General features: G+C 54.5%; 67 protein-coding genes, 1 other RNA gene and 1 pseudogene (2 of these 69 running past the window's edge). 53 read left to right on the forward strand and 16 right to left on the reverse strand.

Features of this window, described 5'->3' with window-relative positions; genetic code table 11:
* The 15 genes from ETC05_RS03330 to ETC05_RS03400 all read left to right on the forward strand — a co-directional run.
* Positions 1-761 carry the 3' portion of a coiled-coil domain-containing protein gene (locus ETC05_RS03330; protein WP_171660369.1) on the forward strand. 100 nt of this gene lie to the left of the window's left edge, so the window shows 761 of its 861 coding nt (coding positions 101-861); the start codon falls outside the window, past its left edge; it ends in the stop codon at positions 759-761.
* A 210-nt stretch (positions 762-971) separates the two neighbouring features.
* Positions 972-2,039, forward strand: coding sequence for a type III polyketide synthase (locus ETC05_RS03335; protein WP_171660370.1), 1,068 nt, complete (start codon positions 972-974; stop codon positions 2,037-2,039).
* Positions 2,036-2,614 (forward strand): isoprenylcysteine carboxyl methyltransferase family protein, encoded by a 579-nt coding sequence (locus tag ETC05_RS03340; RefSeq protein ID WP_171660371.1) that lies wholly within the window; start codon positions 2,036-2,038, stop codon positions 2,612-2,614. Before ETC05_RS03335 ends, ETC05_RS03340 begins: the two co-directional genes overlap by 4 nt.
* A 209-nt stretch (positions 2,615-2,823) precedes the next feature.
* Positions 2,824-6,528 (forward strand): dynamin family protein, encoded by a 3,705-nt coding sequence (locus ETC05_RS03345; RefSeq protein ID WP_483299792.1) that lies wholly within the window; start codon positions 2,824-2,826, stop codon positions 6,526-6,528.
* The gene (locus ETC05_RS03350) at positions 6,525-6,713 is read left to right on the forward strand and encodes a hypothetical protein (protein WP_031409807.1); all 189 of its coding nucleotides are present in this window, start codon (positions 6,525-6,527) and stop codon (positions 6,711-6,713) included. Before ETC05_RS03345 ends, ETC05_RS03350 begins: the two co-directional genes overlap by 4 nt.
* Entirely contained in the window at positions 6,710-7,021 is a 312-nt protein-coding gene (locus tag ETC05_RS03355) for a YpbS family protein (RefSeq protein ID WP_051870827.1), read from the forward strand. Before ETC05_RS03350 ends, ETC05_RS03355 begins: the two co-directional genes overlap by 4 nt.
* A gap of 195 nt (positions 7,022-7,216) precedes the next feature.
* On the forward strand, positions 7,217-8,065 hold the full coding sequence (locus tag ETC05_RS03360; protein WP_031409803.1) for a sulfurtransferase: 849 nt from the start codon (positions 7,217-7,219) through the stop codon (positions 8,063-8,065).
* A 102-nt stretch (positions 8,066-8,167) separates the two neighbouring features.
* Entirely contained in the window at positions 8,168-8,317 is a 150-nt protein-coding gene (locus tag ETC05_RS03365) for a hypothetical protein (RefSeq protein ID WP_167333008.1), read from the forward strand.
* Between the two features lie 117 nt (positions 8,318-8,434).
* Entirely contained in the window at positions 8,435-8,962 is a 528-nt protein-coding gene (locus ETC05_RS03370) for a TlpA family protein disulfide reductase (RefSeq protein ID WP_031409801.1), read from the forward strand.
* Positions 8,963-9,083: 121 nt separating this feature from the next.
* Positions 9,084-9,215 (forward strand): FbpB family small basic protein, encoded by a 132-nt coding sequence (locus ETC05_RS03375; RefSeq protein ID WP_011231055.1) that lies wholly within the window; start codon positions 9,084-9,086, stop codon positions 9,213-9,215.
* Between the two features lie 55 nt (positions 9,216-9,270).
* Complete coding sequence (locus ETC05_RS03380; protein WP_011231056.1) at positions 9,271-9,414, forward strand: acid-soluble spore protein N; 144 nt, start codon at positions 9,271-9,273, stop codon at positions 9,412-9,414.
* 30 nt (positions 9,415-9,444) lie between these two features.
* On the forward strand, positions 9,445-9,672 hold the full coding sequence (gene tlp / locus ETC05_RS03385; protein ID WP_031409799.1) for a small acid-soluble spore protein Tlp: 228 nt from the start codon (positions 9,445-9,447) through the stop codon (positions 9,670-9,672).
* Between the two features lie 117 nt (positions 9,673-9,789).
* Positions 9,790-10,206 (forward strand): acyl-CoA thioesterase, encoded by a 417-nt coding sequence (locus ETC05_RS03390; RefSeq protein WP_031409797.1) that lies wholly within the window; start codon positions 9,790-9,792, stop codon positions 10,204-10,206.
* A 14-nt stretch (positions 10,207-10,220) separates the two neighbouring features.
* Complete coding sequence (locus ETC05_RS03395; RefSeq protein ID WP_031409795.1) at positions 10,221-10,535, forward strand: hypothetical protein; 315 nt, start codon at positions 10,221-10,223, stop codon at positions 10,533-10,535.
* Positions 10,535-10,942, forward strand: a complete 408-nt coding sequence (locus ETC05_RS03400) for a hotdog fold thioesterase (protein ID WP_031409793.1) — start codon at positions 10,535-10,537, stop codon at positions 10,940-10,942. Before ETC05_RS03395 ends, ETC05_RS03400 begins: the two co-directional genes overlap by 1 nt.
* A gap of 70 nt (positions 10,943-11,012) precedes the next feature.
* Here the strand turns inward: ETC05_RS03400 and ETC05_RS03405 are convergent, their stop codons facing one another.
* A complete protein-coding gene (locus tag ETC05_RS03405; protein ID WP_031409791.1) occupies positions 11,013-11,303 on the reverse strand; it encodes a HesB/YadR/YfhF family protein in 291 nt (96 codons plus the stop codon).
* A gap of 180 nt (positions 11,304-11,483) precedes the next feature.
* Between ETC05_RS03405 and ETC05_RS03410 the strand changes: the two genes are divergently transcribed.
* A complete protein-coding gene (locus ETC05_RS03410) occupies positions 11,484-11,630 on the forward strand; it encodes a hypothetical protein (protein WP_167333007.1) in 147 nt (48 codons plus the stop codon).
* A 311-nt stretch (positions 11,631-11,941) separates the two neighbouring features.
* Positions 11,942-12,880 carry a magnesium transporter CorA family protein gene (locus ETC05_RS03415; RefSeq protein ID WP_031409789.1) on the forward strand — a complete coding sequence of 313 codons (939 nt, stop codon included), beginning with the start codon at positions 11,942-11,944 and terminating at the stop codon, positions 12,878-12,880.
* A gap of 45 nt (positions 12,881-12,925) precedes the next feature.
* Here ETC05_RS03415 and ETC05_RS03420 read toward each other — a convergent pair whose 3' ends face one another.
* Positions 12,926-13,519 (reverse strand): DUF502 domain-containing protein, encoded by a 594-nt coding sequence (locus ETC05_RS03420; protein WP_031409787.1) that lies wholly within the window; start codon positions 13,517-13,519, stop codon positions 12,926-12,928.
* Between the two features lie 178 nt (positions 13,520-13,697).
* Between ETC05_RS03420 and ETC05_RS03425 the strand changes: the two genes are divergently transcribed.
* The 5 genes from ETC05_RS03425 to ETC05_RS03445 all read left to right on the forward strand — a co-directional run bounded on the left by ETC05_RS03425 (position 13,698) and on the right by ETC05_RS03445 (position 18,018).
* Positions 13,698-15,137 (forward strand): NAD(P)/FAD-dependent oxidoreductase, encoded by a 1,440-nt coding sequence (locus ETC05_RS03425; RefSeq protein ID WP_031409784.1) that lies wholly within the window; start codon positions 13,698-13,700, stop codon positions 15,135-15,137.
* Between the two features lie 150 nt (positions 15,138-15,287).
* A complete protein-coding gene (gene bioB, locus ETC05_RS03430) occupies positions 15,288-16,289 on the forward strand; it encodes a biotin synthase BioB (protein WP_171660373.1) in 1,002 nt (333 codons plus the stop codon).
* A gap of 319 nt (positions 16,290-16,608) precedes the next feature.
* On the forward strand, positions 16,609-16,827 hold the full coding sequence (locus tag ETC05_RS03435) for a YozE family protein (RefSeq protein WP_031409780.1): 219 nt from the start codon (positions 16,609-16,611) through the stop codon (positions 16,825-16,827).
* 131 nt (positions 16,828-16,958) lie between these two features.
* Positions 16,959-17,603, forward strand: a complete 645-nt coding sequence (locus ETC05_RS03440; protein ID WP_031409778.1) for a hypothetical protein — start codon at positions 16,959-16,961, stop codon at positions 17,601-17,603.
* 235 nt (positions 17,604-17,838) lie between these two features.
* On the forward strand, positions 17,839-18,018 hold the full coding sequence (locus ETC05_RS03445) for a YozD family protein (protein ID WP_011231069.1): 180 nt from the start codon (positions 17,839-17,841) through the stop codon (positions 18,016-18,018).
* An 11-nt stretch (positions 18,019-18,029) separates the two neighbouring features.
* Here ETC05_RS03445 and ETC05_RS03450 read toward each other — a convergent pair whose 3' ends face one another.
* Together ETC05_RS03450 and ETC05_RS17770 are read right to left on the reverse strand one after the other, a co-directional pair.
* On the reverse strand, positions 18,030-18,788 hold the full coding sequence (locus ETC05_RS03450) for a DUF2515 family protein (protein ID WP_253263925.1): 759 nt from the start codon (positions 18,786-18,788) through the stop codon (positions 18,030-18,032).
* On the reverse strand, positions 18,736-19,152 hold the full coding sequence (locus tag ETC05_RS17770; RefSeq protein WP_253263926.1) for a DUF2515 family protein: 417 nt from the start codon (positions 19,150-19,152) through the stop codon (positions 18,736-18,738). Before ETC05_RS17770 ends, ETC05_RS03450 begins: the two co-directional genes overlap by 53 nt.
* Before the next feature lie 222 nt (positions 19,153-19,374).
* On the opposite strand from ETC05_RS17770, the gene ETC05_RS03455 reads away from it, so the two are divergent.
* The gene (locus tag ETC05_RS03455) at positions 19,375-19,692 is read left to right on the forward strand and encodes a hypothetical protein (protein ID WP_031409774.1); all 318 of its coding nucleotides are present in this window, start codon (positions 19,375-19,377) and stop codon (positions 19,690-19,692) included.
* A 106-nt stretch (positions 19,693-19,798) separates the two neighbouring features.
* The gene (locus tag ETC05_RS03460; RefSeq protein ID WP_167333006.1) at positions 19,799-19,963 is read left to right on the forward strand and encodes a hypothetical protein; all 165 of its coding nucleotides are present in this window, start codon (positions 19,799-19,801) and stop codon (positions 19,961-19,963) included.
* A gap of 35 nt (positions 19,964-19,998) precedes the next feature.
* Here the strand turns inward: ETC05_RS03460 and ETC05_RS03465 are convergent, their stop codons facing one another.
* On the reverse strand, positions 19,999-20,157 hold the full coding sequence (locus tag ETC05_RS03465) for a hypothetical protein (RefSeq protein ID WP_008879283.1): 159 nt from the start codon (positions 20,155-20,157) through the stop codon (positions 19,999-20,001).
* Positions 20,158-20,283: 126 nt separating this feature from the next.
* Between ETC05_RS03465 and ETC05_RS03470 the strand changes: the two genes are divergently transcribed.
* The 3 genes from ETC05_RS03470 to ETC05_RS03480 all read left to right on the forward strand — a co-directional run bounded on the left by ETC05_RS03470 (position 20,284) and on the right by ETC05_RS03480 (position 22,777).
* Positions 20,284-20,691: a hypothetical protein gene (locus ETC05_RS03470; RefSeq protein WP_031409772.1), complete on the forward strand. Its 408-nt coding sequence runs from the start codon at positions 20,284-20,286 to the stop codon at positions 20,689-20,691.
* A gap of 512 nt (positions 20,692-21,203) precedes the next feature.
* Positions 21,204-21,917: a purine-nucleoside phosphorylase gene (gene deoD / locus ETC05_RS03475; RefSeq protein ID WP_031409770.1), complete on the forward strand. Its 714-nt coding sequence runs from the start codon at positions 21,204-21,206 to the stop codon at positions 21,915-21,917.
* Positions 21,918-21,958: 41 nt separating this feature from the next.
* Entirely contained in the window at positions 21,959-22,777 is an 819-nt protein-coding gene (locus ETC05_RS03480; protein WP_031409768.1) for a M15 family metallopeptidase, read from the forward strand.
* 39 nt (positions 22,778-22,816) lie between these two features.
* Here the strand turns inward: ETC05_RS03480 and ETC05_RS03485 are convergent, their stop codons facing one another.
* A complete protein-coding gene (locus ETC05_RS03485) occupies positions 22,817-23,515 on the reverse strand; it encodes a class I SAM-dependent methyltransferase (protein WP_031409766.1) in 699 nt (232 codons plus the stop codon).
* A gap of 168 nt (positions 23,516-23,683) precedes the next feature.
* Here ETC05_RS03485 and ETC05_RS03490 point away from each other — a divergent pair, with 168 nt between their 5' ends.
* From ETC05_RS03490 to ETC05_RS03520, 7 genes are all read left to right on the forward strand, one after another.
* The gene (locus tag ETC05_RS03490) at positions 23,684-24,571 is read left to right on the forward strand and encodes a cation diffusion facilitator family transporter (RefSeq protein ID WP_171660374.1); all 888 of its coding nucleotides are present in this window, start codon (positions 23,684-23,686) and stop codon (positions 24,569-24,571) included.
* 174 nt (positions 24,572-24,745) lie between these two features.
* Complete coding sequence (corA, locus tag ETC05_RS03495) at positions 24,746-25,702, forward strand: magnesium/cobalt transporter CorA (protein WP_171660375.1); 957 nt, start codon at positions 24,746-24,748, stop codon at positions 25,700-25,702.
* A gap of 333 nt (positions 25,703-26,035) precedes the next feature.
* Positions 26,036-26,140, forward strand: coding sequence for a YjcZ family sporulation protein (locus tag ETC05_RS03500; protein ID WP_071880194.1), 105 nt, complete (start codon positions 26,036-26,038; stop codon positions 26,138-26,140).
* A gap of 182 nt (positions 26,141-26,322) precedes the next feature.
* A complete protein-coding gene (gene rarD / locus ETC05_RS03505) occupies positions 26,323-27,252 on the forward strand; it encodes an EamA family transporter RarD (RefSeq protein WP_171660376.1) in 930 nt (309 codons plus the stop codon).
* A 125-nt stretch (positions 27,253-27,377) separates the two neighbouring features.
* On the forward strand, positions 27,378-27,476 hold the full coding sequence (locus ETC05_RS03510) for a YjcZ family sporulation protein (protein ID WP_011231081.1): 99 nt from the start codon (positions 27,378-27,380) through the stop codon (positions 27,474-27,476).
* A gap of 33 nt (positions 27,477-27,509) precedes the next feature.
* Positions 27,510-27,650 carry a YjcZ family sporulation protein gene (locus ETC05_RS03515; RefSeq protein ID WP_011231082.1) on the forward strand — a complete coding sequence of 47 codons (141 nt, stop codon included), beginning with the start codon at positions 27,510-27,512 and terminating at the stop codon, positions 27,648-27,650.
* 139 nt (positions 27,651-27,789) lie between these two features.
* Positions 27,790-28,683 carry a DUF1028 domain-containing protein gene (locus ETC05_RS03520; RefSeq protein WP_171660377.1) on the forward strand — a complete coding sequence of 298 codons (894 nt, stop codon included), beginning with the start codon at positions 27,790-27,792 and terminating at the stop codon, positions 28,681-28,683.
* Positions 28,684-28,772: 89 nt separating this feature from the next.
* Here the strand turns inward: ETC05_RS03520 and ETC05_RS03525 are convergent, their stop codons facing one another.
* Both ETC05_RS03525 and ETC05_RS03530 read right to left on the reverse strand, forming a co-directional pair.
* On the reverse strand, positions 28,773-30,140 hold the full coding sequence (locus tag ETC05_RS03525) for an MATE family efflux transporter (protein WP_031409758.1): 1,368 nt from the start codon (positions 30,138-30,140) through the stop codon (positions 28,773-28,775).
* A 99-nt stretch (positions 30,141-30,239) separates the two neighbouring features.
* Positions 30,240-31,502 carry a two-component system sensor histidine kinase NtrB gene (locus tag ETC05_RS03530; RefSeq protein WP_031409757.1) on the reverse strand — a complete coding sequence of 421 codons (1,263 nt, stop codon included), beginning with the start codon at positions 31,500-31,502 and terminating at the stop codon, positions 30,240-30,242.
* A 622-nt stretch (positions 31,503-32,124) separates the two neighbouring features.
* Here ETC05_RS03530 and ETC05_RS03535 point away from each other — a divergent pair.
* Entirely contained in the window at positions 32,125-32,274 is a 150-nt protein-coding gene (locus tag ETC05_RS03535) for a hypothetical protein (protein ID WP_171660378.1), read from the forward strand.
* The gene (gene ilvA / locus ETC05_RS03540; RefSeq protein WP_031409753.1) at positions 32,252-33,460 is read left to right on the forward strand and encodes a threonine ammonia-lyase; all 1,209 of its coding nucleotides are present in this window, start codon (positions 32,252-32,254) and stop codon (positions 33,458-33,460) included. The genes ETC05_RS03535 and ilvA overlap by 23 nt, the downstream gene beginning before the upstream one ends.
* Positions 33,461-33,603: 143 nt before the next feature.
* Here the strand turns inward: ilvA and ETC05_RS03545 are convergent, their stop codons facing one another.
* Positions 33,604-33,861, reverse strand: coding sequence for a DUF6154 family protein (locus ETC05_RS03545; protein WP_031409751.1), 258 nt, complete (start codon positions 33,859-33,861; stop codon positions 33,604-33,606).
* A gap of 140 nt (positions 33,862-34,001) precedes the next feature.
* Between ETC05_RS03545 and ETC05_RS03550 the strand changes: the two genes are divergently transcribed.
* A complete protein-coding gene (locus ETC05_RS03550; RefSeq protein ID WP_031409750.1) occupies positions 34,002-34,793 on the forward strand; it encodes a GNAT family N-acetyltransferase in 792 nt (263 codons plus the stop codon).
* 54 nt (positions 34,794-34,847) lie between these two features.
* On the opposite strand, the gene ETC05_RS18050 is transcribed toward ETC05_RS03550, so the two are convergent.
* Both ETC05_RS18050 and ETC05_RS03555 read right to left on the reverse strand, forming a co-directional pair.
* Entirely contained in the window at positions 34,848-34,982 is a 135-nt protein-coding gene (locus ETC05_RS18050) for a hypothetical protein (RefSeq protein WP_256371096.1), read from the reverse strand.
* 6 nt (positions 34,983-34,988) lie between these two features.
* On the reverse strand, positions 34,989-35,237 hold the full coding sequence (locus ETC05_RS03555; protein ID WP_013145420.1) for a hypothetical protein: 249 nt from the start codon (positions 35,235-35,237) through the stop codon (positions 34,989-34,991).
* A 193-nt stretch (positions 35,238-35,430) separates the two neighbouring features.
* Here ETC05_RS03555 and ETC05_RS03560 point away from each other — a divergent pair, with 193 nt between their 5' ends.
* The 15 genes from ETC05_RS03560 (at position 35,431) to ETC05_RS03630 (ending at position 50,267) form a co-directional block, all read left to right on the forward strand.
* Entirely contained in the window at positions 35,431-36,057 is a 627-nt protein-coding gene (locus tag ETC05_RS03560) for a TetR/AcrR family transcriptional regulator (protein WP_031409746.1), read from the forward strand.
* Positions 36,058-36,194: 137 nt separating this feature from the next.
* Positions 36,195-37,337, forward strand: coding sequence for an acyl-CoA dehydrogenase (locus tag ETC05_RS03565; RefSeq protein WP_031409744.1), 1,143 nt, complete (start codon positions 36,195-36,197; stop codon positions 37,335-37,337).
* A 59-nt stretch (positions 37,338-37,396) separates the two neighbouring features.
* Positions 37,397-39,031 carry an AMP-binding protein gene (locus ETC05_RS03570; RefSeq protein WP_171660379.1) on the forward strand — a complete coding sequence of 545 codons (1,635 nt, stop codon included), beginning with the start codon at positions 37,397-37,399 and terminating at the stop codon, positions 39,029-39,031.
* Positions 39,032-39,095: 64 nt separating this feature from the next.
* Positions 39,096-40,448, forward strand: coding sequence for an acetyl-CoA carboxylase biotin carboxylase subunit (gene accC, locus ETC05_RS03575; RefSeq protein ID WP_171660380.1), 1,353 nt, complete (start codon positions 39,096-39,098; stop codon positions 40,446-40,448).
* A 22-nt stretch (positions 40,449-40,470) separates the two neighbouring features.
* Positions 40,471-40,683: an acetyl-CoA carboxylase biotin carboxyl carrier protein subunit gene (locus ETC05_RS03580; protein ID WP_031409738.1), complete on the forward strand. Its 213-nt coding sequence runs from the start codon at positions 40,471-40,473 to the stop codon at positions 40,681-40,683.
* A gap of 194 nt (positions 40,684-40,877) precedes the next feature.
* Entirely contained in the window at positions 40,878-41,777 is a 900-nt protein-coding gene (locus tag ETC05_RS03585; RefSeq protein WP_171660381.1) for a hydroxymethylglutaryl-CoA lyase, read from the forward strand.
* A gap of 12 nt (positions 41,778-41,789) precedes the next feature.
* Complete coding sequence (locus tag ETC05_RS03590; RefSeq protein ID WP_031409734.1) at positions 41,790-42,572, forward strand: enoyl-CoA hydratase; 783 nt, start codon at positions 41,790-41,792, stop codon at positions 42,570-42,572.
* 154 nt (positions 42,573-42,726) lie between these two features.
* Positions 42,727-44,280, forward strand: a complete 1,554-nt coding sequence (locus tag ETC05_RS03595) for an acyl-CoA carboxylase subunit beta (protein WP_171660382.1) — start codon at positions 42,727-42,729, stop codon at positions 44,278-44,280.
* A 62-nt stretch (positions 44,281-44,342) separates the two neighbouring features.
* Positions 44,343-44,532, forward strand: a non-coding RNA gene (gene ssrS, locus ETC05_RS03600) — 6S RNA.
* Positions 44,533-44,744: 212 nt separating this feature from the next.
* On the forward strand, positions 44,745-45,185 hold the full coding sequence (locus tag ETC05_RS03605) for a MarR family winged helix-turn-helix transcriptional regulator (RefSeq protein ID WP_031409730.1): 441 nt from the start codon (positions 44,745-44,747) through the stop codon (positions 45,183-45,185).
* Positions 45,186-45,827, forward strand: a complete 642-nt coding sequence (locus ETC05_RS03610; RefSeq protein WP_031409728.1) for an HlyD family secretion protein — start codon at positions 45,186-45,188, stop codon at positions 45,825-45,827.
* A 10-nt stretch (positions 45,828-45,837) separates the two neighbouring features.
* Positions 45,838-47,550, forward strand: coding sequence for a DHA2 family efflux MFS transporter permease subunit (locus tag ETC05_RS03615; RefSeq protein ID WP_031409726.1), 1,713 nt, complete (start codon positions 45,838-45,840; stop codon positions 47,548-47,550).
* 117 nt (positions 47,551-47,667) lie between these two features.
* Complete coding sequence (locus tag ETC05_RS03620; RefSeq protein ID WP_031409724.1) at positions 47,668-49,716, forward strand: transglycosylase domain-containing protein; 2,049 nt, start codon at positions 47,668-47,670, stop codon at positions 49,714-49,716.
* Between the two features lie 81 nt (positions 49,717-49,797).
* Positions 49,798-49,947 (forward strand): DUF2639 domain-containing protein, encoded by a 150-nt coding sequence (locus ETC05_RS03625; RefSeq protein WP_071880193.1) that lies wholly within the window; start codon positions 49,798-49,800, stop codon positions 49,945-49,947.
* A 125-nt stretch (positions 49,948-50,072) separates the two neighbouring features.
* Positions 50,073-50,267 (forward strand): NETI motif-containing protein, encoded by a 195-nt coding sequence (locus tag ETC05_RS03630; RefSeq protein WP_031409722.1) that lies wholly within the window; start codon positions 50,073-50,075, stop codon positions 50,265-50,267.
* A 187-nt stretch (positions 50,268-50,454) separates the two neighbouring features.
* Here ETC05_RS03630 and ETC05_RS03635 read toward each other — a convergent pair whose 3' ends face one another.
* Positions 50,455-50,631 (reverse strand): hypothetical protein, encoded by a 177-nt coding sequence (locus tag ETC05_RS03635; protein ID WP_167333005.1) that lies wholly within the window; start codon positions 50,629-50,631, stop codon positions 50,455-50,457.
* Positions 50,632-50,834: 203 nt separating this feature from the next.
* A complete protein-coding gene (locus ETC05_RS03640) occupies positions 50,835-51,608 on the reverse strand; it encodes an SDR family NAD(P)-dependent oxidoreductase (RefSeq protein ID WP_031409719.1) in 774 nt (257 codons plus the stop codon).
* Positions 51,609-51,792: 184 nt separating this feature from the next.
* Here ETC05_RS03640 and ETC05_RS03645 point away from each other — a divergent pair, with 184 nt between their 5' ends.
* Positions 51,793-51,999: a DUF6501 family protein gene (locus ETC05_RS03645; protein WP_031409717.1), complete on the forward strand. Its 207-nt coding sequence runs from the start codon at positions 51,793-51,795 to the stop codon at positions 51,997-51,999.
* Between the two features lie 58 nt (positions 52,000-52,057).
* Here ETC05_RS03645 and ETC05_RS03650 read toward each other — a convergent pair whose 3' ends face one another.
* The 3 genes and pseudogenes from ETC05_RS03650 to ETC05_RS03660 all read right to left on the reverse strand — a co-directional run.
* Positions 52,058-53,350 carry a sensor histidine kinase gene (locus ETC05_RS03650; protein WP_171660383.1) on the reverse strand — a complete coding sequence of 431 codons (1,293 nt, stop codon included), beginning with the start codon at positions 53,348-53,350 and terminating at the stop codon, positions 52,058-52,060.
* Positions 53,351-53,470: 120 nt separating this feature from the next.
* Positions 53,471-53,791 (reverse strand): annotated as a pseudogene (locus tag ETC05_RS03655) (MFS transporter); the annotation flags it as partial.
* A 61-nt stretch (positions 53,792-53,852) separates the two neighbouring features.
* Positions 53,853-53,983, reverse strand: partial view of a Ger(x)C family spore germination protein gene (locus ETC05_RS03660; RefSeq protein WP_031409713.1) — the end only. It continues 1,018 nt past the right edge of the window; only the last 131 of its 1,149 coding nucleotides appear in the window; its start codon lies off the right edge, out of view — the gene reads right to left on this strand; it ends in the stop codon at positions 53,853-53,855.

The following is a 53,983-nucleotide window of genomic DNA, read 5'->3' on the forward strand; positions in this document are numbered from 1 at the left end:
GGCTTGAACAGACGATGACCGCGGTGAAAGAAGACGTGGCGCAGACGAACGAACGCCTCGGGCAGCTGGAACAAACGGTGGTGGCCATGCGGGAGGATGTGGCGTCGTTGGATGCACGCGTTGGGCGCATGGAAGAGCGCTTCGAGCACATGGATGTCCGCATGGGGCGCATGGAAGAACGCGTTGAGCGCGTCGAGCAGACGATGGCGACGAAAGAAGATGTGGCGCAGACGAACGAACGCCTCGGGCAGCTGGAACAAACGGTGGTGGCCGTGCGGGAGGATGTGGCGTCGTTGGATGCGCGCGTCGGACGCATGGAGGAACGCGTTGAGCACATGGATGTCCGTATGGGACGCATGGAAGAACGCGTTGAGCGCGTCGAGCAGACGATGGCGACGAAAGAAGACGTGGCGCAGACGAACGAACGCCTGGGGCAGCTGGAACAAACGGTGGTGGCCATGCGGGAGGATGTGGGGTCGTTGGATGCGCGCCTCGGGCGCATGGAGGAACGCGTTGAGCGCGTCGAGCAGACGATGGCAACAAAGGAAGATGTCGCCGAATTGCCATTTATTCGGCAAGCCGTTATGGAGACATTGGAGACGCTGCGAGACGTGTCAACGATCAAGCAAACCGTTGCCCAAATGCAGCAGAAAATCGATGAAATCATCACCGGACAAGCTAGGCAAGAGCTCGTTCTTCAATCCCTCGCGTTGCATCTGCTTGAGCATGAGAGCGAAATCCGCGCTTTAAAAGCGAAATAACGCTAAGCATCTCAGTTCATATCCTCACTTGAGACCGTTTTCCTTCCCAAAAAACAGGCCGGCTTTGTCCGCGCCTGTTTTTTGCATGTGTCCTTCTTTTGGATGATCAGCGGCTTTCCAATCATAAGACGCACGGGATGCTTTTTGTCTGCATACGGTTTGCTTTTTTGCGCATCCTAAGCAAAAAGAGGAACAAACCGAGGTGTTGGTATGCCGACCCTTTTATCGATCGGCACGGCAACGATGCCACATATCGTTTCCCAAGACGAAGTGAAGCGGCATGTCGCCGGGCTGTTTGCCGGGCGCCTCGGGCGCGCCGAGCGGCTGCTGCAGGCCTTTGACAACGGCGGCATTCGGACGCGCACGTTTGTTCAGCCGCTTGCCTGGTACAGCACACCGCGCGGTTTCGGCGAGAAAAATGCCGTGTATATGGATCTCGCCGTCCGCTACAGCGGCGAGGCAGCCAACAACTGCTTGCAGAACACCCCTGACGGCCCGATTCCCCATGAGGCGGTCGATGCGCTGTTTTACATCTCAACGACCGGTTTGTCCACGCCAAGCATCGAGGCGCGGCTGATGAACGTGCTGCCGTTTTCTCCTTCCGCCGTGCGGGTGCCGGTTTGGGGGCTCGGCTGTGCGGGCGGGGCAGCGGGCCTTGCGCGGGCGGCCGATTATTGCCGGGCGTTTCCGAAGGCGAAGGCGCTTGTGATTGCCGCTGAGTTTTGCAGTTTGACATTTCAGGCGAATGACGTATCCAAAAGCAATGTGATCGGCACATCGCTTTTTTCCGACGGCGTGGCCTGTGTGCTTGTCGCCGGCGATGAAGCAGCACCAAACAGCGGCGCGCCGCGCATCATCGCCGCCCGATCGGCGCTGATGCCTCGCTCGGAAGATGTGATGGGGTGGGAGATTCGTGATGAAGGGCTGTTTGTCGTCTTTTCAAAAGACATTCCGTCGATCGTCCGCGCATGGCTGCGCCCGCAAGTGGAGTCGTTTTTGCAGGAGAACGGGCTGAGGCTTCGCGACCTTCGCTATTTTATCGCCCACCCGGGCGGGAAAAAGGTGATGGAGGCGTATGAGGAAGCGTTCGGATTCGGCATGGAACAGACCAAGGCGGCCAGAGAGGTGTTGGCCCGATATGGCAATATGTCGTCAGCCACCGTTTATTTTGTGCTGGAGGAAGTGATGCGGCAGCCGCTTGCGCCCGGGTATGGGCTGCTCGTTGCCCTCGGCCCCGGCTTTAGCGCCGAGATGGTGCTGCTCAAATGGGAGGAATGATGATGCGGTTTGCCTTCGTGTTTTTCGCGGTGGTCGGGATGCGTTTGGTTGAGCTTTGGCTTGCGAAACGGAACGAACGGTATGTGAAAGCGCTCGGGGCGAAAGAGGTGGGCGCCCGCCATTATCCGTGGCTTGTGTCGCTCCATGTGCTCTTTCTTTTGTCGCTGGCTGTCGAGGCGCTTCGAAAAGGCGCCCGCCCGTCGCGGCGCTGGCCGCTTTTGTTTCCACTCTTTCTCGCCGTCGAAGGGCTGCGCGCGTGGACGATCTTGTCGCTCGGCCGCTTTTGGAATACGAAAATTTTGATTGTGCCCAACCGCCCGGTCGTGAAAAAAGGGCCATACCGGTGGATTCGTCATCCGAACTATGCGGTCGTCATGTTGGAGATCGCGCTGCTGCCGCTTTTGTTTCAGGCGCGGCTGACGGCCGTTGTCTTTTCATTTCTTAATGCGTTGCTGCTGTTGGTTCGCATCAAAACAGAGGAGCGGGCATTGGCGGCGTTGACAGACTATCAGGAAGCGTTTCGCACCCGGCCGCGCTTTTGGCCAAGCATCTCCCGAAGGTTGACGCCCTCCTAAAAAGATGGAGAGAAGCCCTCATTTCCCTGTTGATCGATGTTTCAATGCGCTCCCGCCTTGTTGATGGGCGGGATTTTTCGTTTTTCCTATTGGGAAACGGGACAAAATGCAGTAAAATGAATGTAAATGACATTGACGGAAACAAAGGGGTTTGAATCATGGGGAATGTTGCTGTTAGACCGCCGTCATTGCGGCCGTGGCTGGCGAAAATGATGAAGATGCATGAGCTGCTCCATCAAACGGGGGATTCAGATAATGCCAGTAAAGTGAAGCAGCTCATTGAAAAAACGGCGGCCGGGGAGCTCGTTGTCGCCTTTTGCGGCCATTTTTCCGCCGGCAAATCCAGCTTGATTAATGCGCTGCTCGGTGAGCCGCTGCTGCCGTCGAGCCCGATTCCGACGAGCGCCAATCTTGTGAAAGTGAAGGCCGGCCGGGATTATGTGCGCGTCTTTTATCGCCGCGAGGCGCCGGTGGAGTACGAACCGCCGTATGATCCGGACCTCATCCGCGCGCAATGCCGGGACGGGGAGACGATCGAGTGGATTGAAATCAGCCGTGAAACGGGCGCCATTCCGCCGGGCGTCGCCATCCTGGACACGCCGGGCATCGACTCGACGGACGACGCCCACCGGCTGGCGACGGAGTCGGCCCTCCATCTTGCTGATGTCATCTTTTATGTTATGGATTATAACCATGTCCAGGCGGAATTAAACGTTCAATTTACGAAACAGTTGACCGATGAAGGAAAAACGGTGTATTTGGTCATCAATCAAATTGACAAACATCGCGATGAGGAGCTGCCATTCGCGGCGTTTCGCGCTTCGGCGGTCGAGGCGTTCCAACGTTGGGGGATCGAGGCGGCCGGACTGTTTTTCCTCTCGTTGAAAGCGCCGTCCCATCCGCACAGCGAGTGGCAGGCGTTGTCGAGTTGCTTGCGCCGGCTGTTTGCCGACAAGGACGAATGGCTCGTTCGCGGCGCTGAATCATCGTTGAAATGGATCGCCGCCCGCCATCTTGAGCAGTTGTGCGTTCAGCATGAGAAGTTGGCGCAAGAGATGCAGGAGCGGCTTGCCGCGCTTGGCGGCGTTGCGGGTGAGGCGGCCGCCGAAGAGCTCCATCGCTTGGAAGTCGAGCTTGCCGAGACGCAAACGGCGGCGGCGCGGCTGGAAGAGTCGTTTCGCACGGAGCTGGAGCGCGTGCTGCACAATGCTTATTTAATGCCTTTTGAAACGAGAGAGCGGGCCGGGGCGTACTTGGAAGCCATGCAGTCTAGCTTTAAGGTCGGGTGGCTGTTTTCCAAGACGAAGACGGAAGAGGAGCGCAAACGGCGGTTGGCGGCGTTTTATGAGAGCGTGAAAGCACAGGCGACCGCGCAGATCGAATGGCATGTCCGCCAATTGCTGCTGCGGTTTGGACATGAGTGGGATGCCGATGCCGCCTGGCTTGGCAAGTGTCAACAGTGGACGGTGGAGTGGGATGAATCGCTGCTTGCAGGCCTCGTCAAACACGGAACGGATTCGCGCGGTGCGGCGCTGTTGAATTATACCGATGATGTCGCGGCGGCGCTCAAAAAACGGTACCGCGACTCAGCGCTCGCTTTGGTGGCGGAGCTTGGGGAACAAACGGCCAACCGGGCGGCCGAGCAAATCGCGGCATTGCGTGTCAAGTTGTCGGCAGCGCGCGAAAAAGCGGAGCTCGCCGCTCATTTGGCCCGCCTTGAAGCGGAGCGGGAAGAGCGGCGGCGCATGCTCGAGCAGCTGCTCGTCGCCCCCACCCCGAACGATGGCCAAACGCTCGATGAAAAACAGCTGGCTATGCTGACTGCTGCCCCTTCGTTCCAGAAGGTGCGCCATGCCGAGGCGGCGGTGCGGCCGCATGAGCCGCGGGAGGCCATGAATCGTGTTTCCGAAGAGCAAGCGCTCAGTCAGAAAAGAGCGGCCGGCAGCCGGGCGGCGCGAGAACGGGACGATTTCTCGCGGGCGCGGCCTGTCGGACAAAAACTGCGAAGCGAAGAAGCGGCCGAGCGGCTGGAGGCGGCGGCCGCTTGGCTCGAGCGGTCCGAACTGCTTGCTCGTTTTGCCAGCCCCCTGCGCGTCAAAGCGCGGCGGCTCCGTGAGCGCTCGTTTACGGTCGCTTTGTTTGGTGCTTTCAGCGCCGGTAAATCGTCGCTCGCCAACGCCTTGCTCGGCGCGCCGCTTTTGCCTTCATCGCCCAATCCGACCACCGCTGCCATCAGCAAAATCGCGCCGCCTGACGAAGAGCATCCGCACGGAATGGCGGTGGTCAACGTCAAAAGCGAGCGGCAAATGTGGGACGATGTTCAAACATCGCTCCGCCAGTTTGGACTAAAGGCCGCTACATGGGAGGAGGCGCTTCGCCTGTGCGCCCGCCTCGCCGAATCCGGAGCCATGCATCCGGCGCAAAAGCCGCACCTCGCCTTTTTGGCGGCCGTCGCGGCCGGTTATGAACGGATGGGTGGCCAGCTCGGCGCAGCGTTGTCGGTCGGCTTTGACAAATTAGAGCGGTATGTTGCGGATGAGGCGGTGTCGTGTTTCTTAGACGAGGTCGTCCTGTATGCCGATTGCCCGCTCACCCGCCAAGGGGTGACGCTTGTCGATACGCCGGGGGTCGATTCGCTCAACGCCCGGCATACCGGAGTGGCGTTCCATTATATGAAGAATGCCGATGCGCTGCTGTTTGTGACGTACTACAACCATGCCTTTTCGAAAGCGGATCGCGAATTTTTGCTTCAGCTCGGGCGCGTTAAGGATGCGTTTTCCCTTGACAAAATGTTTTTTGTCATCAACGCCGCTGATTTGGCTCAGTCGCGGGAGGAGCTCGATGCGGTCGTCTCCTACATGAACAGCGAACTCGCCCGCTTCGGCATCCGTTTTCCGCGCCTTTATGCGCTCTCGAGCCGTCTGGCGCTGGCGGAGAAAACCGGGGCGGGGCCCGTGTCGCACGATGTTTTGGCGGATTCAGGGCTACCCGCTTTTGAGGCCGATTTTTTCCGCTTCTTGACCGAAGAGCTGGCCGAAGTGGCGGTCGAGAGCGCCTGCGCTGAGCTTGCGCGGGCGCATCAGGCAGCCGCAGAGTACGCTCGGGCCGCTGGACAGAGTGAGGCGGAAAAAGCGGCCAAACAACAAATGCTGGCGCGCATTCGCGAAGAGATGCATGCGCTGCTCGCCGGCGTCGATGACGCCCACGGCCGGCAAGCGCTTCGCCAAGAGGTGGAGGAGCTGCTCTATTACGTGAAACAGCGCGTGTTCCTGCGCTTGAACGATCTGTTTAAGGAAGCGTTCCATCCATCGGTGCTCCGCGACGGCCAAGGGCCGATGCGCCAAGTGCTTGCGCGCTGTCTTGACGAGCTGCTTGCGGCGGTCGGCTTTGATTTGGCGCAGGAGATGAGGGCGACAAGCTTGCGGGTGGAGGCCTTTTTGCGCAAGCGGCTGGATGAGCAGTTTGCCCGTCTTGGCCGTGAGCTTCGAAGCCTCGATCCGTCAGTGGCTCTTACGCCGCCGGAAACGGCTGTTTTTGCGGCGCCGGAGTTCGCCAACGCCCTTAGCGATGTGGATCGGGCGCGGTTTGCCAAGGCGCTTTCGCTCTATAAAAACGCCAAATCGTTTTTTGAACGCGATGAAAAGCGGCGGATGAAAGAGGAAATCGAAACCGCGCTCATGGAGCCGGTCGATCAGTATTTGGCCGAGCAAAAAGAGCGGATCGTCTCCGCTTATGGTGAGCAATACGAGACGGCCGTCGCCGCGTTGGCCGCCGCGCTCGCCGACCAAGTCGACAGCTATATGGACGGTTTGATGGCGGCGCTCGCCAACAGGGGGGACGGTGAGACGCTCCGCCGCATCGAAGCGGCGCTTCGCCGCCTTCTTCCCGTTCAAAGCGAGGAGGCGCAGCCATGAACCGGTTTCACGCTTGTGCGACATGCATCCACTATGGCATCGAAAAACGGGCCGACGGGCTCTACACGTATTGCCGCCGGCTTGGCTATGCGACGAAACCAAACTACCGGTTCAACTGTTGGACACCGAAACCAAACGTCAAGCGGTTGATGGAAAAAGAAGCAGGAAAGGACGAGAGCCATTGAGTGAAGTGCATCAAGCGATTACCGCCCACGTACAAAAACAGCATGCCGTCTTGAAAAAGTTTGCCATGCTCGATGCCGAGCGCGAGCGGCATATCGAAGAAGCGGTCGAGCGTTGCCGCCGCGGCGAGCCGTTTACGGTCGAGCTGATCAACGAAGTGACGAAACAAATGAACGAACTGGCCAAAGGCGGCCTCGTGCCGGCGCGCCGGTACGTGACGCTGGAAATGGTGCGCGACTATGTGAGCCGGCTGGAAGGGAAACGGCCGCCACAAGGGAACAGAGAAGACGGCCAGCACGCTCGAGCCTAGAAGGTCGGTGAACAACGGCCGTTTCCCTCTCATCGGTGAGTGAACGTGCGAAAAGAAGGATCGATGCCGCCAAATGTTTCGATTTGAAAAACGAGGATGGGAAGCCACACGTTCCCTTCCATCACCGGCCGACTGGCGCGCCTGAAGCGCATAGGCAAGTGGATCGGCAGGCAAAACGAAAAGGGGGAGAAGAACATGGCGTCGCTCGTTTCCCACGAATGGCTGCATGCCCATTTGTCCGAAGAAACCATTCGTATTCTTGATTGCCGATTTTGGCTCGGCGCCCCGTCCAAAGGCGCCTCGGCTTACCGGGACGATCATATTCCCGGTGCGGTGTATATCGATTTGGAGCGCGACTTGTCCGGTCCGGTGGCGGAGCACGGCGGCCGCCATCCGCTGCCATCGGCCGAGCAAGCAGCGGCTGTGTTTGGCCGCGCCGGCATCGATGAAACGATGACGGTCGTTGCCTACGATGACCAAGATGGAGCGATGGCCGCGCGCTGTTGGTGGCTGCTTCGCTATTTCGGCCATGAGCGCGTTTACGTGTTAGACGGCAATTACAGCGAGTGGAAAAAGAAAGGCCATCCGGTGACGGACGGCATTCCTGCCGTAGCGCCGCGGCGGTTTCAGCCGCGGCCTGATCGGTCATGGCTGGCGACGGTTGAGGATGTGCGCGCCGCTGTGCGCGATCGCTCGGCTGTGCTGATCGATTCGCGCGAGTGGAAGCGGTACATGGGCTTGGAAGAGCCGATCGACCGGGTGGCTGGCCGCATTCCCGGTGCGGTGCATCGGTTTTGGAAAGATGGGGTGGCAGAAGGCGGCTACTGGAAATGCCCAGATGAGCAAGCGGCGCGATTCGCTGATCTTGACCGCGAGGCGCCGCTGATCGTCTACTGCGGTTCCGGCGTCACCGCCTGTCCGAACGTGCTCGCTTTAAAGGAAGCCGGTTACCGCAACGTCCGGCTGTATGTCGGCAGTTTCAGCGATTGGATTTCCTATCCGGACCATCCGGTCGAAACGGGCGATCCTTCCTCTTCAGCATAGGCGTTTTTCAAGCGTCTAGCTAGGAGCCCCGTGTCTTGTGCATAGTTTTTCTCCGGCGGGCGATACTATGTGTGAACCGACGGAACAAGAGGAGGAGAGCGCATGGGCCGGACAAAGCTTGGCAATGCGAATGCCCAACGGAACAACAATGCGAAAAAGAAAAACGGCTTTAATGAATGGACGAGCGAATTCGCTTCCTACGCGGAAGTGGAAGCGGAAAAAATGAAAAATGACCATCCCAACATCCGGTAACGACGAGGGCGCGCCCCTCGTTTTTTGTCGTGAGCAGCAGCGTTGGCAAAGACAAACGTATGTGCTATAATCATGGACAGAACGGCAAAGGGCGCTGGCCGACAGGGAGGGAAAAAGGTGCGAAAATGGTTGGTCGTTCTTTTGCTTTTAGCCGCCACCGGATACGGCCTTTGGGATGCGATGGCCGCCGAGAAACCGAATGAGACAAGCGAAACCGAGATCGGCCCGGAAATCGGCCATGCAGCCCCCGACTTGGCGCTGCCGATGCTTGGCGGCGAGCCGGTCAAGCTCTCCGATTGGCGCGGCAAAGCGGTCGTCCTTAACTTTTGGACGTCATGGTGTCCGCCATGCAAAGAAGAAATGCCGGAACTCGAGAAGTTTTACAAACAGCATGGCCATGAAGTCGCGGTGTTGGCGGTCCATTTGACCACCCAAGACACGCTCGATAACGCGGAGCGATTTGCGAAAAGCAGGAAATTGACGCTGCCAGTCGCCTTGGATGTCCGCGGCGAGGCGCTTCATCAATATCGAGTCCAGACCATTCCGACAACGTATATCATCGACCCGAACGGCGTCATCCGGCAAAAAATCGTCGGCCCGGTGACGGCAGCCCGGCTCGAGAACGCCACAGCGCTCTTTCGTTGACCGACCAACGGCTACGGAAAGCGCTTTTTTCATGCGCGGCTATTTTTCAAAAAGTTGTCATAATTTTTATCTTTTTTGGGCATGAATAAGATTACAATAAAAGTGAGGGGAGGTTGAAGCGATGAGACGATCCCGCAAAATGACTCTCCAAGAATTGATCAGCGAGAACAAACGGCAGTTATTGAACGATCGGGAAGCGCTCGAAAAAATCGAGAAAAAGCTGGAAGAGCGGATGCTCAAAAAAGCAGAATAACCCATGCATAGCGGTTCTCCGGGCGGATAGACTAGATGGCGAGGAGGCGAAGACAATGAGCAATCCGAAAGGAAGCCGAAAACATTTCGTGCCGAACCATATCGGCACACAGCCTCGCGCCGCAGGGGGAAATAAGGGCAAACAAATGCAGGACCAATCCGGCCAACACGCCCAAGTCATCCAAACGAAGGGCGAATAGCTGGAAACTCTTGTGAAGGAGGAAACAGGTATGCCGCGTCCGAAGCCGGATGACCGCAGCGACAATGTGGAAAAGTTGCAAGAAATGGTGCAAAACACCATTGAGAACATAGAAAAAGCCGAGGAAACGATGCAGTTTGCCTCGCCGGAGGAACAGGAGAAGATTCAGGAGAAAAACCGCCGCCGCGAAGAAGCGATCGCCGCGATGCGCGCGGAAATTAAGGACGAAGCAGCTGCACGGGAACACGGCTACCAGTAAACGAAGCAGCCCTCATGCGGGGGGCTGCTTCATTTTTTTGTCTGCCGCTTGAGCGAGCCGACGAGCGAATGGTAACATAGAAGAGGAGGCGCGGAAAAAAATGGAGGGAGAACGAACGTGAAAGTGGCAGAAAAACAAATTGAAGTGCGTTATGCGGAAACCGATCAAATGGGCGTCGTCTACCACGCGAACTATTTAGTTTGGATGGAAATCGGGCGTACGGAATTGATCAAACAGCTTGGCTTTCATTATGCCGAGATGGAGAAAAAAGGCATTATTTCGCCTGTTGTCGACTTGCACGTTTCGTACAAAAAGCCGCTTCATTATGGGGAAACCGCCACCGTTCGCACATGGATTGATGCTTATGACGGCATCCGCGTCACGTATGGCTATGAAATTCTTGCTCCGGACGGCGAAGTGGCCGTCACCGGCAAGTCGCAGCACGTCTGCGTCAAGCGCGAGACGTTTCGGCCGATTGTGATCCGCAAATATTTTCCTGACTGGCATGAAGCCTATGAACGGGCGAAGCGGTAAAGGGGAGCGGTGCGATGGCGTTTGGCATCCGCCGACATGAGCTCGCGGCGTGGAAAGAGAAAGTGAAGCGCGGTGAAATCGCCTTTTTGACTCACTATTGGTATGATGAACGGTTTCCCCATTGCACGACGGTGACGAAAGTCGGCTGCGCCGATGTCGAAAAACTCGCCGCTTGGGGGCGGCAGCACGGGCTGAAAGAAGAGTGGATCGACCGACGCGGTGAGTTTCCGCATTTCGACTTGCTCGGCGAGACGCAAACGCGCATTTTGCGTGAAGAAGGACGGCTGTTCGAACTGGAACGATTCACGAAACGGGGGAAGAAGAAATGATGATGGATTTGACCGCTGTGAAGGAAATGGCGAAACATACGTTGATCGATACGCTCGGCATCGAGATTGTCGAGCTTGGCGAAGGCCGCGTCGTCGCGACGATGCCGGTTGACCACCGCACGCACCAGCCGGCAGGGCTGTTGCATGGCGGCGCCTCGGTCGCGCTCGCTGAGACCGTTGCAAGCATCGGCGCATATGCGCTTGTTGATCTACATAAGGAAAATGTTGTAGGATTAGAGATTAATGCCAACCATGTTCGCTCCGTCCGCAGCGGGACAGTGACGGCGACAGGGACGGTGTTGCACCGCGGGCGGACGACGATGGTGTGGGATGTGCGCATTACCAATGAGCAAGGGGAGCTTGTTTGCATCTCCCGCTGTACGATCGCCATCATTCGAAAAAGCTAGCTCTGACGCTAGCTTTTTCCTTTGTCGCGAACCCGTGTGAAGGACGTTTTGACGGCGCCGGCGGCAGATTTCAATGAAGCAGAAACACCGGCTCGTCGCTTTTTTCGTCCCAATCAACCGTTAAATTGCCGCCGTCGAAATACCATTGGTCGCCCTCTTCCACAAAAAAGGTGATGCCGTCCACCGTCGTCTGCGCTGCCGGTTCATCCACCGACTCTTCTTTGCTCATGCCAAGCGAGAACCCTCTTTGCACCGTGCTGCATCCCCCATAGCGGACAAAAAAGCGGACCGCATCTCCCGGTTTCAGCCCGAGCTCCCGCTTGTACCAATTGAACGCTTTTTTGGTGATCACAATGTTCATGGTTTCCCCTCCTCACTTGTTTATTATAAGTGAATGGACGGCGCCGGTAAAACGATTGTGTGAACATTGACTGACAATTTGAGGGTGAAACAATTTGTGGAAAATAGATTACTCTAACCCTGACTGGCTCGAGTAAAATGCCGGCCGACGGCGAATAGTAAAAGCGAGGGGGTGAAGATGATGAACAAAAAGCGGCCGTTTGCGCCAAGCTACGAATCGGATGGGGTGATGGGCCAAAAGAAAGAACAACGCCCGCCCAGTTCCAATCGCCGGCAAATTGACAAACAAGCGCCTGATTTTTTCAACACGACGCCATCGAGCGAATAAAAAAGCCGAATCGAGCAGAATGGTTGAACATCGCACTGTTTTGTGAATAAAGTAGCCAGTAGGCTGCTTTTTTTATGGCACCTACTATACAAACGGGCCGGTCCGCGCTATCATTACTTGAGGGACATCTTTTTTGAAAGGAGTGGCGTTTTCGTATATGAGTAGTTCAAGCCCGAACGAACCGGAACCGGAATACAGCGGGGAACGCGGCCTGTTCCTTTTCTTGCCGGCTGCTCATCATACGAAAACGAGCTCCGGACGGAAAGGAAAAGGCGCCGCCTTCCTCGCGTGAAAAGGAGGAAGGATGCCAGATGATGAAAATGTATTTGTCCGATGCCAGCGGCAAAATGCGCGAGATCGATCATATTGAAAATGGTTGTTGGATCAACCTCGTTGCCCCGACGGAGGAGGAAATTCGCTACATCGCTCACCATTTGGACATTCCGATCGATTCGATCAAAGACGCGTTGGACGACGAGGAGCGGTCGCGCGTCGAAAAAGAAGACAACCATGTGCTCATTATCGTCGACATTCCAATTGTCGCCCATGATGAAGTGGACGGCCCGATTTACGAGACGATTCCGATCGGCATGATTATCACGAACACGTGTTTTATTACGGTGTGCTTGCAGGAAAATCCGATTTTCGAAGAATTCTCCAAAAATAAAATCAAAAACTTTTACACGTTTATGAAGACGCGCTTTGCGTTGCAAATGTTGTACATGATTTCCACGTATTATTTGCGCTACTTGAAGCAAATCAATCGGCGGACGAGCGAAATCGAAAAAGAGTTGCACCAATCGATGAAAAACAAGGAGCTGTTTTCGCTTCTCAGCATGGAAAAAAGTTTGGTGTATTTCATGACGTCGCTCAAAGCAAACAACATCGTCATGGAGCGGCTCATGCGCCTCAACTATTTGCGCATGTACGAAGATGACCAGGATTTGCTGCAGGACGTCATTATCGAAAACAAGCAGGCGATTGAAATGGCGGAAGTATACAGCAGCATTTTAAGCGGCATGATGGACGCATTCGCTTCGGTCATCTCAAACAACTTAAACATTGTGATGAAGTTTTTGACGGCCATTACGATCGTCATTTCGCTGCCGACGATGGTGGCGAGTTTCTACGGCATGAACGTACCGATTCCGTATCAACACTCTCCGTATGCCTTTTTGATCGCGATGGCGCTCGCCGGTTCACTGTCAGCGGCGACGGCGTACATCTTTTGGAAAAAGCGATACTTTTGACGGCCAGACCGCGTTTTGGATGGCCATACGAACGGCTGCCCATTGTCATTCGGGCAGCCGCTTTTGCTTTCGGACGGCCATACCGCCGGAGAGGATGAATTTCATCGCCTCTTCCGGAGAGATGTCGACGGCTTCCACTTGATCTTTTGGAACGAGCAGGGTGAACCCGGCGACTTGAAACGTCTGTGGGATATAGACGGCGACGTAGTCGGCGAGAGGATCGTGCCAAGCACCGACATCATCCATCGTCATGAAACCGAGGCATTTCCAGCCGCTTTCCGGCATGGTAACGAGCACAACTTGCGAAAACGATCGTTTTTCTCCGACGAAGGAAGCGATTGTATCTTTGGCCACGGAATAAACCGTTTTCATCAAGGGAATGCTTTCAAGCAACCGATCGATCAATCGAATCAGGCGGCCGCTTATGTATTGCGTCGACAGCCAACCGCAGACGGTAATGAGCGCAACAGTCGCCAATAGGCCTAGGCCGGGAATGTAGCGGCCATCCAAATACGGACGGACATATTGACCAAGCAACCCATCCAAAACGGTGAACACTTTGTAGCACAGGTAGACGGCGAGTAAAATCGGCACGATTGTCAGCATGCCGTTCAGAAAATGTTTCACGAAAAACCGCATTCCTTTCCCTCCCTGCTATTCATTCTCTATCACCATATCAATTTTTTTAGCTTTATACAAATCTCTATTTTATCGAACATTTCTTGTTATATTCGGTGTTAAAGTTCGTGTTTTCCTTGACGAACCGCCAAATGTTCCGTATACTTTCGAATGGAACTTGAGAAATGGGGGATGGATCATGAACAATCATTATGATGTCATCGTGGTCGGCGCCGGGCCGGCCGGCATTTTCACTTGCTACGAACTGACGCTCAAACTGCCTGGAGCGAACGTGCTCTTGATTGATAAAGGGCATGATATCTATAAGCGCAACTGTCCGATTTTACAGAAAAAAATTGAGAAATGCCCGCCGCCGGCCGGAAAAAAAGATTACGCCGGCTGTGTGCCGGCCTGTTCGATCACGAACGGCTTCGGTGGAGCGGGGGCGTATTCGGACGGCAAGTTCAACATCACGAGCGAATTCGGCGGCTGGATGACCGACTATTTGCCAGCTTCGACTGTACTTGAGCTCATCCGCTATGTCGATGAGATCAACTTGAAGCACGGAGCGACGACATCGATCACCGACCCGATGACGGACAAAGTGAAAGAGATCGAGCGGCGCGCCTATGCGGCCGGATTGAAGCTATTGCGCGCCTATGTCCGTCATTTAGGCACCGAACAAAACTTGGAAATTTTAAAAAGCATTTTTGAATATTTGCGCGAGCGGATCGCGATGCGCTTTACAACGGAAGTGGATGATATCGTGACCGAGCGGACGGAGAGCGGCCATCGAGTGAAAGGCGTTGTGCTGAAAAACGGAGAAACGTTGACAGCGGAAAAAGTCGTCATCGCTCCGGGGCGCGACGGCTCGGTTTGGCTGAGCAAAATCTTGCGCAAGCGCCGTTTGCGGATGATCAACAATCAGGTTGACATCGGAGTGCGTGTGGAAACATCGAACATCGTCATGCAAGAAATTAACGAACATCTGTATGAAGGAAAATTCATTTTCAACACGTCGGTTGGAACGCAAGTGCGCACGTTTTGCAGCAACCCGTCCGGACACGTCGTGGTGGAAAATCACTCCGGCATTATGCTCGCCAACGGCCACGCGTACAAGGATCCAAAACTCGGCAGCAACAACACGAACTTTGCCCTTCTTGTTTCACATAAGTTTTCCGATCCATTTGACAAGCCGAACGAATACGCCCATGAAATTTCTCGGCTGGCGAACGCTTTGTCCAACGGCGGCATCATCGTGCAAAAATACGGCGACATCCTCAAAGGAAGGCGCTCGACGGAAAAGCGCATAAAAGAAGGGTTCATCGAACCGACGTTAAAAGAAGCGGTGCCGGGCGATTTAGGCCTCGTTTTGCCGTACAACACGATGAAAAGCTTGATCGAAATGACGGAGGCGCTCAACCATGTCACTCCGGGGCTTGCCTCTGAGCATACGTTATTCTATGGAGTCGAAGCGAAATTTTACTCGGCGCGCCCGAAGCTGAACGACCGTTTTGAAACGGAAATTGCCGGGCTGTATGTCGGCGGCGACGGCGCGGGGATTACGCGCGGTTTGGCACAGGCGAGCGCCTGCGGCGTCTGGATCGCCCGCGATATTGTCGAAAAGTTGAGGCGCTGAATGAATAAAGAGGGAACAGGCTGTTCTATACGGCAGCCTGTTTTTTATGGTGAGGGCCTTCTAAAAGTAAACTTATAATAAAAATAAGTTGACAATTATCGTTTTTGTCCGCTACGATAAATGTAATGATGTGGAAAGGGGAGAGGGAAGATGGGAAATTGGCTTCACTTGGCTGAACAAGTGCTCAGAGGCCATGAGCTGACCGATGAGGAAGCGTTGGCGATATTAGACTGTCCGGATGAGGAGTTGCTTCTTCTTTTGCAGGGGGCGTACCGTATCCGTTCGGCTTATTACGGCAATAAGGTGAAATTGAACATGATCATTAACGCCAAGTCCGGCCTCTGTCCGGAAAACTGCGGCTACTGTTCGCAGTCCGCCGTATCGACGGCGTCGGTGAAAACGTATAAAATGGTCGATAAAGAAACGCTGCTCCGCGGAGCGGAAGAAGCATACCGTTTGCGCATAGGGACGTACTGCATCGTCGCCAGCGGCCGGGGGCCGAGCGATAAAGAGATCGACATCGTTGTGTCTGCGGTCAAGGAAATTAAAGAGCGGTTCGGGCTGAAAGTGTGCGCCTGCCTTGGGATCTTAAAGCCGGAGCAGGCTGCGCGGCTGAAAGAGGCGGGGGTGGATCGCTACAATCATAACATCAACACGTCAAAGCAGCACCATCCGAACATTACGACGTCCCATACATACGACGATCGGGTGCGGACGGTGGAAACGGTGAAGGAAGCCGGTCTTTCGCCTTGTTCCGGCGTCATCATCGGCATGAAAGAAACGAAACGGGATGTCATCGATATGGCGCGCAGTTTGCGGGCGCTTGACGCCGACTCCATTCCTATCAATTTTTTGCATGCGATCGACGGCACGCCGCTGGCGGGGACGAACGAACTGAACCCGCGCTACTGCCTGAAGGTGTTGGCGATGTTCCGTTACATGAATCCAACAAAAGAAATCCGCATCGCCGGCGGGCGGGAAGTGAATTTGCGCTCGCTTCAGCCGCTTGGCCTGTATGCCGCCAACTCGATCTTTGTCGGCGACTATTTGACGACCGCTGGACAAGAAAAGTCAGCCGATTATCAAATGCTTGAGGATCTTGGGTTTGAAATCGAATTTGCCCCGGCTTCGCAAGCCGGAGTCGTATCATGAACGATGCCGCCGGAAGATGGCGGCTTTTTGTATGTGCGCTCACCGAGGACAAGATCTCGCGAGGCGGGAGGCTCCGTGCGGTTTCAGATGGGGCCAAGCCTTGGCGAGAAGCGGGGGGCATGATCAGATGATAGACCTGACCTGTCTATGCTCTGACGAGAAAAGTGGATTGACTTCTATTGCGCCGTTCAACGCGCTTTTTTGGCATGAAAAGCCAACCCGACGCGTACGATGGGAATACAAGCGGCGAAAAAAGGCTTCACAAACAGCCAAAAGCTCATTATAATAGCAACAAAAGGAAAGGAAGAGGATGGGGGACATGGCAAAGTCATTCTACCGTTACTTGCTGCGCTTCCGCCATGGACACCAGGAAGATCCGGTCGTCCGATTTGCGAACGGAGCGTATGAAGACCACGGCTTTCCGAAAGGGTCTGCGGACTATGAAGAGCTGAGCGGCTATTTGGAGCTTAACGGTGACTATTTGGAAAGCATGGTTGTGTTTGATGAACTGTGGGAGCAATTTTTGCATGAAGCGTAACTAGGGAAAGCGTTCCCGTTTCATAAAATGGGAGCGCTTTCAAACGGCTTTTTCCGCGCGGCTGAAGGTGTCCACCCTTCTCTGCATGCATATACTATACTAACCATTTGTTTCAAAGGGTGGAGATGCCAATGAGCGCGCCGAAACGCCCGAAATTTTCCGTCGGCGACATCGTCGTCAATACATTGTATGGAACGGTCGGAACGATCACCGATATTCAGCAGATTGACGGTGCGTTTTTATACGAAATCAACCATGGTCGTAGTTTGTTTGCCGAGCAAGCGCTCATTTTACTGTCTGAGTTTGCGGGCGATTTATGGATCGCCGAAGAGATTGAAATTGAGCTGCCGTTTTTTCTCGGCGAAATTGTCCGCGTCCGCGATTATGGCGGCCATTTGTTCAAAGTTATTGGGGTGCGGACAGAAATTTACCGCTACTACGGGGAAGGATGGGAAGAGACGATTTACGAATTGAAACGGCTGACGGATGGCTGGGAGATTGAAGTCCATCTCGAAGACATCATTCCGCTTGCCGATGGAGAGGAGACGTCCGTCACGCTCGTGCAAGATATTGTCATCGCCGCGCCGGTGAAAGCGACGCTTTTATTGCCGCCGGCCGAGAGTGGAGAGAAAGGGCCGTCGGTCGACGAGCTCCTTGACATGTACAACGATTATAAAGCGTTATATGAATGGTTCGGTGATGAACAGTACCAACGGATGATGGAAACGGTTGTAAAACGTTTGCGGGCAATCATCGATCACCAGGATAGGAATTGATAAAGAATAAAAAGAAAATAAGGAATGCCGACGAAAATGACGATCGCGCCCAATCCATTTACAACTGTTTCCATTAATTTATCGATCGCAGTGGGTTTGTCCATTTTGTCCGCCTCCGTGTTTTTTGTTTTGTTGGTACATATGTATGGGGGAGACCGAAAAAATAGTACAACATGATTTTTGACATAAAACGGAAGGCGGCGACATACAACAATTACAAAGGGGGCGAGATGTGGTGAAGGAAATTGAAGTGATTATCGATACGGAAGAAATCGCTGAGTTTTTTTACCAAGAACTCATCCGCCGCGGCTTTGTTCCAACGCAAGAGGAGCTTGAGGAGCTCGCGGACATTACGTTTGACTATTTGCTTGAAAAATGCATTATCGATGAAGAGATTGACATCGACGGGGAGTAGTCCTCGTCGTTTTATGATGAAGTGGATTGGGCCGCCGCGATGGCGGCTGTTTTCATCATGGCCAAATGCCGCTCGTAGCGGCTCGTCATATTGCCGGAGGCCGGAAGCGGGAGTGTTTCAAGCGCTTGCATGATCGCCTCATCGATGAACCAATCCCGATCGTCATGGAACGGATGCGCAAGATCCGGCCAAGCCGCCTCAAGGCGGGGGCTGTAAAGGCGGCGTCCATCGGGCGTTTCAGTGAACGACTGCGGCCAGAAGTCGGCGCGTGAGCCGCTGTGAGGAACGCAACGAGCAAAGCGGCAGGCGCCGCGAAACAACCGGGCGTCAAACAGCAACAGACTGTACAGCGTTTTGCCGATATGGATGCGGTGGTGAACGTCGGCGAAATCGCGCACGGTCGTTCCGGCAAGCGCTACGTGGCGGCCTTTGGCATATGGGATGAGCACATCGTTGAACCCGAGCCATTGCTCGACAATAAACGGCCAACTTGACAGCACGCGGGTGCGGAAAAATGGATGTTCAATGACGCGAAGCTGGATGTACTGCTGCTCGTTGATGATCAGAGCAACCGTAAGAAGCGCGGCATTCCCCGTTTCCCAAAAATGTTCCCACATCGGCTTCATAAACGAAGACACCGCTAGCACCGGCAACAAATGAAACAGCGGCGTCCTCCTCCGTTTGCTTTCTTCGTACAGCAAAAGCTGCGGATAGGCGTCATGAAAAATGAGGGCATTGGCGCGTTCCAAAAACAAAAAAAAGGGGCGCAACGATTTGTTCCGGCAGCAAAAACGGAAGAAGGCCGCCGCGCAAATCAGTCATGTTCCAACCGCCGTTGCGCGAGACGAGATGAGCTAAAAATGCCCAATGAATTTCTCGATGGCGCTCAAAAAACGTCAAGTAGGCAGCGGTGCGCGTCACGTTGTTGCGGTTATGTTCCGCCGTTTTCCGGCGAATGGCGGCCACAATGCTCTTTTCTTCCGCGCTCAGTGGTTCGTCAGTTGGGACAGTTGCACGAGCGGCCATCCGGCAAAGCAGGCCGTCATCGGCGAGGCGGATCGGATGGCGGTACAAAAAGGAGCGGTAGGTATACTGAAGCGGATGGCGCAGCCAAGCGAGCAGGCGAGTCGGCATCAGGCTGTCTCTCCTTTGCATCATTTGTGGACTTTTGTCAGAAGACCGCGATCGTTTCGACAAAAGGAGTGCTCATTTGCTGAAGGAATCGACACGCCAAATCACCAAATAAGTACAATACACATGTTTCTCGGCTTCGAAGACGATTCGCGACTGAACTTAACATCAACCATAGTATGGGACACGAAGGGCCGATTTATTGGGAGAAGGGAGAGGAAAACAATGGTTCGTTTATGGAGAAAACGGATGTGGATGACAAAACGTGCATATGAGGCGGTCGTTTTTCAAACACCGCGCTTTGGGGAAACGAAAGGCTACCGGCAAGTGTGCCGCATGACGGTGATGGCGGCCGGACATGATGAAGTGTTGGCGGTGTTGTATCGGATGTTTAATGTCGCCGATCTGATGCCGAAAAACTGTCAAGCTCGGTTTATGCGGACTGGGGACGTTGTGCTGATCGATGAAGGGCGAAAAGGACAGACGTACTATCGCCTTTGTCCAGACGGATGGAAACAAGTAGAACGTCAGCTCATCTGTTGACGGAATATTCAAAAATATAGTCGCCAGCAAGAGCTAGAGATGATATAATGATGAATAAAGCCTCCTTGTTTCGGGAACGGATAAGAAAGGAAAGGGGGCGGACTTGATGAAACATGACGAACGGCGGCGCGACATGCCGACGGTGGCCCCGGGCATCGACGACGATGAGGAGCTGAATGAAAGAGCGACAAAAGAGGAAATTGAACGCGGGGAATATACAAAAGTCGTCACGCTTGCTTGGGACGAATCCGAGCCGTCGGAACCGCGATAGAAACCCTTGTATCGCACAAGGGTTTCTGCGGTTTGTCACGATTCGGGGTTGTCATGATGCCCCGGACCGTTTTTCCGGCCGCCGGCGGCGGAATATTCTTTGGCATGCGCCTCATCTTCGGCGATCAATGCTTCTTTTGGAATATGGTTGTTCTTTTTCTGCCCGTTAATGCGGTTGCGGTGTTTTTTGCCCATCGTTTTCCCTCCTTGAACCGTCGTCGTCGTTAGTTTATGCGGTCTGGCGGCGGTTCATCGACGGAAAATGTTTGCAGGCGGCATAATGCGGCGGGCGCAGGAGAAAAGAGGGAAGGGGGCGAAACGATGGCCGCACTGGCGCTGTCGCTGCTCTTGTGCGTCGTCTCGATTGCGGTATTGCTTTGGATCAAAGGGCAAGTGGAGCGGCTTTTGTTCCGCTGGAGAAGCGTGCCCCTTCTTCATGCGGTCAACGTCGTCATCATCGCTGCCATCGTTGCTGACATGTACTATCGGCTCAGCGGCATCGACGTGTACTTGCGCGATTTGGCCAATATCAACGGTTTTTGGTATGTCTTTGCCGGCGCGATGCAGCTCGTTTTTCCGCTGTATTTGTTTTCTTGTTGGCTCGTCGCCAGGCGGCGCGAGCGCGAGAAAAAATATACGCGCAGCAAAGACAAAAAGGTGCTGTATATCAATGAGCGGTATTTGGCGCGCCGCCATCGCGGCGATTACCGCCGATCCAAAACATCATAAAAGGGAGCGGCTCCCCCGCAAACGACTCACCCCCTACGCGAGTGCATAGGGGGAGCTTTCAGCGATTGGCATATGTGCCAAACGACAAGCCGCACAAGGACCATTTCCGCTTCCCTTCGTTTCGAAGGGGCCCGTTTGAACAACATGTGATTCGATCCGACGGCCATTGCCGGCCAACATTCATCTCCCACATTGACGGGTGCTCGTGCACCTTTACGTCGAAGTGGGAGATTTCTTTCAGACTGATGTTAGAATTTGGTCTTTTCCTTTTTCGATGTGGACGGCTGATTGTTTGATTTGGACGATGGATTCGTTTTGTTGGCGTATTCCACTGCTTGTTCGAGTTTCTTTTTCATCGGTCTTTTCCTCCTTTCTCCTCGGGCAGGCACACATAGTATGCCCGTTCGCCGCCTCGGCTACTCGAAGGAAGACTGCCATTTTCCGCAAACATATGATATGATAGACGAGGGCATGGCCCGACAACGATCGTTCAAACCAAAGGAGGAATCCCATTGAGCGTGCATATCGGAGCGAAGACAGGCGAGATCGCGGAGCGCATTTTGCTGCCGGGTGATCCGCTGCGCGCCAAATACATTGCCGAAACGTTTCTCGAAGGAGCGGTATGCTACAATGAAGTGCGCGGCATGCTCGGGTTTACCGGGACGTATAAAGGGGAGCGCATTTCCGTGCAAGGGACCGGCATGGGTGTGCCGTCCATTTCGATTTATGTGAACGAACTGATCCAAAGCTACGGTGTAAAGACGCTCATCCGCGTCGGAACGTGCGGAGCGATTCAGCCGGATGTGCGCGTCCGCGACGTCATTTTGGCGATGAGCGCGTCGACCGATTCCAACATGAACCGGCTCATTTTTCGCGGCCGCGATTATGCGCCCACCGCTGATTTCCATCTGCTGCGGACGGCGTATGAAGTAGGTGTGGAAAAAGGGCTGGCTCTAAAAGTCGGCAATGTGTTCACCGCCGACATGTTTTACAATGATGAACCGAACTGGGAAACGTGGGCGCGCTACGGCGTACTAGCTGTCGAGATGGAAACGGCGGCGCTCTATACGCTGGCGGCGAAATTTGGCTGCCGGGCGCTGTCAGTGCTGACGGTCAGCGACCATATTCTCACCGGAGAAGAAACGACGGCTGAGGAGCGGCAAATGACGTTTAACGAGATGATCGAACTGGCGCTGGAAACCGCGGTTCGGCACAGCGCGTCGTGACCGGGCTCTCGAGCCAGGGAAAAAGGAAAAGGGGAAGGAACATGAAACAGCGATGGCAAGCGGTGATGTTGGTGTGCCTGCTGCTCGCTGGCTGCCAAACAGGGGAGAGCGGCAGCAACGGTGCGTCCGGCCCGTCCGGCCAGCCGCCGGAAAGCGCGGTGCATCCAAGCGACCATCAACAGGGGAAAACGAGCGAGAGCCCCGTCGATCCCGATTTGCAGCTTGAGGCGAAATATTGGAACATCGTCGAGGTGCAAAACGGACAAAAAGTGATTAAAAACCCTGAAAACATTTTGGTGCTCGTCAATAAAGAACAGTCGCTCCCGCCTGGCTATAAGCCGGCGGACTTGGTCGTGCCGCGCGTGCCGTTTTCGTTTGCTGACCCGAACGCGGAAAAACGGCATATGCGGGCCGAAGCGGCCGCGGCGCTTGAGAAGATGTTTGCCGCTGCACGCCGCGATGGCATTGAGCTGGTGGCCGTGTCCGCTTATCGTTCATACGAGCGGCAGCAGGTGATTTTTGCTGAAGAGGTGCGGCAAAAAGGGAAGGAAAAAGCGGTTCAAGCGGTCGCTCACCCAGGGCAGAGCGAGCATCAGACAGGGCTGGCGGTCGATATCAGCAGCCGCTCGGTCGGCTGTCAGCTGACCGAATCGTTCGGGGCGACAAAAGAAGGGCAATGGGTAGCCGCCCATGCGCACGAGTACGGATTCATCATCCGCTACCCGAAAGGAAAAGAAGCGGTGACCGGCTACAAGTATGAGCCGTGGCATCTCCGCTATGTCGGGCGGAAGGCGGCCGCGGTGATGAAAAAGCGTGGCTTGACGCTTGAAGAATATTTCAAGGTAGTGAAAAAAGTGTGAAAACGGCGCCTCATCGAGGGTGCCGTTTTCCTTGCTTGATTATGGTTCGCAGCAAAAGACGCAATAGCCAAGACGGTCGCCGAATTGAGCTGTCAACTGTTGGTGCATCTGCCACATGCTCGCCATCTCTGGTGTCGGCGGAAGGGCGATGACGATGGGTGCCCCAAGGTTTGGCGCTTCGGCCGCAGCCGCGTAGGAAAACTGGCGGCAGCGGAAGCCGCTTTGTTCGAGCACTTCTTTCCACTCCGCTGATGTCATTAGCTGACGGAACCCGTAAAAGGCGGCGATTTGCTTTTGTTCGGCGGCGGTCAGCCGCTCATGACACGCTTCAATGCCGACGAATAAGCTGTCTTTTTTGAGCACGCGGCGGATTTCGGCGAGCGCGTTTGGCAATGAAACGAAAGCAAGCACCGATTCAGAAAGCGCGAGGTCAAACGTCCCGGCGGGAAACGGAAGCGCTTCGACCGAGGCGCGATGCAAACGGACCGAGACCATCTTGGCGGCAAAACGCTGTTTCGCCTTGGCGATCATCGTTGGGTGGATGTCGATGGCGGTGACGTTGGCCCCGTACTGTTCGGCGATATAAGCCGCTGTCTGTCCAGTGCCGCAGCCGACGTCAAGCACGGATGTCGAACGGTCAATCTTAAGTTTACGTAAGATTTGTTTTGTTAACTCAAAACCGCCTGGATGAGCGCCATCGATCCCCATGTCCGCCAACCAGTCTAAATATGCAGACATTTGTTCCTCTCCTTTTTTTGTTTCGACTTGGTTTATCATACGCAAATGCGCTCGATTTTGCCTTTAGACAAAAAAATTTGCTTGTCCCTATTCTTATGAAAAAAGGAAATTTTCTTGCTGTAGACCCAACCGGCTTCAAGCTGGTACACTGATACGTGCAAAAATGAGATGGCTAGGTTGGTGAAGAAAGTGGATAGAAAACAAGGAGCCGAGGCGGGCGCACTGCTGAGCATTTTCGTCTATCTTCTCCTTTCGACCGGCAAGCTGTTGGCTGGGGCGATGTTTGGCTCGGATGCGGTGGAAGCGGACGGTTGGAATAATTTGAGTGATATTATCGCTTCCTCGGCAGTCTATATCGGCATGAAAATCGCTAAAAAACCGCGTGATTGCAACCACCCGTACGGACATTCGCGGGCGGAGAACATCTCTTCGCTGTTGGCCGCTTTTTTGATGATGTCCATTGGCATTGACGTGATCACAAGCGGTGTCCGCTCGCTGTTCGGCAAGGAAAAGGCAGCGGCTCCTGACGTTTTAGCGGCTGTGGTTGCGCTCGCCTCGGCGGCCGTTATGATTGGCGTTTATGCAATCAATCGCTGGCTGGCGCGGCGGACGAACAGCATGGCGCTGTCGGCCGTGGCGAAAGACAATTTATCGGATGCGCTGGTGAGCATTGGCGCCGCCATTGGCATCGCCGGCGCGCGGCTTGGATGGCCATGGCTTGATCCGCTGGCTGCGCTTGTTATCGGGGCGATGATTGGCAAGACGGCGTGGGAGGTGTTTAGGGAGACGGCGCATACGCTCACCGACGGTTTTGATGAACAGCAGCTCGCCGTTTATAAAGATGAAATCGCGGCGGTGAGCGGCGTGCGCGATGTTGCTGACATTAAAGCGCGCATGTTAGGCAACGACATTGTGCTGGAAGTGACGATCCGCGTTGACTCGCATTTGACAGTGGCCAAAAGTCATGAAATCGCTGATGAAGTCGAGCTTTTGATGCGAAACCGGCATAACATTCGGGCGACGCACGTCCATGTGGAACCGGAAGCGGTGCGCTGACTGGCTTCGGGCGCATTGGTGGGCGGACGCGGCGAGGCGCCTAGTAGCGAATGATTTGTCAGGCTATAATAAACCATTGCCGCTGGCTTGTTTTGGGCGGCGGGAGAGGAGTAGTTTTGCGGCAAACAGCAAACAATACAATTAAAATCGTTTGCATGGAAAGGGCGTCAGTCTATGGCTATCGAGCAGAACTTTCGTTTGACGGTTGACGGAGCGTACAAACGCCATGCGCCAGCGGGGGGACAGTCGTGCTGGCTTCATTTCACCGCCGCTGCCAAGCCGGATTTGGAGCGCCTTCTTTCTTCGCTGTCCATTCACCCTCTCGCCCAACAGCGGCTGATGAATGGCACAGACATTCCCACGTTTGATGAGTACGAAGGATGTTTCTTTTTATCGTTGTTTATCGTCCGTCCATCCGTCCGGACAGTGAACGTTCGTTTGCTTGCCGGCAGCCAATATATGATCAGCTATATGGATGAAGACGATCCGCTTGTTGATCATGTGAAAGAACGTTTGTTGAATCATCGCGATCAGGCGCTGTATCCCGGGTATGTGCTGTATCACTTTTTAGACTTGGCCGCCATCCGTTTTTTGCAAGTCATCGATCAGATCGCTGACCGCATTCAGACGCTTGAACGGCAAGTGTTTGCGACCCCGTTTGCCAACGAAATCGGACGTGAGATTTATCGGATGAAAACACATCTTCATGAGCTGCGCCAAATTGCCGAGGCGCAGGAGGAAACGATCAAAATGATTCGCCATGCGGATTTGCCGTATATCAACCAAGAGACGAATCCGTATATCGAGGAAGTGGCGTCGCGATTCTCTCGCGTGCCTGCCGCGCTCGACACGTTTAAGGAATCATTGTCCGCCATTTTCGATTTGCAGCTGTCGCTCAAATCGGATCATATGAACGTGATTATGAAGACATTGACATTGGTGAGCGTCATATTTTTGCCGATGACGTTTATCGCCGGTGTATATGGCATGAACTTTGCGTTTATGCCAGAGCTGAAATGGAGATACGGCTATCCGTTTGCCTTGTTGCTCATGGCAACCGTTGCTATGCTCATCGCCCTCTATTTTAAGCGAAAAGGCTGGTGGGGAGAGACGGGGACGAAAGAAAAATAGGCGTTTTTCTAGATGGTTGGTGAAAAACGATTGTTTCTCTTGAACGATGGGGGGAGCGTGTGAAAGGCGATACTGATGCGACAGGTCTTTTCTATTTGAGAAACGAGGCTGATAAGCGGCATACTTCTTTAAATCACCGGGCTTCTAGAAGGTCGGTGATTAAATGGAGAAAACGCTCCACCAAAGAGCTTTTGCCAATGGATCAACGGCTCTTCCTTGCGTTCGAGGACCAATCTTTTTGAAGAAAACGCGGTTGTTCATCAATCTTCTAGAAATTTAGGCATTCGCCCGGCCGTTTGGGCGGGTGGGCGCATATGATGGCCCCGTGAACCGATGAAGGAGGTGCCCGCCGTGAGCGGTTTTGTCAACAGCGGTTATACGGTCGTCATCGTCCTGTTCATTTTACTGATTATTGTTGGCTGTGTCTGTGTCGCTTGATGAGCGAAAAAATAAGAAAGGGCGGCCAAACGGGCCGCGAAGGAGGGCGGGCGCTCATATTCAGTTGCGCCCCTTCTCCATTGGCAACGGCGTCGGGCAATGCGGGCGAGTGTTTTGATGGATAAAGTGAAGCGGCGGCGGTATAATGAAACAGAAACGACCATGGAAAAGGAGAAGACGACGTGGGACATTGGAGCGAAGAAAAGCAGGGCATCTTGTATACGGCCGCTTCGTACTTGCTGTGGGGAGTATTGCCGCTGTACTGGAAACTTCTAGAGGCGCGCCCGGCGCTTGAGATTTTGGCGCACCGCATCGTGTGGTCGTTCGTGTTTATGGCCGTCCTTTTGGCAGCGACTGGGCAGCTTGGCGCCTTCCGCCGGGAGCTTCGGGCGATGCGCCACCGGCCGGCCATGGCATGGGGGATCGCCGCTGCTGCCGTACTCATCAGCGCCAACTGGTTTGTCTACATATGGGCGGTGAATCATCATCATGTCGTTGAAACGAGCCTTGGCTATTATATCAACCCGCTTGTCAGCGTGACGCTTGGGACGATCGTATTGCGCGAGCGGTTGAGCGTTGGGCAGTGGGCCGCTGTTTTTCTTGCCGCCGCCGGCGTGGCAGCGATGACGGCGGAATACGGATCGTTTCCGTGGGTCGCCATATCGCTCGCGTTGACATTCGGGCTTTACGGCCTAGTGAAAAAACTGGCCACCGTTGACTCGTCCATTGGCTTGACGCTTGAAACAATGGCCGTCATGCCGCTTTCAGCCGTTTACTTATTATGGGTGTACAACGAAACGCCAGCCCTCGTCAAGACGGCCGAATGGTGGCAATGGGCGCTGTTGGCTGGAGCCGGGCCAGCGACGGCCGTGCCGCTTTTGTATTTCGCCAAAGGGGCGAAGCGTGTGTCAATGACAACCCTTGGTTTTTTGCAATACATTTCGCCGACGATCAGCCTTCTCCTTGGCGTCTTTTTGTTCGGCGAGCCGTTTAGGAAAGCGCATTTTTATGCGTTTAGCTGCATCTGGACGGCGCTTATTTTGTTTTCCGCTGTTCAAATCAAGCAAGCGCCGGGGCGAAAAAAATGGAAGCGAAACTCGCTCGGAGCATAACATCGGTCCGCGGATGGACCGTTTTTTTTTACGTTGCGGCAAATACCCATTTTTGCCGAAACATCTAACCATTTCCTCGGCTTCTGAATAGTCTACTAGTACAAAAATGAAGGAGGTGCTGGCAAATGGGTGCAGCTTACGGCGGCGGATTCGCGTTGATCGTCGTTCTGTTCATCTTGTTGATTATTGTCGGATGTGCATGTATCGGTGGTTGGGTGTACTGATGCCTCTTACTTGCTAACAAGGAGGTGACGAATATGCCATATGGCTTTTATGGCGGCTGGGGCTGGGGCGGCTATGGCTTCGGTTATCCGGGTTACGGCGGCTACGGCTACGGCTTTGTGCTGATCGTCGTCTTGTTTATTTTGCTCATTATCGTCGGGGCAACATGGTGCTAGGCGGATGATGGGCATGCGGGGGGAGGCGGCCGGGCAACGGCTGTTTCCCCCACTATTTTTTTGAAAAAGGGAGGAAGATGGGAGGGAAGAGGAGAACTATAAAAAAATAAAAAATGGAAGCAGCGTGGAGGGCAAGAAAATGAAACGCATTCCGAAAGATGTTGTCGCGACGTTTTCGATCGTCGCGTTTGATCCGGCGACCGAGGAGCTTGGAATCGCTGTTCAATCGAAATTTTTAGGCGTTGGTGCGGTTGTTCCGTGGGCGAAAGCGGGAGTCGGAGCGGTGGCGACGCAATCGTACGCCAACACGGCGTACGGACCGTGCGGCCTCGAATGGATGGCAAAAGGGAAATCGGCGCAAGAAACGCTTGAGCGGCTTGTTGCCGATGACAGCGAGCGCGATTTGCGCCAAGTCGGCATCGTGGATGCGAAAGGACGGGCAGCGACGTTCACCGGAAAAAAATGTTATCCGTGGGCCGGAGGCATCACCGGGCCGAACTATGCGGCTCAAGGCAATATTTTAGCCGGCGAAGAAACGGTGCTGGCAATGGGAAGGGCGTTTGAGCAGATAAAAGGCTCGCTCGCCGAGCGATTGCTAAAGGCGCTTCAAGCTGGTCAGGCAGCGGGGGGCGACCGCCGCGGGCAACAGTCGGCCGCTTTGCTTGTTGTGAAAGAAGGAGGGGGATATGGCGGCTACAACGACCGTTATATCGACTTGCGCGTCGATGACCACCCGCGGCCGATCGATGAGCTCATTCGCTTGTATCAGTTGCGCCAGCTTTACTTTGAGAAACCGCGTCCCGAAAAAGTGGCTGCGATTGAAGGAAGGGTCAAGGAAGAGGTGGCCGCTCACTTGGTCCGCCTCGGTTACTTGTCGAAAGAGTGCGCGGCGGATGGCGAGGCGCTTCATGAGGCGCTGACTGTGTATATACATACAGAAAACTTTGAGGAGCGTGAATTGGAAAGGGGAAAGATTGACCTTGACGTGCTCGCGTATATGAAACAGCAGCTGTCGCCGCAGAAGGGAAAATGAAAAGCTCGCTTCTCTTTGAGGAATGGATCGCGTTATAGCAAACAAAGGATGCCGCCGCATATGCGGGCATCCTTTTGTTGAGCCGTCCTCTATGAGGCGAGCGGCGTGCGCCCGCTGTCATGCCTGCGCCAAACGGCCCGCAGGCGAAAGCTGAGAAACAGTGCGCCTGCAGCCAATCCGGCGATCAAGCCGATCCAATAGCCGAACGCCCCGGCGGCAGTCAGTAGAGCGAGCGCGCAGCCAAGCGGAAGGCCGACGCCCCAATAGGCGAGGAGAGCGGACCAAAAGACGGCGTTAACCTCTTTATAGCCCCGTAGCGCTCCTTGGATGGGAGCGGCGATGGCATCGGAAACTTGAAAAAAAATCGCATAGAGCAAAAACTTCCCCGTCAACGCCGCCACTGTCGGATCGTTTGTATACAGCCGCGCGACATGGCTGCGGAAGGCGAAAAGAAACAGCGCTGCTGCGGCGGCGACGGCCAAGGCGAGGGTGATGCCGATCAAGCAATATTGTTTGGCCGCTTCATAACGGTTGGCCCCGGCTTCAACGCCCACGGCGATCGTCAGCGCCATCGATAAGCTGAGCGGAATCATATACAACAGTGAAGCGAAGTTGAGGGCGCTTTGATGGGCAGCGACCGTTTCCGCACCAAACCGACCGACAAGCAGCGTCACCGCAGCGAAAATGCTCGTTTCGAAAAAGATGGCCGACCCGATCGGCACCCCGGTTTTCAGCAACTCTTTCCACGCGGTCCATGACGGACGGTAAAAACGGACGAGCACGTGATAGGGAGCCAAACGGCGAAATTTCACAGCGGCAAAGGCAGCGGCCGCGAAGCAGTACGCATACGTGATCGCCGTCGCATAACCAGTGCCGATGCCGCCAAGGCGTGGAAATCCGCCATGCCCGTAAATCAGCAGCCAGTTGAACAGCATATTGACCGGCAAGGCGGTGAGTGTAATCCACATCGTCACTTTCGTTTGCCCAAGCGCATCGATGAAATAGCGGAGCACAGAATAAAGAAACAGCGGGACGATCCCAAACGACAAGGCGCGCAAGTAATGAAAGGCGATATGCCGAACGTTTTCGTCCAAAGACATCTGCTTTAAGATAAACGGCACGGCAGCGGCGCCGATCATGACAATGGCGACAGCAAGCGCGGCAGCCAAGTAGAGCGCCTGGGTGACGGCGTGAGCGATCGAGTCATGCCGCTCGGCGCCGAAATGGTGTGAGACGATCGGGGACAGGGCGAGCAAAATGCCGCCGATGCCGGTAAACACCGGCACCCATAAGCTGGAGCCGATCGCGACGCCGGCAAGATCTTCAGGGCTCGCATGACCGGACATGGCGACATCGACAAAGTTCATGGCATATTGACCCGTTTGCGAAACAAAAATGGGAAGAAACAAGGCGAACAGGCGCCGCCATTTGCCGTTGGGCGGAGCGGGCGTTGCCATAAGGGGTCCTCCTTTTCTGTGATAAAGTGACACATTGTTCTAAATCATCAATCTCCCCGCTTCCGAAGCCGAGATGGCTTCTCCTCCTTCGGAAGAGATTTATGATGAAAGAAACGGCGGTTGGTTGCAAAACGGAAATTCGATCAAAAAACATGTGCCGCGCGCGTCGCTTTGCACTTTCATCGTCCCCTGGTGCAACTCGACGATTTTTTTCGATAATGACAGGCCGAGTCCGGTTCCCGTTTCTTTCGTTGAAAAAAATGGATCGAAAACATGGTCGATGACTGACGGTGGAATGCCGGGGCCATCGTCGCAGAAGCGAAGCTGAACGAGATGGTTGATTTTTCGGCTGCGGATCGACACCGTCATCGTTTTCGCCACTTTTGCTTCCACGGCGTTGCGAAATAAGTTTAAAAACACTTGCAAAAGCTGGTTGCGGTCTCCGTTCATTTCGTAATCGTCAAGCTGGTCATCAAGGTCAAAATGGACGTCAACGTTATGCAACAGTGCTTCGCTTTGCAACAGAACGCCGACATCATCGCGCAAAAAGCGGTGCAAGTTGAACGTCTCCATTTTGACGTCGGCCGGCTTGGCGATGTTCAAAAAATCTGTGATAATGTCGTTCGCCCGGTCGAGCTCAGGGATTAAAAGCCGCTCAACGAGCGAGGCGATGCGATCTGGCAAGTCGCTTTTCAATAGCTGCAAATACCCGCGCACCGTCGTCAGCGGATTGCGGATTTCATGGGCGATGCCGGCGGCGATGCGGCCGGCGACGGCGAGCTTTTCTGTTTCTTTCATCATATTGAGCGATTGAAACATACTGATGACTCGTTTGATCGATCCGTCATCGTTGTAAATAAAACGGGTGTTGACGATGCCGTAAAATCGGTCAAGCACTTCGTAATTGTAAAGCGGCTCGCCTTTTTCAAGCGATTGGAGCGTCGCGATCAGCTCATCGGGGAGCTTGACTAGTTCGCGAATATGTTTGCCGATGATGGCGTCGCGATCCACGCCGGTGTCCACAGCCGCTTGCAAATTACAAAGGGTGATAATCCCTTGGGCGTCGACAAAGACGATATGATGTGGAACAAGATCGAGCAACGGCGTCAAAAAGGCTTCTACTTTTTCAAACGGTACATCGTGATATAAATCGATGTCCCATTGCCATTCGGCATCCCTTTCAGGGGAGGGCGGAACGGAGCAAAGGCGCGGTAGAGTTTCGCCGCGCTTTTTTTCAATGGAAATTCCCACTTCGTAATCAGTAAACACGAATGGAAATGGAAGTTTTTCAACCAACCGCTCATAGGCGCGCAGTTTTCGTTCGAGCTCTTCGATTTGCGGTTGTACAAGTCGATCGTTCATCTTTCCCAACCCCTTAGCTACACATCGCGTTTTGATGTATTCCGAACGTCTTTCTTTCATATTAGCAAATTCACTCGCATTTGCCTATCATCGATCTTCCCAGTTGCTTTCTCTCGTCAAACTGGCGAAGGTTTCGTTGGCGGTATTAGGTTCTGATGGAGCGGGATCAAACGGAGAAGAATGGCCTAATCAATAAAACAATGTGCTAAATCATCAACTAACATTGTTTCTGCATCGCATGATGAAGTTCACTAAAAAACGCTTGTCCAAAGCTTCTCAACTGGAAAAGAATCCGTTGTAAATCAATCCCTCAACGTTCACACAGCTGACAAAACGCAATGGATCGCAGCGACGATTCGTCAAGCAGCATAATTTTCTATTATAAAACTATGTGCTAAATAATCAACAAGACAAGCCCAAAAGCGGGCTAAGAAAAGATGCAAGGACGGATTATGCCATTTTCAATACCGAATATTGATAAAAAACATTCACGAGCAAGCCTTGCTCCCCACTCTGCATGAAAATGACGGATCAAGGCGGCACATTTTCACAGAAAATAAAGCCGAGCCCTGTCGCGGCGCCGATGGCACCCATGGCCTTTCCACGTTCATTGGGCGCTGTGATGCCAGCGGCATACACGATCACAGTCGGCATCGCCGTTGCTGACAATTTGTCGGCCATGAAACGTTTTGTATATAATAAAACGGAGCGAAAAGAACCGATCGCCGGTCAGAAAGGGTGGTTTGATGATGTTGACATTAGCAGACATTGAACAAGCGCGGGAAAAAATGAAAGGCGTCGTCCATCAAACGCCGCTTGAGCATTCGCAAACGTTCAGCCGGCTGTCCGGCAACGACGTATATATGAAACTCGAAAACTTGCAAAAAACGGGTTCGTTTAAAGTAAGAGGTTCATTCAATAAAATTATGTCGCTCACGGAAGAAGAGCGGGCGCGCGGCGTCATCGCCGCCTCGGCCGGCAACCACGCCCAAGGGGTGGCCTACGCAAGCGGTATGCTTCATATTCCGTGCACGATCGTCATGCCCAAAGGGGCGCCGCTCAGCAAAATCGAAGCGACGAAAAGCTACGGGGCGGAAGTCGTGCTGTACGGCGATGTGTTTGACGAGTCTTTGGAATATGCGTTAGAGTTGCAGCGCGAGCGGGGAATGACGTTTGTACACCCGTTTGACGACTTGGCGGTGATGGCCGGCCAAGGGACGATCGGCTTGGAGCTGATCGAACAGCTGCCCGACGTCGATATCGTTCTTTGTCCAGTCGGCGGCGGTGGCCTGCTTGCGGGGCTGGCGTTTACGTTAAAACAGCTGAAGCCGTCGGTTGAAGTGTACGGCGTCGAGTCATCGGCTTGCCCGGGCATGACGGCGGCCATACGCCATAAACAGCCCGTCTCCATTGCTGCGTCGAATACGATCGCCGATGGGATTGCCGTAAAAAAGCCGGGCAATATTACGTACCAATATATTGAACAATACGTCGATGGTGTCGTTTGCGTGGAAGAGGCGGAAATTTCACGGACGATGCTGTATGTGCTCGAGCGGAACAAGCTGTTAATTGAAGGGGCGGCCGCTTGTCCATTGGCGGCATTGTTGTATCAAAAGCTCCCGTTTCGCGGCAAAAAAGTCGCCGCTGTGCTAAGCGGCGGCAACGTCGATGTGACGCTCATCTCCCGCATCATTGAGCGGGGGCTTGTCGAAGCCGGGCGATTCGTTACGTTTACAACGGTCATCTCCGACAAGCCGGGCCAGTTGAACAAACTGCTGCGCATCATTGCGGAGCTCGAGGCGAATGTCATGTCGATTCATCATCAGCGCATCGGCGCCAAAGTGCTGCCGGGCCAGGCGGAAATTCACTTTTCGCTCGAGACGAAAAACGAAGACCATATTCAGCAAATTTACCAAGTGTTGTTGAAAGAAGGATATGATGTGCAATTGTACCGTTGAATCGGCCGCGCGAAGATCGTGCGTCCCGTTTGTTCGAACGGGCGGTTTTGTCCGAAGCCGTCCCGAGCAGGCGCTGAGGCATCTCCTCTAAAGCGGCTGTCCCGGTCAGATGGCGGCGTCTGTACCGAGGGACAGCCGCTTTTTCAATGCACGCGCGGCACATCTTGCGGCCGCGTCGCGCCGAGGCCTTCGCGGGCCATTTTCGCTTTCAAGCTTTCGAATACGTACAAGCCAAACATCCCAAGCAACTCTTCATCGGTCATCTCATCAATCAGCTTGAGCACATCGCGGCGGTCAAGCTCATCTAAAATCGACATCGCCACCGCTTCGGCGTCTTCTTCATCTCCGGTCAGCCGGTCTTTGTAATATTCGTACAGATCGTCGATCAACTTCATGCGCATGCCCGCCCCCGCTTGTGGAGGGCGGACTCTTCCTCCTTTTCTTCTCAGTCGGCCGAAGCTGGCCGCGTTTTTGGCCATTGGCAACGGATATACGCTATAGTATAATGGAAAAAATATCATTCGAAAAGCGGGGGAGCGCCATGATTCGTCGGTTAACGAAGGAAGACCATGAGCAAGTGTTTTTATTTTTACAGCAAGACCCGTCGTTCAACTTGTTTATTATCGGCGATATTGAGTCATTCGGCTATGACGCCGATTTCCAGGACGTCTGGGGGCAGTTTGACGGCAACGGCTCGCTGAAGGCGGTGCTGCTCCGTTATTACGATTCCTACATTCCGTACGCGCCTGGCGATTTTGATGCCGATGGCTTTGCTCGTCTCATCCGCGAGACGGCCGGCCCGTCCTTGTCCATTCAGCTGTCCGGCAAAGAGGAAGTTGCCAGGCAGTTCGAAGGGCGGCTGCCGCTTGGGACGAAGCGAACGCTTTACTTTTGCGAGTGCCGGACGGATGAATACGCCCGCCAAGAAAAGGGGGCGTTCGCCGTCAAGAAAGCCGGATTGGCCGATGTCGACCGGATTCTCGACTTGCGGGGCCGCATTGCCGAATTTGAGACGAGGCCGTCATCCCGCGATATGCTGGTGAAGGGGATGGAAACCAATTCAGCGAGAACGTACTACATGGAACAAGACGGCCGAATGGTGGCCGCGGCATCGACATCAGCGGAAAACTCATTGTCGGCGATGATCGTCGGCGTCTGCACGGATCAGGAGCACCGCGGGAAAGGGTATGCGAGCGCCATCGTGGCGAAGCTCGTTTGCGATTTGCTTGCTGAAGGGAAGATGCCGTGCCTGTTTTACGACAATCCAGCCGCCGGCCGCATCTACCACCGCCTTGGTTTTCGCGATATCGGGCTGTGGGCGATGTACCGCTAGCAACGAAAAGCGGAAGCTCCGCCGGCTTGCTTCTGTGCAGAAGCAAGCCGGCGTTTATTGCCCGTCTGCGCCGTTCAGCGTGACGCGGCGAATGTGCTGATCGCCGTGCTCCCGCATCGCTTTCGCCTTGTCGTTGACGAGCTGTTTTTGGTCAACGATGGAAGAAGGTGTTTGTTTTTTGTTCGCCATATGGAATCACCTCAATGGAGACGATTTGGCGCGCTGAATGAACATGTCCGCATCTTCGATCAGCCCACAGACGCCGCATTGGACGCGGTAGCTCGGGCCGCGGTATGGGAGATGGAACGGTTCGAGCGCTTCGTTTGTGTATTCGTGCTCAATGTCGCCGGTGTGCGGGTCGAGCTTGACCGCCCGCGGGTGTTGCTCAATGAGGTGAAAGCGCGTCCGGTTCGTTTTGCAGTTTGGGCATAGCATCGGTTCCAATCGAAGCCACCTCCATCTTTATCATTTGAAAACATGGCCGCCATTATGTATCGGCAGGCCCTGTACGATCGTGTTCGGCATGGAAAGCAATGGTTGACAATCATAGTACAGTTCAGGTATGGTAAAGGCAAAACAAAAAAATATTTCACTTTTTCAGAAAATAGTGTAATATAAATGGCAAAGGAGATTTTCTATGGCTGACAAACCGCTCAGAGACCGCATTATCGATACGGCGCTTCATTTATTTGAGAAATATGGCTACCATGGCGTGACGGTCGACCGCATCGTTGCCGAAAGCAACACATCCAAAGGCGGTTTTTACCATAATTTTAAATCAAAAGACGAGCTCTTGTACCATATCCATGATGTCTTTATCACGTATGCGCTGACAAAAGCGCAGGAGGCGTATGAGGGCTTCCCTACGCCGACCGAGCGCTTGTACGCCATCGTTCAGTCGTTTGTCAAAGTGTTTCATTTGTATAAACCACACATCACCGTGTTTTACCAGGAAAGCACGTACTTAAAACCGGAGTACGCCGAACCGATCAATGAAAAGCGCGAAGAATTTAAACAAATTATTTTTCGCGTCATCCGCGAGGGGATTGAAGCCGGCGAGTTTCGTCCGGAGCTGTCGGTGGAGATTACCGGCATGTCGATCATCGGCATGGTCAACTGGACGTACAAATGGTACAATCCGGACGGTCCGCTGTCGATTGAGGAGATCGCGGCGTATTTTGCCGATTTCATTTTGCATGCGGTGCTCCGCACACCGGAAAACCCAACAGCGGCGCAGTTTTTGTTGCGGCCGGCCGCGGAATAATCCGCACACCGCTTACAGACCAACTAGTCGGTTTTAAAAGCACTTTTCCTACTGTGTTGCTTATGGCTGTTTTCTTTGGATAAAACCGACTAGTCGGTTTAAACCAATACAATACGTTTATGGGGGAGAGGGACAGGATGGATTTTTCATTAACCAAAGAGCAACAAATGATTAAAGAAATGGTTCGCGACTTTGCCGAGAAGGAAATTGCCCCATACGCGGCGAAATGGGATGAAGAGGCGCATTTTCCGCTGCATGTGTTCCGCAAGATGGGCGAGCTGGGACTGTTGGGCCTGCCGTTTCCGGAAGAATACGGCGGCGCTGGGGGCGATACGATTTCGTATGCCATCGCCGTTGAGGAAATCGGCCGCGCCTGCGGCGGCACCGGGCTAAGCTATGCGGCCGCTGTGTCACTTGGGGCGAGTCCGATTTATTACTTTGGAACAGAGGAGCAGAAACAAAAGTGGCTCGTGCCGATGGCCAAAGGAGAGACGCTTGGCGCTTTTGGGCTCACGGAGCCAAACGCCGGGTCCGACGCTGGCGGCACGCGCACAACGGCGGTGCTCGACGGCGATGAATATGTCATCAACGGCGAAAAATGCTGGATCACGAACGCCCAATACGCGCGGCAAGTCATTGTCACCGCTGTGACAGGCAAAGATGCGCGCGGCAAAAACATCATCACTGCTCTCATCGTGCCAACTGACTCCCCAGGATTTACAATCCGTTCGAATTACGACAAGATGGGCGTGCGCGCGTCCAATACGTGCGAGCTTGTTTTCGAGAACGTCCGCGTGCCGAAAGAAAACGTCTTAGGCGACCCGCAAAAAGGGTTTAACCAGTTTTTGTACACGCTTGATGGCGGCCGCATTTCGATCGCCGCTTTAGCCGTCGGCATCGCGCAAGCGGCGTTTGAGAAAGCGCTTCAATATGCGAAAGAACGCATTCAGTTTGGCCAGCCGATTTCCAAGTTTCAAGCGATTCAGTTTAAGCTCGCTGACATGGCGATGGAAATTGAGCTTGCCCGCAATATGGTGTACAAGGCGGCTTGGTTGAAAGATCAAGGGAAACCGTTTACAAAAGAAGCGTCGTTCGCTAAGCTGTTCGCGTCGGAAATGGGGTTTCGCGTCTGCAATCAGGCGATCCAAATTCACGGCGGCTATGGTTACATGAAAGAGTACGGCGTTGAACGCCATTTGCGGGATATCAAGCTCATGGAAATCGGCGAAGGCACATCGGAAATTCAACGGCTCGTCATCGCTCGCCAGCTCGGATGCTAAAAGCGGAACGATGCGCATATCCATAACAGTGAATTCGGACAAAGGGGAGGAGAAGGCCGATGTTGACGGTGACGGTGGGGAAATTGTCGGAAGAGAGGGCCAGGCAATATGCGGATCGCGAGGCGGTCGTGTACGCCGACCGCGGTTTGCGTCTGACGTATCAACAGTTGAACGACTATTGCCGCCTCGTCGCGCGCGGCTTGATGCGGCTTGGCATTGAAAAAGGGGAGCATGTCGCCATTTGGGCGACGAACGTTCCGGAATGGATCGCCTGTCAGTTTGCGACCGGGAAAATGGGGGCTGTGTTGGTGACGGTCAATACGAACTACCGCGCGGCGGAGCTTGAGTATTTGCTTCGCCAGTCCGATTCGACGACGCTCTTTTTGATTGAGCAATATCGCGACTCGTCGTATATCGATATTTTATATGAAATCGTTCCCGAGTTGCGCACGTCGGCGCCCGGACAGCTGCAATCGAAACGGCTGCCGAAGCTGAAAAACGTGGTTTTTCTTGGCAACAAACGGTACCCGGGCATGTTTACATGGAACGACATCTTGGCGATGGCGCACGACGTGTCAGAAGAAGAGCTCGATGAACGGATGGCGAGCCTCGACCCGCACGATGTGATCAACATGCAATACACGTCCGGGACGACGGGATTCCCAAAAGGGGTCATGTTGACGCATTACAACATCGTCAACAACGCTCACCAAGTCGCGCAATGCATGGGACTTGGCGAAGGCGACCGCCTTTGCATCCCCGTGCCGTTTTTCCACTGCTTCGGCTGCGTGATGAGCACGTTGGCTTGCGTGACGGTCGGGGCGACGATGGTGCCGGTTGTCGAGTTTCATCCGAAGCGGGTGCTCGAGACGGTGGCGGCGGAACGGTGCACGGCGCTCCATGGCGTGCCGACAATGTTTATCGCCGAACTGAACGACCCGGATTTCGACAAATACGATTTGTCATCGCTGCGCACCGGCATTATGGCTGGTTCTCCTTGCCCGGTCGAAGTGATGAAGGCGGTCATCGAAAAAATGGGGATGAAAGACATTACGATCGCCTACGGACAGACGGAAGCGTCGCCGGTCATCACGCAAACGCGCACCGACGATCCGCTTGAGCTGCGCGTCGAAACGGTCGGCCGCGCCTTGCCGGGCGTGGAAGTGAAAATCGTCGAGCCGGGCACGAACAAGGAAGTGCCGCGGGGGGTGCAAGGGGAGCTGTGCACGCGCGGCTATCATGTCATGAAAGGATATTACAACAACCCGGAAGCGACCAACGAAGCGATCGATGCAGATGGTTGGCTGCATACCGGCGATTTGGCGACGATGGATGAAAACGGTTACTGCCGCATCACCGGCCGGCTGAAAGATATGATCATCCGCGGCGGGGAGAACATTTATCCGCGCGAAATCGAGGAGTTTTTGTACAAACACCCGAAAATTTTGGACGTTCAAGTCGTCGGCGTGCCCGATGAAGTGTACGGCGAAGAAGTGATGGCGTGGATCATCTTAAAGGACGGTGAAACAGCGACAGCCGAGGAAATTCGCGAGTTTTGCCGCGGCAACATCTCCCGCCATAAAATCCCGCGCTACATCGAATTTACCGACTCATACCCGATGACAGCGTCCGGGAAAATTCAGAAATTCAAATTACGGGAAATGGCGAAACAACGCCTCGGGTTGACGACGTAAACCGCCGCGCCGGGCGGACGAAACCGCCCGGCGGCATTCTCAGTTTTCGTGAAAGGGTGAGACCATGTTTTCGAAAGTGTTGATTGCCAACCGCGGCGAAATCGCCGTCCGCGTCATCCGCACGTGCCAAAAGCTCGGCATCCGAACGGTTGCCGTCTACTCGGAAGCGGACGCCGATTCGCTCCATGTCAAGCTGGCGGATGAGGCGTATTTGATCGGCAAGCCGCGCGTGGCGGAAAGCTATTTAAATATCGAAAAAATCATTGAGGTTGCCAAAGCGGCGAAAGCGGAGGCCATTCATCCCGGCTACGGGCTGCTCTCGGAAAACCCGGCGTTCGCCCGCCGTTGCGAGGAAGAAGGAATTGTCTTCATCGGTCCGAAGGCGGACGTCATTGCGGCGATGGGCAGCAAAATCGAAGCGCGGCGGACGATGGAAAAAGCCGGCGTCCCGATCGTTCCAGGCGTCACGTTTGCGTTGGACAGCCCCGATGCGGCGGCGGAGGCGGCGGCTTCGATTGGATATCCAGTCATGCTGAAGGCATCAGCCGGGGGCGGCGGCATCGGCATGCACATCGCTCGCGACGAAGCGGAGCTGCGCCAAGCGTTTGAAGGGAGCCAAAAGCGGGCCGCTTCGTTTTTCGGCGACGGGACGATGTACATTGAAAAATATATTGAACGCCCGCGCCATATTGAAATTCAGCTGCTCGCCGATTCCTACGGGAACTGCATCTACTTATGGGAGCGCGAATGCTCGATCCAGCGCCGCCACCAAAAAGTGGTCGAAGAGGCACCGTCGCCGTTTTTAGATGAAGAAACGCGGCGGAAGATGGGGGAAGCCGCCGTGCGCGCCGCCCGTTACATCGGCTATGCGAACGCCGGCACGATGGAATTTTTGGTCGACGAACAAAAAAACTTTTATTTTCTTGAAATGAACACCCGGCTGCAAGTCGAGCACCCGGTGACGGAAGAAATCACCGGCATCGACATCGTCGAAGAGCAGCTGCGCATCGCCGCTGGCGAACCGCTCCGCTATCAGCAGGAAGACATTCGCCGCGATGGGCACGCCATTGAAGTGCGCATTTATGCCGAAGACCCGAACACGTTTTACCCGTCGCCCGGCCGCATTACGGCGTTTTCGGCTCCGCAGGGCGAATGGATTCGTCATGAAACAGCGGTTCAAAGCGGCATCACGGTCACGCCGTTTTACGACCCGATGATCGCGAAGTTGATTGCGAAAGGCCCGGATCGACAAACGGCGATTGAACGCTTGCTCGGCGCGCTTCGCGACTACCGGGTGGAAGGGATCAAAACGAACATTCCGCTGCTGGAAGCCGTATTGTCCCATCCGGCGTTCCGTGCCGGGGAAACGACGACCGATTTTCTCGCCAATTATTGGCAGCCAACGAAAACAAAATGAAGCAGAAACGGAGGAAGAAACGATGAAGCAAGTTGCCGCCACGATGGCCGGAAGCGTCTGGAAGATTGTCGTTGCGGTCGGCGACCGCGTCGAAGAAGGGCAAGACGTCGTCATTTTGGAATCAATGAAAATGGAAATTCCAGTTGCCGCCGAGACGTCCGGCGTTGTGAAGCACATTCATGTGCAAGAAGGAGATTTCGTGAACGAAGGCGACGTACTCGTTGAGATCGAGTAGGGAAGCAGACGGTTCCGCCAACAGGTAGCGTCCAACGTTTTATGAAAACTCCACACCGACCCCATTGAGCATCAAGGGGGATGGGGAGAGTCGGATTCGCCCTTGACTAACACCCGCCAACGATAGGGGAAGGGAGCCGTTTGACACGGTCAACGACAAAAAGGCGGAGACGAAGCGAAAGGGGGGAGCAGAGCATGAGCCGATGGCCGGCGAAGGTGACGATCAAAGAAGTCGGCCCGCGCGACGGCCTGCAAAACGAACCAGCGCCGATCGCAACCGCCGATAAAATCGCTTGGATCAACCTATTGTCAGAAACGGGGCTGTCGTACATTGAGGTGACTTCCTTCGTCCATCCGAAATGGATTCCGCAGCTCGCCGATGCTGCCGAAGTCGCAGCCGGCATTCGCCGCAAAGACGGCGTCACGTACGCGGCGCTCGTCCCGAACGAAAAGGGGCTTGAGCGGGCGCTTGGCGCTGGGGTGGATGAAGTCGGCGTCTTCATGTCAGCGAGCGAAACGCACAACCAAAAAAACATTAACAAAACGATCGCCGCCACGTTTCCGGTGCTTGAAGCGGTTGTGAAGATGGCCAAACAAGCCGGAAAAACGGTGCGTGGCTACGTCTCGACCGTGTTTGGCTGCCCGTATGAAGGGGCGGTCCCCGTCGATCAAGTGCTCACGGTCGCCGACCGGCTGCTGGCGATGGGGGTTGACGAACTGTCGCTTGGCGATACGATCGGCGTGGCGACGCCCAAACAAGTTGAAGACGTGCTTGCCGAGGTGCTCCGTCGTTTTCCGGCTGATCGGATCGCGATGCATTTCCATGACACGAGAGGGACGGCGCTCGCCAATATTGTAGTGTCAATGGAAATGGGAATTACGACGTTTGACAGCTCGCTCGGCGGCCTCGGCGGTTGCCCGTACGCCCCAGGGGCATCGGGAAACGTCGCCACCGATGATTTAGTGTATATGCTTCATGGCATGGGGATTGAAACCGGCATCGATGTCGAGCGGCTGACGAAAGCGGCTTTGTTTATCCGCGACAAAATCGGCCGCCCGCTTCCGAGCCGCTATTTGCAAACGGTTGGATCATAGGGGGGGAAACACGTGGGCACACTTGTATCGTTTGAAACACAAGAACATGGCCTCGCCGTTGTGACATTAAACCGTCCGGAAGCGGCCAACGCGCTTTCAAGAGCGCTTCTGTTCGAGCTTGGCGCGCTCTTTCAGGAGATCAAATTTCGGAAAGACGTGCGCGTTGTCCTGCTGACCGGAGCAGGAGACAAAGTGTTTTGCGCCGGCGCTGATTTGAAAGAGCGGGCGGGGATGAATGAAACGGAAGTGCGGCAAACCGTTGCCTTAATCAGCAAAACGATCAACGAGGTGGAGAAAGTGCCGCAGCCGGTTATCGCCGTTTTAAACGGCTCGGCGTTTGGCGGCGGGTTGGAGCTTGCCCTGGCTTGTGACATCCGGTTTGCTGCCGACGACATCCAGCTTGGGCTGACGGAAACGTCGCTCGGCATCATTCCGGGAGCGGGGGGGACGCAGCGGCTCCCACGCCTTGTTGGCATCGGAAAAGCGAAAGAATTGATTTTTGCCGCCAAGCGCATCACCGCCAAAGAGGCGGAGCGAATCGGCCTTGTCGAATACGCCGTGCCGCGCTCCGAGCTGATGGATCGTGCTCTTGAATTGGCCCGGCAAATCGCCGAAAACGCGCCGATTGCCGTCCGGCAGGCGAAACGGGCGATCCAAAGCGTATTTAACGTTGATTTGGAGACCGGTCTTGCCATTGAACAGCTCGCCTATGAGGCGACCATTCCGACGAAAGACCGGTTGGAAGGCTTGCAGGCGTTTAAAGAAAAGCGGAAGCCGGTGTACAAAGGCGAGTAAGCCCGCTTAGACAAGGAGGGGGCCGGAAGCCGCACGAAGCGCTTTCGCCGACCCGGCTTTTCGCGGGGATCCGACACGGCATCCAACCTTGTTCCAGACGAACACGCGGGATGGAACAGCCAGATCCATCAAAACAAGGAGGGGAAACAACGAGATGAAGGAAACAGCCAACCAACACGACACGCTCGCAGCGGAGCTGGAGAAAAGAGCGGCGGAGATCAAGAAAGGTGGGGCGCCAAAATATCATGAAAAAAATGCGGCCCAAGGGAAATTGTTTGTTCGCGAGCGGCTGAACTTGCTGCTTGATAACGGTTTGGAAGTGGAAGACGGATTGTTTGCCAACTGTTTGGCGGGCGATTTGCCGGCTGACGGGGTGGTGACCGGCATCGGCAAAATCAATGGCCGCATTGTCTGCGTGATGGCGAACGATTCGACCGTCAAAGCCGGCTCGTGGGGAGCGCGCACGGTCGAAAAAATCATTCGCATCCAAGAGACGGCGGAAAAGCTGCGCTGTCCGATCATTTATTTGGTGGACTCGGCCGGCGCCCGCATTACCGACCAGCTGGAAATGTTCCCCGGCCGGCGCGGGGCGGGGCGCATTTTTTACAATGAGGTGAAGCTGTCCGGCAAAGTGCCGCAAGTGTGCCTGCTGTTCGGTCCATCAGCAGCCGGCGGCGCCTATATTCCCGCGTTTTGCGATATCGTCATCATGGTGGAAGGCAATGCCTCGATGTACTTAGGCTCGCCGCGCATGGCGGAAATGGTGATCGGGGAAAAAGTGACGCTCGAAGAGATGGGCGGCGCCCGCATGCATTGCACCGTCTCCGGCTGCGGCGACGTGCTCGTGAAAACGGAAGAAGAAGCGATTGCCTATGCGCGACGTTATTTGTCGTATTTTCCATCCAATTACAGCGAAAAGCCGCCGGTGGTCGAGGCCAAGCCGCCGAAATCGTTTGACAAAACGATCGAAGACATTGTGCCGGAAAATCAAAATGCGCCGTTCAACATGTATGATTTGATTGAGCGGATCATTGACGAAGGATCGTTTTGTGAAATCAAAAAACTGTTTGCGCCGGAAATCATTACGGGACTGGCGCGCCTTGCCGGCCAGCCGATCGGCATCATTGCCAACCAGCCGCGCGTCAAAGGCGGCGTGTTGTTCCACGATTCGGCTGATAAAGCGGCGAAATTCATCACGCTTTGCGACGCGTTCCATATCCCGCTTTTGCTTTTGGCCGACGTCCCTGGCTTTATGATCGGCACGAAAGTCGAGCGGGCCGGCATTATCCGCCATGGGGCGAAAATGATCGCGGCCATGTCGGAAGCGACGGTGCCAAAAATCTCGGTCATCGTCCGCAAAGCGTACGGGGCCGGACTGTACGCCATGGCCGGGCCGGCGTTTGAACCGGATTGCTGTTTGGCGCTTCCGAATGCGCAAATCGCCGTCATGGGGCCGGAAGCGGCCGTCAACGCCGTTTACGCCAACAAAATTGCCGAGCTGCCGCCAGAAGAGCGGGCGGCATTTGTCGAACAAAAACGCGAGGAATACCGGCGTGACATCGATATTTACCGGCTCGCTTCCGAGCTGGTCGTCGATGGAATCATTGCGCCGAACGAGTTGCGCAACGAGCTGATTCGGCGATTTGAGGCCTATATGTCCAAGTATATGGTCTTTTCTGAGCGGAAGCATGGGGTGTATCCCGTTTGAAAAAATGGATGGCTGTCCCTCTTGTCAAGGAGCAGCAGATCATGTATCATAATAATCACCAATCCGCTGCTGCGTTGTGCGTTGTAGAATGAAGTTTCAACCGATGGCAATAGAAAGGGAGTTCTACATTGAAGCGGGAATGTCATGCCTCAATATTCGTGATGGAGGACGGCAGGAACGCTTCTGCGAACACCCACTTGGTGGAGCGTGGTTGAGAAACTGCATTCAGTCGACGGCAACCGCGGCGCGGATTCACGAATGAGAGACGGCAAAAGCGTCCAACTGGATGAAGGACATCCAGTTGGACGCTTTTTTGGTCTTGATGTTGGTCGCGTATGTTTGGTCAAAAACACGAAACAATATAGTTGATTTTCCCTGTTTCCATGTTATAATCATATTTCGTGCAGGAATAATTCGTATTGAAACTATTCCAATAAGAAAGATGAGGCAAGGAGGGGGGAGGTATGGAAGGAATCAGCCGAGACATCATGTACGCCGTCTTCCGGACGCAAAAGGCGCTGTATCGGCTCATCCGTGAAGATGCCGCTCGCGTTGGGATTACGGAAGTGCAACTGGTCGTGCTGTACACGCTGATGAAAAAGGAATATATCCGCCTTCAGGATTTGGCGGAAAAGCTCAATTTAAGCAACAGCAATGTGAGCGGCACGGTCGACCGGCTCGTCGGCGCCGGCCTTGTTGTCCGCGAGCCGTCGAAACAAGATCGGCGGGCGGTCATTTTGAGTTTGACGGAAAAAGGAAAAGAGACGGTGTTGGAAGCGTTTGGCGAGCAGTCGGTGCTGCGCCGGCGGCTTCGCCGCATTCAAGAACTCGTCTCTCCAGAGGAGATTGAACAGTTTTTGCATCTTCATGAAAAAATCAAAGCGATTTTACTTGGGGAGGAATAGATGGTGAACGTGAAACGATTGGTTGCGTTGAACATCATTGTGCTCATTTTGCTTGTCGGTGGAGGCTTTGCCGCCTACTACTATGTGAATGAAGCAACGAACTACATTAAAACGGACAACGCCCGCATCGACGGCCAGGTCATCTCGGTTGCTGCGCCGCTGTCCGGAAAACTGACATCCTGGCGGGGCGACACGGGAAAAACCTTCTCAGCTGGGGAAGAAATCGGCGAGGTGTTTGACGGCAAAACAACGGTGCCGGTGACCGTGCCGCATCGGATGACGATCGTGCAGCAAAACGCGGTCAAAGACTCGTTTGTCGCCGCGGGGATGGCGCTGGCCCGCGGGTTTGATTTGAACGATTTGTGGGTGACGGCGAATATTGAAGAGACGGATATTGAAGACGTAAAAGTCGGGCAAGACGTCGATATTTATGTGGACGCGTATCCGGATCGCAAGTTCAGCGGCAAAGTCGAAAAAATCGGCAACGCGACAGCGAATACGTTCAGTCTGCTGCCAAGTTCCAATGCAACCGGCAACTACACGAAAGTGACCCAAGTCATCCCGGTGACGATTTCCATTGACAACTACAGCGGAGCCGGACTTGTGCCGGGCATGAACGTCACCGTCCGCATTCATAAGTAGGTGATGGAAGATGACAGCATTTGTTATGGGATATACTGTGTTTGCCGTTTTGGTCTTGGCGGCGGTCAACATCGCGCTGCGCCGCCGCAAATCGGCTTCAGCCGCAGTGAAGGCGGCCGATGAAGCGGCGGAAGCCAACGCTCGACCGGTGGAGGAAACGAAAGCGCAGCCGTCGACAGAAACGGATGGGCGTTCGACCGCCCCAGCTGGGCAAGGCGGCCTCGGGGATATCGGCAGCCGCGGCAAGGTTGTGGCGACGGTCATGCTTGGCGCGTTTGTCGCCATTTTAAATCAAACGTTGATCAACGTCGCCTTGCCGCATATGATGCAAGATTTCAACGTGGAAACGTCGACGATTCAATGGCTCGTGACCGGCTATATGCTCGTCAACGGAGTGCTCATCCCGATCAGCCCGTTTTTAATCGCCAAGTTTCCAGCGAAACGGCTGTTTTTATCGGGCATGTCGTTTTTCGCCATCGGCGCGTTTGTTTGCTCGATCGCTCCATCGTTTGCCGTCATGCTTGCCGGACGGTTGACGCAAGCGGTGGGAGCCGGCATTATTATGCAGCTGATGATGGTCATTATGTTGTCGATTTTCCCGCCAGAACGCCGCGGGGTGGCGATGGGGACGGTGGGAATCGCCATGATGTTTGCGCCGGCGGTCGGGCCGACGCTGTCCGGATGGCTTGTGGAACATTATACATGGCGGCTGTTGTTTTACGTCGTTTTGCCGATTGCGCTGTTAGACATTGTGCTTGCCTCCGTCTGGTTGAAATATACGCCGCGTAAAGGCAATCCAGTGCTGGACGTGCAAGGGGCGGTCTACTCCACGATCGGGTTTGGCGGCGTTCTATATGGCTTCAGCGAAGCCGGCAGCAAAGGATGGGGCGAGACGGAGGTCGTGGTTTCGCTCGTCATCGGCGCCTTGTTCCTCATCATGTTTACATGGCGTTCGCTCCGCTCGGAGCATCCGGTGCTCAATTTCCGCGTGTTCCGCTACCCGGTGTTTACGTTGGCGACCGTCATCGGTTCGGTCATCAACATGGCGATGTTTGCCGCGATGGTCTTGCTTCCCGTGTATTTGCAAAACTTGCGCGGCTTTACGCCGCTCGATGCCGGTTTGCTGTTGCTGCCGGGGGCGATCGTCATGGCGATCATGTCGCCGATCTCCGGTTGGGTGTTTGACCGCATCGGCGCGCGGATGCTCGCTATTGTCGGCTTGATCATCACCGCTGTGACGACGTGGGAATTCAGCAAGCTCACGATGGATACGCCCTACAGCCAGTTGATTTGGCTTTATATTTTCCGGATGTTCGGCATGTCGATGCTCGGGATGCCGATCATGACCGAAGGGTTAAACGCCTTGCCGCGTCATCTGTACAGCCATGGCACGGCAATGTCGAATACGATCCGTCAAGTGGCCGCTTCGCTCGGGACGGCGTTTTTGGTGACGATCATGTCCAACCGGACAAAATTCCATGTGGAAACGTACCGCAATGAAATGACGGAAAACAATCCGTTGTTCATGAGCCTTGTCGGTCAATTGAAACAGGCGATCCCAAGCGATGAGGCGATCGCCCAGCTGTTGTATGGACTGGTGCAGCAACAGTCAACGGTCCAGGGGATCAACGACGCCTTTTTCGTCGCTACTGGCTTAACGGTGGTGGCGCTCGTCATGGCGTTCTTCTTAAAAGGAAAAAAGCAGAAATCGCCATCGGCGTAAACAAGGGAAGCGGCACACACGGCCGCTTCTTTTTTGTTTTGAGCCATGAAAAAGAGACGAAAACGGGCGGCCGGCTGCGAATCGTATAATCGTGACGAAGCGACAGGGGGGAACATTGTGGAGGCGCAAAGCAGGCAGCAAATGAGACAAACAAGACGAAGACGGTGTTGGCTGCAGGCGCTCGTTGCCGCCGCCTTGGCTTTGGCCGCCGTTGTTGCTGCGCTCCAGTGGGCGATTGATCGACAAAACATTGCCGCCTTGGAAACACCGTTGCCGGCAGCGACAATCATTTATGATGAACACGGCCGCATCGCGAGCAAGCTCGCGGCGGCAAACATCGAAGAAGTGCCGATCGATAGGGTGCCCAACTATTTTCTTGAGGCCATCGTCGCGACGGAAGACCGCCGCTTTTACGAGCATGATGGCGTCGATTATTATGGGCTTTTGCGCGCGATGTGGCGCAACATTCGCGCCGGGGCGTGGGTCGAGGGCGGCAGCACGATCACTCAACAGCTGGCGAAAAACGTCTTTTTAACGAATGAAAAAACGTTGACACGCAAATGGAAGGAATGGTTGATCGCACAAAAAATTGAGCGTACGTACAGCAAAAAAGAAATTTTAGAAATGTACATCAATCGCATTTATTTCGGTGCGGGGGCATGGGGGGTGGCCAGCGCGGCGAAAACATATTTCGGCAAAGACGTCTCTGAACTGACGCTCAGCGAGTCGGCTATGCTCGCAGGATTGGTGAAAGCCCCATCAGCTTTCTCTCCGCTTCGGCATTATAAGAAGGCGATTGCCCGGCGCAATGTCGTATTGTCGCTCATGAAAGAGCAAGGCTATATCGATGATCAAGAGTGGATCGCCGCGAAAAACGAGCACATTGCCATTCAACAGGAACCAAAACGCGACCCGTATGCCGGGAAGTATCCTTATTATGTCGATGAGCTGATCCGCGAAGCGATCACGCGCTACGGCTTGACGCAAAGCGATGTCCTTTCCGGGGGGCTCCGCATTTACACGGAGCTTGACCCGAACATGCAGCAAGCGCTTGAAGCCGTATATGCGAATGATTCGCTGTTTCCGTCCAGCCCGGACGGTGTGCCTGTCCAAAGCGGAGCAGTGCTTCTCGACCCGAAAACGGGCGGGGTGAAGGCGTTAGTCGGCGGCCGCGGCCGCCATGTGTTCCGCGGTTTCAATCGCGCCACTGAGCTCAGGCGCCAACCGGGGTCAGCGCTTAAGCCGCTCGCCGTGTATACGCCGGCGCTCGAACAAGGGTACGGGCCGTTTTCACCGCTCAAAGACGAGCCGCTCAATCTCGGCGGCTATCGCCCGCAAAACTACGACCACACGTACCGCGGCACGGTGACGATGTATGAGGCGGTCATTCATTCGCTCAACGTGCCGGCCGTCTGGCTGTTAAACGAGATCGGCCTTGACAAAGGGATGGAGGCGCTGCACCGGTTCGGCTTGCCGTTGGAAAAAGAGGACCGCCAGCTCGGCATCGCGCTTGGCGGCATGTCCCGAGGCGTGTCACCGCTTAAGATGGCCGAAGCGTACGCCGTATTCGCCAATGATGGCGTCCGTTTGGACGGCCATCTCATTACGAAAATCGTCGATGCTTACGGCCGCAAAGTGGCGGAGTGGAAGCCGCGGCGAACGGTTGTCACGTCCAAGAAAGTGGCGCAGCAAATGACGTTTTTGCTTGAAGGCGTCATCCGCGAAGGGACCGGGAAGCGCGCTGCCATCCCGGGGCGGGAGCTTGCGGGCAAAACCGGGTCGACCGAAATGACGATCCCCGGCATCGACGGGGTGAAAGACCAATGGATGGTCGGCTATACGCCGCAGCTGGTCGGTGCGCTTTGGCTCGGCTATGACCGGCCGGATCGCACGCATTATTTGACGACGACGAGCGGGGAAACGGCGGCCATCATTTTCCGCCATATGATGGAAAAAGCGCTGGCCGGCCAGCCTGTCGTCCGCTTCTCGCTGCCGCTTGTGAAACAAGCGGAACGAGAACACAAAAAACGTGAGCCAAAGGCGCCTGAATCCGTGCCGCCAAAGGTGAAGGAAAAACCGCGTCCGCCCGGCCATGAAAAAGGAAAAAACAAAAAAGAGAAAAAAGAAAAAAAGCACGGAAAAGGGCATGGCGGCAAGCGCGAATAGCTGTTGTCCAAGGCGTTCTCAACCTTTGTTTGGGCGCATATACATAAAGACAAGCCGCACGAAAAAGGAGGGGGAGCGCCCATGGCGCATTTCGGCTCGAAAGGATGGCTTGTGGCTGAGTTGAAAAAGGCAGGTATTGCCCGTCATCCGGTTGGACGGAAAAAAATTGAAACGTACAAGGCGACGGAGCTGTACGGGCTGTACCGAAAATATGTGCAAAAAACGCGCTGAGCCGGACGACAAGGATCCGGCTTCTTTTTTGGGGTACAATAGTTATAAGGAAAGGCCGTGAAGCCTTGATATGTCAACATTTCTAGTGGGAGGAGGGAGGGCGCGCCTCTTTGGCCAGGAAAGCGATGAAGAAAAAACGATTTACCGTAGCGGAAGGGGAAACGCTTGCCGCCTGTTTAGAACGGATGAAACGAGAAGGATACCGTCCCATCCGCCGCGTCGAGCAGCCGATTTTCCGCGAAGTGGAAGCGAACGGTGAAACGACGGTTGAGCCTTGTGGGCGCATCATTGAATTTGAGGCCGTGCGCGACGAACCGTAGCCAGAGGCGTCGCCAGAGGCGTCCTCAGCCGCCCGTCATGGCTTGCGTTTCGTTGCCGACTTTCCATGCCAACAGCAAAAGGAGGGAGTCTCCCAAAGGCAGTGAGCTCCCCCTCCTGATCCGCCGCATCAGGCGTATTCACGCCGCTGCTTCGGCCGAACACGACGGTTTTTTGAGGCCAACCTCTTCAGCTGTGCGGCCATTCGCGCGTTTTTTTCGCTTCCCGATGGTCGCCGGTCGGGTTGCCGCTGGACGCTTCGTAACCGACTTGGTACACGTAGTGTTTCGGCGCATGGGTGACGTTGTCCATCCGGTATTGGTCCAAGTCGTCCTGAAATTGCCGTTTGCTTTCTTGTTCGCTCATGTTTTGCGGCCTCCTTGTTGAGATGATCTAGAAGGCTGGTGATTTAGTGCAAAATACTGCTGATTCCATTTATTTCTCAATTAGAGAAACCTCGCAGAATCAGCTTTCTTTTCTGAATGAAAATGCCGCCGATTGGTGTGTGACAGCGGTTTTTCACCGGCCTTCTAGGATGTTTATAGCGTGCCCGCTGGGGCTGCGCTTTATCAAAAACCGTGGATTGTCATGCCGCCGTCGACAAACAGCGTTTGGCCGGTGATGTAGTTGGCCGCATCAGAGGCGAGGAACACAGCTGGACCGACGAGTTCAGGCAGCTCGCCGATCCGTCTGAGCGGGGTGACGGCGATAATGTCGTTCACGTACGCTTCGTCTTCAAGCAACGCTTTGGTGAGCGGCGTGCGGAAATACCATGGGCCGATGGCGTTGACGAGAATGCCATAGCGCCCCCACTCAAACGCCAGCACTTTCGTCATTTGGATGAGCGCTGCTTTGGTTGCGGCGTACACAACGCCGGTGCGCAAGGCGACATGACCGGCGACCGAGGCAATGTTGATGATTTTGCCGCCCCGCCCTTGTTCTTTCATCACGCGCCCCGCTTCTTGCGAGACGAGAAACGCGGACTTCAAGTTGGTGTTCATGATCAATTCCCATTCGTTGTCTGTCACCTCCAAAGCCGGGGTGCGGATGTTCATTCCGGCGTTGTTGACGACGATCTCAAGGGATCCAGCCTGTTGCTTGACGCCGGTGACCGCCTCGTGCACCGCTTCCCGGTCAGTGACATCGATCGGCCATATGTACGCTTTTCGCCCGAGCTGCTCAATGTGGCTTGCCGTTTCTTCCAAATCGGCTTTCGTCCGGGCGATGAGCGCTACGTCCGCTCCGGCTTCGGCGAATCCGATGGCGATCGCCCGCCCGATGCCGCGCCCGGCTCCGGTCACAAGCGCTGTTTTTCCGTCCAAACGGAACGAAGGCAAAAACATCAGCATCTCTCCTTTCAGGCATGATGGCCTAGCTTGTCGGCGGGTGTGCGCACAGTTCCACTATAGCACGGCTGTCCGCCGCCGCCAACGGCGAGGCGGCCTGCTGGGCGCGGAACGTTGCAAGGAAAGAGTTCGGCCGTTACAATAATAAGGGGAACAGCATAAAGAAGAAGGAGATGACGCCATGATCCATTACACATGGGCGACCCGGCCGACGATCAAAAAAGTGAAATGCGTCCATACGAACGCGGAAAAGTACATGGTCAGCAATGTGTTGACGCCGGGCAACGTGTACGAAGTGAAAAACGAAACGGACGAGTTTTATTTTGTGATCGACAACAGCGGGAAAGTCGGCGGGTTTTACAAAGATTATTTTGAAGAAGTCCAGTGATCGCGCCAATCACTAAGAACAAAACGGATGCCTGAAATCAGGGCATCCGTTTTTTCGCTCAGCCGGCCGCGCTTCGTCCCGCTGTCGGTGGCTGCACCCGGCTTGCCGGCAAGGTGATCGTCAACGTCGTTCCTTTTTGGACGGCGCTTTCGATTTCCCACGTTCCGCCCATTTGCTCGATGATTTTGACAGCGACCATCGCGCCAAGCCCCGTTCCTTTTTCTTTTGTGCTGAAGTATGGTTCGCCGAAACGGCGCACTTGCTCTTTCGTCATGCCGATGCCGTTGTCAGAAATAGTGATGACGATCGACGTTTCTCGGTTTTGGACTGCGACGCGGAGCGTTCCGCCGTTTGGCATCGCCTCAATACTGTTTTTCAACAAATTGAGAAAACATTGTTGAAAATATTGCACATTTCCGATGACCACGCCATGCTCAAGAGAAGAAAACACATCGATGGAATGCATACGAGCCATCGGTGTAATCATTTGCAGCACTTTTTGAAGCTGGGCGGCGACATCGATCGGCTCCATCTCTTTTGGCGCCGGTTTGGCGAACGTCAAATAGTCGCGAATGATCGTTTCCGCCCGCTCAAGTTCTTCTAAAGCGATGCGGATGTACCGCTCCTCCGTTTCGCGCGGCAAACGCCCCGTTTGCAACAATTGGATGAACCCTTTGACAACGGTGAGCGGGTTGCGGATTTCATGCGAAATGCTCGCCGCCATTTGGCTGACAATTTCCATTTTTTCCATTTTTATTAGTTCTGCGCGGGCGCACTGCGCTTCAAGAAGCGTCTCCATCACATAGACGGCAAACATCGTGACAAACGGTGGCAACAGAATGAAATAGACAATATACGGTTTTGTCACGGGAAAATCGGCGATGAGAATGGCAACAAACGTCACCACCACCGCCAGCAAAAACGTCAGTCCGAGCGACATCATGAGCTTGCTTGTTCGGGGCAGCTTGCGAAACAGAGGAGAAACAGCTGCTGTGATGGCGAACATGATGGCGTAAACGATGAATGTCAGCGGTTGAAAGCCATACAAAATAGTGCGCGCTAGCATCAAGACGACAAACAGCACCGCCCCTAAGCCGCCTCCGCCATACAGCGTTCCAAGCAAAAACGGAATTTGCCGGAAATCATGGACGCAAATCGGATCGATGTAAATGGGAAACTTCATGCACAGCACAGCCGCCAGCGCCAAGCAGACGCCAAGCAGCGCCCGGCCATAGAACGGCCGGCGCTGAGCCGCACGGCTATGATCATAAAGAAACGAAAAAGCAAAGACGGTGACCAAAATATAAAACAAGTTATTGAGCACGTGCTGATTGATATAAAAACCTGCCATACAAAAAATCTCCTAAATGATAATGAACATCATCGTTTTCCATTATAACTCGGAAAAGGTTGAAAGAAAAATAGATTTGTGGCTTATAGATTCTATACGTCCAACAGCACGCATTGCCTATAAGGCCAACCAAAAATTCGGCGCAAAAGCAGCCTCGGCCATGCCGAGCAAACTTGCCGCCATGCCGAGGAGCGGCAGAAAGTACGGCGCCGGCGTCCGGGTCCGTCCATAAGCCGACGACCGGCTGCATGACAGATGACGTCAAAACGCGGTCCAACCGATTTGTGTATACGACAGCTTCATTGACGGCTGCAAAATCGGAAAGAGCGCCGGGATGACCGCTTGCATCGCCTCGTTCAAAAAGTGGCCGAGGCTGACGGCGAACAAAATGGGGGAGATGGTCATGCCGACGGCGCTCGTTCGCTCTGTACGGGTGTTCATCGTTCTCCCCCGTTCAAAATATATCGTAATATTCCTAATTATACTTTATTTTTTTGTCTTTTCAATCACCGGCCCGGTAATTCAACTTTTCTTTTCCGGATGCCCCGATCGCCAGCTTGACGCTCACGGACAGCGTGTTGTCGCCAAGGGGGATGAGGCCGTTGGATTGATGTTGCTTCCAAATATCCGGAC

Source organism: Geobacillus sp. BMUD, from assembly GCF_013096845.1.
GTDB classification, from domain to species: domain Bacteria; phylum Bacillota; class Bacilli; order Bacillales; family Anoxybacillaceae; genus Geobacillus; species Geobacillus vulcani.

Excerpts from the sequence above, each read along its gene's own strand:
- ETC05_RS03335 (WP_171660370.1), top strand. The coding sequence starts at position 972 with ATGCCGACCCTTTTATCGATCGGCACGGCAACGATGCCACATATCGTT.
- ETC05_RS03340 (WP_171660371.1), top strand. The coding sequence starts at position 2,036 with ATGATGATGCGGTTTGCCTTCGTGTTTTTCGCGGTGGTCGGGATGCGT.
- ETC05_RS03345 (WP_483299792.1), top strand. The coding sequence starts at position 2,824 with ATGATGAAGATGCATGAGCTGCTCCATCAAACGGGGGATTCAGATAAT.
- ETC05_RS03350 (WP_031409807.1), top strand. The coding sequence starts at position 6,525 with ATGAACCGGTTTCACGCTTGTGCGACATGCATCCACTATGGCATCGAA.
- ETC05_RS03360 (WP_031409803.1), top strand. The coding sequence starts at position 7,217 with ATGGCGTCGCTCGTTTCCCACGAATGGCTGCATGCCCATTTGTCCGAA.
- ETC05_RS03365 (WP_167333008.1), top strand. The coding sequence starts at position 8,168 with ATGGGCCGGACAAAGCTTGGCAATGCGAATGCCCAACGGAACAACAAT.
- ETC05_RS03375 (WP_011231055.1), top strand. The coding sequence starts at position 9,084 with ATGAGACGATCCCGCAAAATGACTCTCCAAGAATTGATCAGCGAGAAC.
- ETC05_RS03380 (WP_011231056.1), top strand. The coding sequence starts at position 9,271 with ATGAGCAATCCGAAAGGAAGCCGAAAACATTTCGTGCCGAACCATATC.
- tlp (WP_031409799.1), top strand. The coding sequence starts at position 9,445 with ATGCCGCGTCCGAAGCCGGATGACCGCAGCGACAATGTGGAAAAGTTG.
- ETC05_RS03395 (WP_031409795.1), top strand. The coding sequence starts at position 10,221 with ATGGCGTTTGGCATCCGCCGACATGAGCTCGCGGCGTGGAAAGAGAAA.
- ETC05_RS03400 (WP_031409793.1), top strand. The coding sequence starts at position 10,535 with ATGATGGATTTGACCGCTGTGAAGGAAATGGCGAAACATACGTTGATC.
- ETC05_RS03405 (WP_031409791.1), bottom strand. The coding sequence starts at position 11,303 with ATGAACATTGTGATCACCAAAAAAGCGTTCAATTGGTACAAGCGGGAG.
- ETC05_RS03410 (WP_167333007.1), top strand. The coding sequence starts at position 11,484 with ATGAACAAAAAGCGGCCGTTTGCGCCAAGCTACGAATCGGATGGGGTG.
- ETC05_RS03415 (WP_031409789.1), top strand. The coding sequence starts at position 11,942 with ATGATGAAAATGTATTTGTCCGATGCCAGCGGCAAAATGCGCGAGATC.
- ETC05_RS03420 (WP_031409787.1), bottom strand. The coding sequence starts at position 13,519 with ATGCGGTTTTTCGTGAAACATTTTCTGAACGGCATGCTGACAATCGTG.
- ETC05_RS03425 (WP_031409784.1), top strand. The coding sequence starts at position 13,698 with ATGAACAATCATTATGATGTCATCGTGGTCGGCGCCGGGCCGGCCGGC.
- bioB (WP_171660373.1), top strand. The coding sequence starts at position 15,288 with ATGGGAAATTGGCTTCACTTGGCTGAACAAGTGCTCAGAGGCCATGAG.
- ETC05_RS03435 (WP_031409780.1), top strand. The coding sequence starts at position 16,609 with ATGGCAAAGTCATTCTACCGTTACTTGCTGCGCTTCCGCCATGGACAC.
- ETC05_RS03440 (WP_031409778.1), top strand. The coding sequence starts at position 16,959 with ATGAGCGCGCCGAAACGCCCGAAATTTTCCGTCGGCGACATCGTCGTC.
- ETC05_RS17770 (WP_253263926.1), bottom strand. The coding sequence starts at position 19,152 with ATGCCGACTCGCCTGCTCGCTTGGCTGCGCCATCCGCTTCAGTATACC.
- ETC05_RS03455 (WP_031409774.1), top strand. The coding sequence starts at position 19,375 with ATGGTTCGTTTATGGAGAAAACGGATGTGGATGACAAAACGTGCATAT.
- ETC05_RS03460 (WP_167333006.1), top strand. The coding sequence starts at position 19,799 with ATGAAACATGACGAACGGCGGCGCGACATGCCGACGGTGGCCCCGGGC.
- ETC05_RS03465 (WP_008879283.1), bottom strand. The coding sequence starts at position 20,157 with ATGGGCAAAAAACACCGCAACCGCATTAACGGGCAGAAAAAGAACAAC.
- ETC05_RS03470 (WP_031409772.1), top strand. The coding sequence starts at position 20,284 with ATGGCCGCACTGGCGCTGTCGCTGCTCTTGTGCGTCGTCTCGATTGCG.
- ETC05_RS03480 (WP_031409768.1), top strand. The coding sequence starts at position 21,959 with ATGAAACAGCGATGGCAAGCGGTGATGTTGGTGTGCCTGCTGCTCGCT.
- ETC05_RS03485 (WP_031409766.1), bottom strand. The coding sequence starts at position 23,515 with ATGTCTGCATATTTAGACTGGTTGGCGGACATGGGGATCGATGGCGCT.
- ETC05_RS03490 (WP_171660374.1), top strand. The coding sequence starts at position 23,684 with ATGGCTAGGTTGGTGAAGAAAGTGGATAGAAAACAAGGAGCCGAGGCG.
- corA (WP_171660375.1), top strand. The coding sequence starts at position 24,746 with ATGGCTATCGAGCAGAACTTTCGTTTGACGGTTGACGGAGCGTACAAA.
- ETC05_RS03500 (WP_071880194.1), top strand. The coding sequence starts at position 26,036 with ATGAAGGAGGTGCCCGCCGTGAGCGGTTTTGTCAACAGCGGTTATACG.
- ETC05_RS03510 (WP_011231081.1), top strand. The coding sequence starts at position 27,378 with ATGGGTGCAGCTTACGGCGGCGGATTCGCGTTGATCGTCGTTCTGTTC.
- ETC05_RS03515 (WP_011231082.1), top strand. The coding sequence starts at position 27,510 with ATGCCATATGGCTTTTATGGCGGCTGGGGCTGGGGCGGCTATGGCTTC.
- ETC05_RS03520 (WP_171660377.1), top strand. The coding sequence starts at position 27,790 with ATGAAACGCATTCCGAAAGATGTTGTCGCGACGTTTTCGATCGTCGCG.
- ETC05_RS03525 (WP_031409758.1), bottom strand. The coding sequence starts at position 30,140 with ATGGCAACGCCCGCTCCGCCCAACGGCAAATGGCGGCGCCTGTTCGCC.
- ETC05_RS03530 (WP_031409757.1), bottom strand. The coding sequence starts at position 31,502 with ATGAACGATCGACTTGTACAACCGCAAATCGAAGAGCTCGAACGAAAA.
- ETC05_RS03535 (WP_171660378.1), top strand. The coding sequence starts at position 32,125 with ATGCCAGCGGCATACACGATCACAGTCGGCATCGCCGTTGCTGACAAT.
- ilvA (WP_031409753.1), top strand. The coding sequence starts at position 32,252 with ATGTTGACATTAGCAGACATTGAACAAGCGCGGGAAAAAATGAAAGGC.
- ETC05_RS03545 (WP_031409751.1), bottom strand. The coding sequence starts at position 33,861 with ATGCGCATGAAGTTGATCGACGATCTGTACGAATATTACAAAGACCGG.
- ETC05_RS03550 (WP_031409750.1), top strand. The coding sequence starts at position 34,002 with ATGATTCGTCGGTTAACGAAGGAAGACCATGAGCAAGTGTTTTTATTT.
- ETC05_RS18050 (WP_256371096.1), bottom strand. The coding sequence starts at position 34,982 with ATGGCGAACAAAAAACAAACACCTTCTTCCATCGTTGACCAAAAACAG.
- ETC05_RS03560 (WP_031409746.1), top strand. The coding sequence starts at position 35,431 with ATGGCTGACAAACCGCTCAGAGACCGCATTATCGATACGGCGCTTCAT.
- ETC05_RS03565 (WP_031409744.1), top strand. The coding sequence starts at position 36,195 with ATGGATTTTTCATTAACCAAAGAGCAACAAATGATTAAAGAAATGGTT.
- ETC05_RS03570 (WP_171660379.1), top strand. The coding sequence starts at position 37,397 with ATGTTGACGGTGACGGTGGGGAAATTGTCGGAAGAGAGGGCCAGGCAA.
- accC (WP_171660380.1), top strand. The coding sequence starts at position 39,096 with ATGTTTTCGAAAGTGTTGATTGCCAACCGCGGCGAAATCGCCGTCCGC.
- ETC05_RS03580 (WP_031409738.1), top strand. The coding sequence starts at position 40,471 with ATGAAGCAAGTTGCCGCCACGATGGCCGGAAGCGTCTGGAAGATTGTC.
- ETC05_RS03585 (WP_171660381.1), top strand. The coding sequence starts at position 40,878 with ATGAGCCGATGGCCGGCGAAGGTGACGATCAAAGAAGTCGGCCCGCGC.
- ETC05_RS03595 (WP_171660382.1), top strand. The coding sequence starts at position 42,727 with ATGAAGGAAACAGCCAACCAACACGACACGCTCGCAGCGGAGCTGGAG.
- ETC05_RS03605 (WP_031409730.1), top strand. The coding sequence starts at position 44,745 with ATGGAAGGAATCAGCCGAGACATCATGTACGCCGTCTTCCGGACGCAA.
- ETC05_RS03610 (WP_031409728.1), top strand. The coding sequence starts at position 45,186 with ATGGTGAACGTGAAACGATTGGTTGCGTTGAACATCATTGTGCTCATT.
- ETC05_RS03615 (WP_031409726.1), top strand. The coding sequence starts at position 45,838 with ATGACAGCATTTGTTATGGGATATACTGTGTTTGCCGTTTTGGTCTTG.
- ETC05_RS03625 (WP_071880193.1), top strand. The coding sequence starts at position 49,798 with ATGGCGCATTTCGGCTCGAAAGGATGGCTTGTGGCTGAGTTGAAAAAG.
- ETC05_RS03630 (WP_031409722.1), top strand. The coding sequence starts at position 50,073 with ATGAAGAAAAAACGATTTACCGTAGCGGAAGGGGAAACGCTTGCCGCC.
- ETC05_RS03635 (WP_167333005.1), bottom strand. The coding sequence starts at position 50,631 with ATGAGCGAACAAGAAAGCAAACGGCAATTTCAGGACGACTTGGACCAA.
- ETC05_RS03640 (WP_031409719.1), bottom strand. The coding sequence starts at position 51,608 with ATGTTTTTGCCTTCGTTCCGTTTGGACGGAAAAACAGCGCTTGTGACC.
- ETC05_RS03645 (WP_031409717.1), top strand. The coding sequence starts at position 51,793 with ATGATCCATTACACATGGGCGACCCGGCCGACGATCAAAAAAGTGAAA.
- ETC05_RS03650 (WP_171660383.1), bottom strand. The coding sequence starts at position 53,350 with ATGGCAGGTTTTTATATCAATCAGCACGTGCTCAATAACTTGTTTTAT.